General features: G+C 64.0%; 55 protein-coding genes, 1 tRNA gene and 1 pseudogene (1 of these 57 running past the window's edge). 21 read left to right on the top strand and 36 right to left on the bottom strand.

Features of this window, described 5'->3' with window-relative positions:
• Positions 1-1,293: the 5' portion of a helicase C-terminal domain-containing protein gene (locus ACEWFR_RS10625; RefSeq protein WP_374060998.1), read on the bottom strand. The gene continues 573 nt to the left of window position 1, outside the view; the window shows 1,293 of its 1,866 coding nt (coding positions 1-1,293); its start codon is at positions 1,291-1,293; its stop codon lies beyond the left edge, outside the window.
• 203 nt (positions 1,294-1,496) lie between these two features.
• Here ACEWFR_RS10625 and ACEWFR_RS10620 point away from each other — a divergent pair.
• A tRNA-Gly gene (locus ACEWFR_RS10620) sits at positions 1,497-1,585 on the top strand.
• 196 nt (positions 1,586-1,781) lie between these two features.
• Here ACEWFR_RS10620 and ACEWFR_RS10615 read toward each other — a convergent pair.
• Complete coding sequence (locus tag ACEWFR_RS10615; RefSeq protein WP_374060997.1) at positions 1,782-2,027, bottom strand: hypothetical protein; 246 nt, start codon at positions 2,025-2,027, stop codon at positions 1,782-1,784.
• 137 nt (positions 2,028-2,164) lie between these two features.
• Between ACEWFR_RS10615 and ACEWFR_RS10610 the strand changes: the two genes are divergently transcribed.
• Positions 2,165-3,160: a YkgJ family cysteine cluster protein gene (locus tag ACEWFR_RS10610; RefSeq protein ID WP_374060996.1), complete on the top strand. Its 996-nt coding sequence runs from the start codon at positions 2,165-2,167 to the stop codon at positions 3,158-3,160.
• A 61-nt stretch (positions 3,161-3,221) separates the two neighbouring features.
• On the opposite strand, the gene ACEWFR_RS10605 is transcribed toward ACEWFR_RS10610, so the two are convergent.
• The gene (locus tag ACEWFR_RS10605) at positions 3,222-3,395 is read right to left on the bottom strand and encodes a DUF5786 family protein (protein WP_255291518.1); all 174 of its coding nucleotides are present in this window, start codon (positions 3,393-3,395) and stop codon (positions 3,222-3,224) included.
• Between the two features lie 178 nt (positions 3,396-3,573).
• Between ACEWFR_RS10605 and ACEWFR_RS10600 the strand changes: the two genes are divergently transcribed.
• Together ACEWFR_RS10600 and ACEWFR_RS10595 are read left to right on the top strand one after the other, a co-directional pair.
• Complete coding sequence (locus ACEWFR_RS10600; protein ID WP_374060995.1) at positions 3,574-4,581, top strand: DUF5784 family protein; 1,008 nt, start codon at positions 3,574-3,576, stop codon at positions 4,579-4,581.
• A gap of 100 nt (positions 4,582-4,681) precedes the next feature.
• On the top strand, positions 4,682-5,746 hold the full coding sequence (locus ACEWFR_RS10595) for a zinc-dependent alcohol dehydrogenase family protein (RefSeq protein ID WP_374060994.1): 1,065 nt from the start codon (positions 4,682-4,684) through the stop codon (positions 5,744-5,746).
• A gap of 473 nt (positions 5,747-6,219) precedes the next feature.
• Here the strand turns inward: ACEWFR_RS10595 and ACEWFR_RS10590 are convergent, their stop codons facing one another.
• Positions 6,220-6,507: a DUF2795 domain-containing protein gene (locus ACEWFR_RS10590; RefSeq protein ID WP_374061141.1), complete on the bottom strand. Its 288-nt coding sequence runs from the start codon at positions 6,505-6,507 to the stop codon at positions 6,220-6,222.
• Between the two features lie 158 nt (positions 6,508-6,665).
• Between ACEWFR_RS10590 and ACEWFR_RS10585 the strand changes: the two genes are divergently transcribed.
• Positions 6,666-7,445 carry a PHP domain-containing protein gene (locus ACEWFR_RS10585; RefSeq protein ID WP_374060993.1) on the top strand — a complete coding sequence of 260 codons (780 nt, stop codon included), beginning with the start codon at positions 6,666-6,668 and terminating at the stop codon, positions 7,443-7,445.
• A 56-nt stretch (positions 7,446-7,501) separates the two neighbouring features.
• A complete protein-coding gene (locus tag ACEWFR_RS10580) occupies positions 7,502-7,666 on the top strand; it encodes a DUF6757 family protein (protein ID WP_176548143.1) in 165 nt (54 codons plus the stop codon).
• Between the two features lie 17 nt (positions 7,667-7,683).
• Here the strand turns inward: ACEWFR_RS10580 and ACEWFR_RS10575 are convergent, their stop codons facing one another.
• The 3 genes from ACEWFR_RS10575 to ACEWFR_RS10565 all read right to left on the bottom strand — a co-directional run bounded on the left by ACEWFR_RS10575 (position 7,684) and on the right by ACEWFR_RS10565 (position 10,372).
• A complete protein-coding gene (locus tag ACEWFR_RS10575; RefSeq protein ID WP_098724945.1) occupies positions 7,684-8,007 on the bottom strand; it encodes a ferredoxin family protein in 324 nt (107 codons plus the stop codon).
• A gap of 70 nt (positions 8,008-8,077) precedes the next feature.
• Positions 8,078-8,878, bottom strand: coding sequence for a TrmB family transcriptional regulator (locus ACEWFR_RS10570; protein WP_374060992.1), 801 nt, complete (start codon positions 8,876-8,878; stop codon positions 8,078-8,080).
• A gap of 321 nt (positions 8,879-9,199) precedes the next feature.
• On the bottom strand, positions 9,200-10,372 hold the full coding sequence (locus ACEWFR_RS10565) for an MFS transporter (RefSeq protein WP_374060991.1): 1,173 nt from the start codon (positions 10,370-10,372) through the stop codon (positions 9,200-9,202).
• Between the two features lie 165 nt (positions 10,373-10,537).
• On the opposite strand from ACEWFR_RS10565, the gene hemB reads away from it, so the two are divergent.
• Both hemB and ACEWFR_RS10555 read left to right on the top strand, forming a co-directional pair.
• On the top strand, positions 10,538-11,566 hold the full coding sequence (hemB, locus tag ACEWFR_RS10560; RefSeq protein ID WP_374060990.1) for a porphobilinogen synthase: 1,029 nt from the start codon (positions 10,538-10,540) through the stop codon (positions 11,564-11,566).
• Positions 11,567-12,050: 484 nt separating this feature from the next.
• Positions 12,051-13,778: an ammonium transporter gene (locus ACEWFR_RS10555; protein WP_374060989.1), complete on the top strand. Its 1,728-nt coding sequence runs from the start codon at positions 12,051-12,053 to the stop codon at positions 13,776-13,778.
• 107 nt (positions 13,779-13,885) lie between these two features.
• On the opposite strand, the gene ACEWFR_RS10550 is transcribed toward ACEWFR_RS10555, so the two are convergent.
• From ACEWFR_RS10550 to ACEWFR_RS10535, 4 genes are all read right to left on the bottom strand, one after another.
• Positions 13,886-14,002 (bottom strand): CcmD family protein, encoded by a 117-nt coding sequence (locus tag ACEWFR_RS10550; protein ID WP_138777706.1) that lies wholly within the window; start codon positions 14,000-14,002, stop codon positions 13,886-13,888.
• Between the two features lies 1 nt (position 14,003).
• The gene (locus tag ACEWFR_RS10545) at positions 14,004-14,726 is read right to left on the bottom strand and encodes a cytochrome c biogenesis protein (RefSeq protein ID WP_374060988.1); all 723 of its coding nucleotides are present in this window, start codon (positions 14,724-14,726) and stop codon (positions 14,004-14,006) included.
• Between the two features lie 42 nt (positions 14,727-14,768).
• Positions 14,769-15,455, bottom strand: coding sequence for a cytochrome c biogenesis CcdA family protein (locus tag ACEWFR_RS10540; RefSeq protein WP_374060987.1), 687 nt, complete (start codon positions 15,453-15,455; stop codon positions 14,769-14,771).
• A gap of 74 nt (positions 15,456-15,529) precedes the next feature.
• A complete protein-coding gene (locus ACEWFR_RS10535) occupies positions 15,530-16,705 on the bottom strand; it encodes a c-type cytochrome (RefSeq protein WP_374060986.1) in 1,176 nt (391 codons plus the stop codon).
• 167 nt (positions 16,706-16,872) lie between these two features.
• Here ACEWFR_RS10535 and ACEWFR_RS10530 point away from each other — a divergent pair, with 167 nt between their 5' ends.
• Genes ACEWFR_RS10530 through ACEWFR_RS10520 form a run of 3 tightly spaced genes read left to right on the top strand, consistent with a single transcriptional unit; the run spans position 16,873 to position 20,948 of the window.
• On the top strand, positions 16,873-17,346 hold the full coding sequence (locus ACEWFR_RS10530) for a thioredoxin family protein (RefSeq protein ID WP_373617494.1): 474 nt from the start codon (positions 16,873-16,875) through the stop codon (positions 17,344-17,346).
• Entirely contained in the window at positions 17,343-19,775 is a 2,433-nt protein-coding gene (ccsA, locus tag ACEWFR_RS10525) for a cytochrome c biogenesis protein CcsA (RefSeq protein ID WP_374060985.1), read from the top strand. The genes ACEWFR_RS10530 and ccsA overlap by 4 nt, the downstream gene beginning before the upstream one ends.
• 3 nt (positions 19,776-19,778) lie before the next feature.
• Positions 19,779-20,948, top strand: coding sequence for a carboxypeptidase-like regulatory domain-containing protein (locus tag ACEWFR_RS10520; protein ID WP_374060984.1), 1,170 nt, complete (start codon positions 19,779-19,781; stop codon positions 20,946-20,948).
• A 206-nt stretch (positions 20,949-21,154) separates the two neighbouring features.
• On the opposite strand, the gene ACEWFR_RS10515 is transcribed toward ACEWFR_RS10520, so the two are convergent.
• From ACEWFR_RS10515 to ACEWFR_RS10505, 3 genes are read right to left on the bottom strand one after another with little or no spacing between them, the layout of a single operon-like run.
• Entirely contained in the window at positions 21,155-21,844 is a 690-nt protein-coding gene (locus ACEWFR_RS10515; protein ID WP_374060983.1) for a heme exporter protein CcmB, read from the bottom strand.
• Complete coding sequence (locus ACEWFR_RS10510; protein WP_374060982.1) at positions 21,841-22,545, bottom strand: ABC transporter ATP-binding protein; 705 nt, start codon at positions 22,543-22,545, stop codon at positions 21,841-21,843. Before ACEWFR_RS10510 ends, ACEWFR_RS10515 begins: the two co-directional genes overlap by 4 nt.
• A gap of 4 nt (positions 22,546-22,549) precedes the next feature.
• Positions 22,550-22,954 carry a cytochrome c maturation protein CcmE gene (locus ACEWFR_RS10505; protein WP_374060981.1) on the bottom strand — a complete coding sequence of 135 codons (405 nt, stop codon included), beginning with the start codon at positions 22,952-22,954 and terminating at the stop codon, positions 22,550-22,552.
• Positions 22,955-23,153: 199 nt separating this feature from the next.
• Here ACEWFR_RS10505 and ACEWFR_RS10500 point away from each other — a divergent pair, with 199 nt between their 5' ends.
• Entirely contained in the window at positions 23,154-24,500 is a 1,347-nt protein-coding gene (locus tag ACEWFR_RS10500) for a glutamate-1-semialdehyde 2,1-aminomutase (protein WP_374060980.1), read from the top strand.
• Between the two features lie 33 nt (positions 24,501-24,533).
• Here the strand turns inward: ACEWFR_RS10500 and ACEWFR_RS10495 are convergent, their stop codons facing one another.
• The 11 genes from ACEWFR_RS10495 to ACEWFR_RS10445 form a co-directional block, all read right to left on the bottom strand.
• The gene (locus tag ACEWFR_RS10495) at positions 24,534-25,718 is read right to left on the bottom strand and encodes a sensor histidine kinase (RefSeq protein WP_374060979.1); all 1,185 of its coding nucleotides are present in this window, start codon (positions 25,716-25,718) and stop codon (positions 24,534-24,536) included.
• 185 nt (positions 25,719-25,903) lie between these two features.
• A complete protein-coding gene (locus ACEWFR_RS10490) occupies positions 25,904-28,222 on the bottom strand; it encodes a nitric-oxide reductase large subunit (RefSeq protein WP_374060978.1) in 2,319 nt (772 codons plus the stop codon).
• Between the two features lie 210 nt (positions 28,223-28,432).
• Positions 28,433-28,798, bottom strand: coding sequence for a group 1 truncated hemoglobin (locus tag ACEWFR_RS10485; protein WP_374060977.1), 366 nt, complete (start codon positions 28,796-28,798; stop codon positions 28,433-28,435).
• Between the two features lie 290 nt (positions 28,799-29,088).
• The gene (locus ACEWFR_RS10480; RefSeq protein WP_374060976.1) at positions 29,089-29,895 is read right to left on the bottom strand and encodes a hypothetical protein; all 807 of its coding nucleotides are present in this window, start codon (positions 29,893-29,895) and stop codon (positions 29,089-29,091) included.
• Positions 29,892-30,476: a hypothetical protein gene (locus tag ACEWFR_RS10475; RefSeq protein WP_374060975.1), complete on the bottom strand. Its 585-nt coding sequence runs from the start codon at positions 30,474-30,476 to the stop codon at positions 29,892-29,894. The genes ACEWFR_RS10480 and ACEWFR_RS10475 overlap by 4 nt, the downstream gene beginning before the upstream one ends.
• Positions 30,477-30,494: 18 nt before the next feature.
• Positions 30,495-31,202 carry a hypothetical protein gene (locus ACEWFR_RS10470; protein ID WP_374060974.1) on the bottom strand — a complete coding sequence of 236 codons (708 nt, stop codon included), beginning with the start codon at positions 31,200-31,202 and terminating at the stop codon, positions 30,495-30,497.
• Between the two features lie 171 nt (positions 31,203-31,373).
• Positions 31,374-32,984 carry a hypothetical protein gene (locus tag ACEWFR_RS10465; protein ID WP_374060973.1) on the bottom strand — a complete coding sequence of 537 codons (1,611 nt, stop codon included), beginning with the start codon at positions 32,982-32,984 and terminating at the stop codon, positions 31,374-31,376.
• Complete coding sequence (locus ACEWFR_RS10460) at positions 32,981-33,748, bottom strand: ABC transporter ATP-binding protein (RefSeq protein ID WP_374060972.1); 768 nt, start codon at positions 33,746-33,748, stop codon at positions 32,981-32,983. Before ACEWFR_RS10460 ends, ACEWFR_RS10465 begins: the two co-directional genes overlap by 4 nt.
• A 218-nt stretch (positions 33,749-33,966) precedes the next feature.
• Positions 33,967-34,632, bottom strand: coding sequence for a proteasome subunit beta (locus ACEWFR_RS10455; protein ID WP_374060971.1), 666 nt, complete (start codon positions 34,630-34,632; stop codon positions 33,967-33,969).
• A gap of 107 nt (positions 34,633-34,739) precedes the next feature.
• Positions 34,740-35,012 carry a hypothetical protein gene (locus ACEWFR_RS10450; protein WP_374060970.1) on the bottom strand — a complete coding sequence of 91 codons (273 nt, stop codon included), beginning with the start codon at positions 35,010-35,012 and terminating at the stop codon, positions 34,740-34,742.
• Between the two features lie 369 nt (positions 35,013-35,381).
• Complete coding sequence (locus ACEWFR_RS10445) at positions 35,382-35,654, bottom strand: hypothetical protein (protein ID WP_374060969.1); 273 nt, start codon at positions 35,652-35,654, stop codon at positions 35,382-35,384.
• Between the two features lie 125 nt (positions 35,655-35,779).
• Here ACEWFR_RS10445 and ACEWFR_RS10440 point away from each other — a divergent pair, with 125 nt between their 5' ends.
• A complete protein-coding gene (locus ACEWFR_RS10440; protein WP_374060968.1) occupies positions 35,780-36,019 on the top strand; it encodes a hypothetical protein in 240 nt (79 codons plus the stop codon).
• Positions 36,020-36,151: 132 nt separating this feature from the next.
• On the opposite strand, the gene ACEWFR_RS10435 is transcribed toward ACEWFR_RS10440, so the two are convergent.
• Entirely contained in the window at positions 36,152-36,427 is a 276-nt protein-coding gene (locus ACEWFR_RS10435) for a hypothetical protein (RefSeq protein ID WP_374060967.1), read from the bottom strand.
• A gap of 123 nt (positions 36,428-36,550) precedes the next feature.
• Between ACEWFR_RS10435 and ACEWFR_RS10430 the strand changes: the two are divergent.
• Positions 36,551-36,885: pseudogene (locus ACEWFR_RS10430) on the top strand (porphobilinogen deaminase); the annotation flags it as partial.
• A 36-nt stretch (positions 36,886-36,921) separates the two neighbouring features.
• Here the strand turns inward: ACEWFR_RS10430 and ACEWFR_RS10425 are convergent.
• Positions 36,922-37,194: a hypothetical protein gene (locus ACEWFR_RS10425; RefSeq protein WP_374061147.1), complete on the bottom strand. Its 273-nt coding sequence runs from the start codon at positions 37,192-37,194 to the stop codon at positions 36,922-36,924.
• A 235-nt stretch (positions 37,195-37,429) separates the two neighbouring features.
• On the opposite strand from ACEWFR_RS10425, the gene hemC reads away from it, so the two are divergent.
• The 3 genes from hemC to ACEWFR_RS10410 are packed head-to-tail and all read left to right on the top strand — an operon-like array spanning position 37,430 to position 40,144.
• A complete protein-coding gene (hemC, locus tag ACEWFR_RS10420; RefSeq protein ID WP_374060966.1) occupies positions 37,430-38,569 on the top strand; it encodes a hydroxymethylbilane synthase in 1,140 nt (379 codons plus the stop codon).
• A 14-nt stretch (positions 38,570-38,583) separates the two neighbouring features.
• Positions 38,584-39,396 carry a uroporphyrinogen-III C-methyltransferase gene (gene cobA / locus ACEWFR_RS10415; protein ID WP_374060965.1) on the top strand — a complete coding sequence of 271 codons (813 nt, stop codon included), beginning with the start codon at positions 38,584-38,586 and terminating at the stop codon, positions 39,394-39,396.
• A gap of 4 nt (positions 39,397-39,400) precedes the next feature.
• A complete protein-coding gene (locus ACEWFR_RS10410; protein WP_374060964.1) occupies positions 39,401-40,144 on the top strand; it encodes a uroporphyrinogen-III synthase in 744 nt (247 codons plus the stop codon).
• Positions 40,145-40,177: 33 nt separating this feature from the next.
• Here ACEWFR_RS10410 and ACEWFR_RS10405 read toward each other — a convergent pair whose 3' ends face one another.
• The 3 genes from ACEWFR_RS10405 to ACEWFR_RS10395 form a co-directional block, all read right to left on the bottom strand.
• A complete protein-coding gene (locus ACEWFR_RS10405) occupies positions 40,178-41,209 on the bottom strand; it encodes a YndJ family transporter (protein WP_374060963.1) in 1,032 nt (343 codons plus the stop codon).
• A complete protein-coding gene (locus ACEWFR_RS10400) occupies positions 41,206-41,883 on the bottom strand; it encodes a DUF4166 domain-containing protein (protein WP_374060962.1) in 678 nt (225 codons plus the stop codon). The genes ACEWFR_RS10405 and ACEWFR_RS10400 overlap by 4 nt, the downstream gene beginning before the upstream one ends.
• A gap of 86 nt (positions 41,884-41,969) precedes the next feature.
• Positions 41,970-42,842: a complex I NDUFA9 subunit family protein gene (locus tag ACEWFR_RS10395; RefSeq protein WP_374060961.1), complete on the bottom strand. Its 873-nt coding sequence runs from the start codon at positions 42,840-42,842 to the stop codon at positions 41,970-41,972.
• 202 nt (positions 42,843-43,044) lie between these two features.
• Between ACEWFR_RS10395 and ACEWFR_RS10390 the strand changes: the two genes are divergently transcribed.
• Both ACEWFR_RS10390 and ACEWFR_RS10385 read left to right on the top strand, forming a co-directional pair.
• Positions 43,045-44,133, top strand: a complete 1,089-nt coding sequence (locus tag ACEWFR_RS10390; RefSeq protein ID WP_374061140.1) for a CapA family protein — start codon at positions 43,045-43,047, stop codon at positions 44,131-44,133.
• Positions 44,134-44,205: 72 nt separating this feature from the next.
• Positions 44,206-45,741 carry a DHH family phosphoesterase gene (locus ACEWFR_RS10385; protein ID WP_374060960.1) on the top strand — a complete coding sequence of 512 codons (1,536 nt, stop codon included), beginning with the start codon at positions 44,206-44,208 and terminating at the stop codon, positions 45,739-45,741.
• A gap of 127 nt (positions 45,742-45,868) precedes the next feature.
• Here the strand turns inward: ACEWFR_RS10385 and ACEWFR_RS10380 are convergent, their stop codons facing one another.
• From ACEWFR_RS10380 to ACEWFR_RS10355, 6 genes are all read right to left on the bottom strand, one after another.
• The gene (locus tag ACEWFR_RS10380; protein WP_374060959.1) at positions 45,869-46,162 is read right to left on the bottom strand and encodes a DUF424 domain-containing protein; all 294 of its coding nucleotides are present in this window, start codon (positions 46,160-46,162) and stop codon (positions 45,869-45,871) included.
• 4 nt (positions 46,163-46,166) lie between these two features.
• A complete protein-coding gene (locus ACEWFR_RS10375) occupies positions 46,167-47,105 on the bottom strand; it encodes a tetratricopeptide repeat protein (RefSeq protein WP_374060958.1) in 939 nt (312 codons plus the stop codon).
• 91 nt (positions 47,106-47,196) lie between these two features.
• Positions 47,197-48,822 (bottom strand): FAD-dependent oxidoreductase, encoded by a 1,626-nt coding sequence (locus ACEWFR_RS10370; RefSeq protein WP_374060957.1) that lies wholly within the window; start codon positions 48,820-48,822, stop codon positions 47,197-47,199.
• A 107-nt stretch (positions 48,823-48,929) separates the two neighbouring features.
• Entirely contained in the window at positions 48,930-49,571 is a 642-nt protein-coding gene (locus tag ACEWFR_RS10365; RefSeq protein WP_374060956.1) for an isochorismatase family protein, read from the bottom strand.
• A 102-nt stretch (positions 49,572-49,673) separates the two neighbouring features.
• Positions 49,674-51,539, bottom strand: a complete 1,866-nt coding sequence (locus ACEWFR_RS10360; protein WP_374060955.1) for a hydantoinase B/oxoprolinase family protein — start codon at positions 51,537-51,539, stop codon at positions 49,674-49,676.
• Positions 51,536-53,599 carry a hydantoinase/oxoprolinase family protein gene (locus ACEWFR_RS10355; protein WP_374060954.1) on the bottom strand — a complete coding sequence of 688 codons (2,064 nt, stop codon included), beginning with the start codon at positions 53,597-53,599 and terminating at the stop codon, positions 51,536-51,538. Before ACEWFR_RS10355 ends, ACEWFR_RS10360 begins: the two co-directional genes overlap by 4 nt.
• Positions 53,600-53,891: 292 nt before the next feature.
• On the opposite strand from ACEWFR_RS10355, the gene ACEWFR_RS10350 reads away from it, so the two are divergent.
• Both ACEWFR_RS10350 and ACEWFR_RS10345 read left to right on the top strand, forming a co-directional pair.
• Positions 53,892-55,109, top strand: a complete 1,218-nt coding sequence (locus ACEWFR_RS10350; RefSeq protein ID WP_374060953.1) for a CaiB/BaiF CoA transferase family protein — start codon at positions 53,892-53,894, stop codon at positions 55,107-55,109.
• The gene (locus ACEWFR_RS10345; protein WP_374060952.1) at positions 55,110-56,201 is read left to right on the top strand and encodes a LeuA family protein; all 1,092 of its coding nucleotides are present in this window, start codon (positions 55,110-55,112) and stop codon (positions 56,199-56,201) included.
• Positions 56,202-56,294: the final 93 nt, after the last annotated feature.

Here is a 56,294-nt window from a genome sequence, read left to right as displayed (position 1 = left end):
GCCGTCGCGATCGTGCGTTCGAATCCGGTCGCCGACGCCGAAGTCGGCGAGGAGGTCGGCCAGCCGGTCCTGAATGTCGTAGGAGTGGGCGTGAACCAGCCCCTTCTCGTCGGGATGGTGTTGCATCAGCCGGACGATCGTTCGGGCGATCTTCGGCGTCGTCTCGTCGCGCTCCTCGTAGGTCATCTTCCCCTGCGTGACGTCGTACAGCGGCCGGTTCTCGACGGGGAAGGTGTGGTCGACGTCGACCAGCGTGACATCGTCGGGATCGAGTCCGACCTGTCGGCAAAAGGCCGCCTTGTTGAGGATCGTCGCCGAGAGGAGGGCGAACTTGTTGCCCCGGTCCCAGACGGTGTGTTGGAGGTACTTCTCGGGGTTCATCGGCTTGATCGTCAGCGGGCCGCCCTGCGGTTCGTCGCCGTCGGCATCGCTGCCGTCGGCGCCGGCGTCGCGACCGCGCGACTCGGACTGATCGACCAGCCACGTCGTCGGGCTCTGTGGGTCCCGGAAATCCGAAACGAACCACTCGAGTTCGCCGATGAGTTCCTGCAGGCGGTCGCGTTCGCGCACCTCGGCGGGGGACAGCGGGTCCTGCTCGAGCAGGTCGTCCTTGCGGCGCGTACAGGTCTGTGCGAGGCTCTCGGCGTAGCGGACGGCTCGCTCGATGGAGTCCATCTCGGGGACGCGTAGCTCGTCCCAGAACGGGACGGTTCGCGGCCCCAGTTGAATGGTCGCGTACATCTCGGCCCACTCGGCAAGGCCGTGGGCCTCGTCGACGACCACGACGTCGCGTTTGCGAAAGACTTCGCTGCCGGCGGTCTGCATGAAGTAGGCGAGCGTCATCGCCGCGATCTCCCGGTTCGATGCGATCGCGCGGTCGGAGAAGTACGGACACCGGTGTTTGACGGAACAGTCGTAGCCGCGCTCGCGAACGCAGGGGGCCTGATTGACCGGCGTGTTTCGCTCGTTCGGCAGGATGCAGGAGTAGTTGGATTTCCCCCGGATGACGTTGAGATCGGCCAGCAGGTCGTCGGCCGCCACGTCGTCGAGCTGTGAGACCTGCGGGGTCGTGTAGTACGCACCGGTCGCGTCGCTGGGGTCGCCCTCCTCCGCACGGCGGGCACACCCCGCGATGGCGCGAGCCAGGAGGGACTTGCCGCTGCCCGTCGGCGCGCGAACGAGCACGACGTCGTTGCCGGCCGCGAAGGCGTCGCGAACGTCGCGGAGGGCCTGCTGTTGAGTCCCGCGGTAACTCGGCGCGGGGAACTCCTCGAAGATCCGCTCGGTATTCACCGTTCGACTCACGGCGCGGCCGCGTCCTAAAGGCTGCGGACCGTCGCTCCCGATGCGAATCAGCCGACACGCGTAGCGACCGCGACCGTCACCGAAATCGCCCGCTATCGGTCAGTATCGACGCCCTACGGACGACGAGAGCGCGACGACGGCTCGGTAGCCGGTCGATTACAAATACGATCTCAGCCGTCGGTCGGAGACGCGGAAGGGTCGCTCAGCGGTAGAGCACCGCGGTGCCACCTGGTTCCGCGGCGGCATCTCGCCCCGTGGCGTTCGAATCCCACCCCTTCCGCTCGCGGTTGCGGTCGCACCGTGGTCGTCGCTCGTGCTCACGCGTTCCACGGCCGGTGCCGCCACCGTCTCTGTCACATCGCTTCCACTCGCAACCCCCATTTTTCGCGCTCGTCCCGACCCGAACTGGAGTGCCAGGAGAGCGTCACGGCCTCGGCGATACCGTTACGGCCTTAGCGGTACCGTCACGGACTCGGCTATAGCGTCCCGATCCGCGAGGTCTCGTCGTCGACCCGCTCGAGTCGTTCGACATCCTCGGCCGTCGGATAGTCGGGTATCGCTTCGAGACACGGATAACAGAGCAGATGTGACGAGCCGTCCTCGAGCTCGAGCGTGATCCCGGTTCCGACGGTACCGGCGTCGGTGCCAAAGGACCAGAGGTTGGCGATCCCGCCGGAAACCGTGACCGTCCGGCCGCAGCCGTCACAGGAAGTCTTCGACATACGCGCCAGTGGGTGCCGGACGATGAAAGTCGTTCTCCCGGGCCATCGGTTACTCGATGCAAGGTGGCCGTGTGGCAAATGCTCGGACGGCGAAAGTCCGCACAGCGGTTATAGGCCACAGCGTCGTACCGCCGGCTATGGAGGTGAACTGCAAGGGCTGTGCCGGCTGCTGCATGGACTGGCGATCGCTGCTCGAGGACGAAACGGGATCGACCGCCGCTCAAGACGATGAAGACGCGACCGAGAACGACCCCAGACAGCGACACCGGCGACAGCGCGATCCGCTCGGCGGCGAGGACGCGGAGTCATCGTCCCGGGAGCCCCTCGACGACGACGCAACCTTCGTTCCGCTGACCCGCGACGAGGTTCGGAGATTCCTCGAGGCAGGGATGGCCGACGCCCTGACACCGCGGTTCTGGCACGCTCGAGACGAAACCGAGGGTGTCGAGATCGACGGGGTGAGCGTCGCCGCCATCGCGGGCCGACCGGTCTTCTTCGTGGGCCTCCGGAAGTCGCCGAAGCCGGTGGCACCGTTCGGCCGCGAGGAGCCGACGTGGCTGCCGACCTGTGTCTTCCTCGATCCGACGACGCTGCAGTGCCGGATCCACGAGAGCGAGCTGTATCCCGACGAGTGCGGCGCGTATCCCGAATACAATCTCGCACTCGCACGGGAGACCGAATGCGAACGCGTCGAGTCCGCGTTCGGCAGCGACCGGCTGCTCGAGGCCGATCACGACGATCCCGACGGCATGCTCCTGGGCCCGCAGGCGATCGGGGCGAAGCTCTTCTGTCATCCGCGGCCGGCCGACCTCGAGGGAGTCGTCGACCGAGCGGCGGCCGGCGGGCTCACGCGGCGAGATCGCGCCGAGGCGATTGCGGTCGCCGCGGCCTCGAGTCCGGGGACGCTCGCGATCTCGGATCACCACTACGATCGGGCAAAAGCGCGGCTGCTCGGGGGCGAAGACGCCGAATCGGCGTCCGAAAACGACGTGTCGTGGGCCGGGCCAGCGATTCGCGAGTGGTACCAGCGCCGCCGGGAGGCCGGCGGGGCGGTGCCGTCACCGGCCGTCGCCGACGACATCGAAACCGATCGCGGCGCGCCCGAAACGCCGGGCTGGGACGCCCTCGAGTGAGTACTACTGCCATGGCTCGAGCGGCTCTTCGAAGGAAGGAGGAACGGCCGACTCGACTACGCTATTCCGACTTGATCTGTTCGAACGTGTCTAGCAACGCTTCAGCGGAGTCTCCGGAGTCGTACTCGACTTTGCCGTGATAGATCGTCCGCTCGTCGTCGAAATCGGTATCGACCTTCGAGGCCTGTTGTTCGCGACGCTCGTGCTCGTCCTCGTCATAGGCACCCATTGACATGGTAAGTGTAAACATGGTAGGGGTGGCGCGACTATTAATGTAACGGTCGATCACACCCTTCGGGGAGCGACGACGAATACACAGGGTGGCGAGACGGCTGCCCAGCCGTCGGGATCAGCGTGGGATGTTGACGGCAGACAACGAACAGTATATGCGTCGCCGTAGCTTACGGTGACCCGTGGCACGGCCGCTTCGCTTCCGTTACTCGCCCCAGTCCTGGAGCGACGGGCGAGTACAACACGAGATTCTCCAGCCGCTGCAGTCGAACATCGGCGCACAGTCCGTCACGCCGTGGTTCAAGATCGGCGGCGACTGGCAGACACACCGCTTCGAGATGCAAAACGGGGACATCGCCCTCTTCGCGCGCACCGACAGCGACGCCTACTGGATGGGCAACACGGAAACGCCATCCGCGCTGTGGAAGACCGACAAGTTCGGCTGGCGGGAGGTCCCCCATCGCGTCTCGCGGTGGGCCCAGCGCGAACTGACCGCGACGCTCCACGAGGAGGACCCCTGGCTCGCCGACTACCCACATCTCTCGTGGTTTTTCCTGCCGGTGTTCATGTCCAAAGACGGCCGCGACTCGACGCGCGCGTTCTTCCGCGAGCACGCCGCCGGCTTCCCCGACGCAGGCCGCCGGGAGACGACCCGCTTTTTCGAGGAGTTCCTCGAGACCGGCGTCCTCGACGAGTACCGACACGTCATGTCGGGCAAACTCGGCACCAGCAACCACGTCGACCGCGTCCGAATGAGCGCCGCGATGGCCGAGTTCATCGCGGCGAAACTCCTCACCGACGCGAGCTACGACGTGGTGCCGGAGATCGAGGTCACGACCGGTCACTCGCTCGACTTCCGGGCCGAAAGTGACGAGACTAACGTCCTCGTCGAAGTCACGCGACCCCAGCCGCCCCAGAACCGCGCCGCGGCCGGTCCCGTGGCTGCTGTCCGCGACACCGCCGAGACCAAGACAAGCGGCCAGCTGGCCGAACACGGCGGCGGCGCGACCCTCTTCGTCGACTGCTCGAGCTTCCGGGACGACGCCTGGTCCGCCGTCCGGGGCGAACAGCCCGACGTTCGCCATCGACCCGCAGTCGTCTACCGCGTCCGGCCGAACGGCCACGCCGAGGGCTATCGGAAGGGGTCGGTGCCCCTCGAGTTGAACGACGCGATCGAATTTCTGGACTAGCGCGGCCGACACGACGACGACGGCCGTCCCTGTTTTGCTCTCGATCAGTCGCTGCAACGGAGTGTGAGCTATTTGTGCCGTGCCATAGTCCACCACACACATGCGAGCAGCAGTCCTCGAAGAACACGGCGAACCGCTCTCGATCGAAGAAGTAGACGCGCCGGAGCCGGCGCCGGACGGGGCCGTCGTCGAACTCGAAGCGTGCGGCGTCTGTCGGAGCGACTGGCACGGCTGGCAGGGCGATTGGGGGTGGCTCGGCCTCGAGACCCAACCCGGTCAGATCCTCGGCCACGAGCCCGCCGGCCACGTCGCCGCCGTCGGCGACGAGGTCGAGACCGTCAGCGAGGGCGACCACGTCGCCGTCCCGTTCAACCTCGGGGACGGGACCTGCCCCCGGTGCCAGCGGGGCCACTCCAACATCTGCGAGAACGTGATGCCGCTCGGGTTCATCGAGCAAGTGCAGGGTGCGTTCGCCGAACAGGTCCACGTCCCCGTCGCCGACCACAACCTCGTGGAACTCCCCGACGGCGTCTCGTCCGTCGACATGGCCGGACTCGGCTGCCGGTTTATGACTTCGTTCCACGCGCTGGCCCACCGCGCGGATGTCGGCGCGGGCGATTGGGTATCGATCCACGGCTGCGGCGGCGTCGGCCTCTCGGCGGTCCACATCGCCGACGCACTCGGCGCGAACGTCGTCGCTGTCGACCTCAAAGACGAGAAACTCGAGAAGGCCGAGGGACTCGGCGCGGTCGAGACGGTCAACGCGGAGGACGTCGACGACGTCCCCGGCGAGGTCCAAGGGATCACCGACGGCGGCGCTAACATCTCGATGGACGCGCTCGGCATCGCGACGACCAGCCAGAACTCCGTCTCGAGTCTTGATGCTCGCGGCCAGCACATTCAGGTCGGTCTCACGACCCAGGACGAACAGGGCGTGATCCCCCTCCCGTCCGACGCGATGGTCATGCAGGAGATCGAGTTCATCGGCTCGCTCGGGATGCCGCCGACCCGCTACGACGAGATCTTCCGGATGGTCTCGACGGGGAAACTCGAGCCCGAGAAGGTCGTCTCCGAGACGATCGGACTTGAGGACGTCACCGGCAAACTCGAGGCGATGACGGACTTCGAGACGGTCGGCATTCCGGTCATCGACACGTTCAACTAAATTTTGCTCTGCGGGCGCGGCTTTGCCGCGCCCTCGGCAAATTTAGTACAAAAACAACGGAAGACGTTCCTGCTCACTTCGTTCGCGGTCGTCGGCGCTACGCGCCGACTGCCCGAGGGATCTCTGATCCCTCGCTGGCTGCGACTTCCGAGCCTTCGTTCGCTCCGCTCACGAAGACACTCCTCTTTCCGTTCGCTCGCGCTGCTCGCGGCGAAGCCGCTCGCTTTCGCGGCACTACGTGCCGCGCTCTCGCTCACATCAGTCGTCGGCCCGCTCGCTCCCTGCGGTCGCTCGCGGGTGCTAGTGGTATCCCTCTACCCGTAGCGAGCGGCAAGCAGTCGTACCGAGCGCGAGCGTCGCGAGGGCTGAGCGAAGCGAAGCCCTCGGAAAGCGAGCGCTCGGCCTTTTTCATCAAAGTTTTTGCGCGGGGTTCGAGCGAGCGAAGCGAGCGAGGACCCCGCGTAAAAAGTTTGTTAGAAGGAAACGGCGTCGGGCGCGTACGGGCTGCCGACCGGGGTCGGGTCGCGGTCGCTGTAGCCGACGCGGCCGACGGCCTTGTCGCTGACGGCGGAGTAGACGGCGAAACGCGCCTCTTCCGGATTTTCGAAGGTCTCGGACTCGAGGCGGGCGAGTACATCGCCGACCGTCTCACTGCCGTTGGGGAGTTCGAGGGTTCGATCGCCGTACTCCTCGATCAGTTCCTCGGTCGTCGCTGGGTACTCGTGGTCGTCGATGACCTCGCCGGTGCCATTGGACAGCATCACGCCCTATCCTCCGTGAACGATAATTATAAACATTGTCCATCTATGTTTCCTAGTAGCACTGCATACCTAATATACCTAATATCTCCCTAGAGATCGTGGAACCCGGGAGCGAGCCCGGAGAAACGCCTTTCAGAGCGGGGGCGTTCGAATACCGTATGCCATATGCCGATTTGCACGTCCACACGACGCGTTCGGACGGCAGCCTCGCACTCGAGGCGGTCCCCGACGCCGCTCGCCGCGGCGGTGTCGACGTCGTCGCGGTGACGGACCACGATCGGGTACAGCCGTTCGACGGGCCGATCGTCGAACGCGACGGCGTGACGCTCGTCCACGGAATCGAACTTCGCGTCGAGACGACGGGAGGACAACGGATCGACCTGCTGGGCTACGGCCTCGAGCCGAGCGCGGGCCTCGAGGCCATCCTCGAGCGGATTCAGGAAAATCGAATCGAACGCGGGCGGGCGATCGTCGACTGCGTGGAATCGCGGTTGGGGGTCGATCTCGATGTAACGATCGACGGCGGGTTCGGACGGCCACACATCGCACGGGCGATCGACGCACACCCCGAGACCGAGTACGACTATCAGGGCGCGTTCGATCGTGTCATCGGGTCCGGCTGTCCGTGTTATGTCCCTCGAGACGTCCCGTCGTTCGAACGGGGGCAGGCGGCGCTGGCCGAATCCTGTCGGCTCGTGTCGCTGGCTCATCCGTTGCGGTACCGCGATCCGGAGGGTGCACTCGCCCGTGCGGCCGAACTCGACGCCGTCGAACTGCACTACCCCTACGGCCGCGCGGTCGACCGCGCTCCCGTCGAGCGAGCGATCGAGCGCGACGACCTGCTCGCGACCGGCGGCAGCGACGCCCACGACGAGCGTCTCGGCGTCGACGGGCTCTCTCGGCGGGCCTACGAGCGGCTTGAGCTGCCAGCCGAGTAATCCGAGCGGTGACCGCTAGCGGAGGGTTCAATGCATCGTAGTTCTAACGAACGAGTATGAACTGCCACTACTGTGACCGCGAGGCTGCATTCGCCGCGGAGTCCGACGGACTCAAAGTCGGCCTGTGCGAGGAGCACTTCCGGACTCGGTTACAGGAGCTCGCCGAAGCGGACGGCCTCGAGAGCTTGAAGGAGAAAGTCGACGTCGATCGCGCCGAATAGGATCGTCTCGCGTTCTGTTATGCGGTTCGACCGGCGTCGACGTCGATCGCGTCGACCGGGCAGACATCGACGCAGAGCATACAATCGATACACTGCGCTTCCTTGGCGGGATCGGCCTTCTCTTCGCTTTCCGGATGGCCGGGCGTGTCAATCCACTCGAAGACGTCGACCGGACAGTCCTCGACGCAGGCGCCATCCGCGATGCAGATGTCGAAGTCGACCGCGACGTGCGTGCCGTGAATGCCGAGTTCTTCGGGCTCGTCGACGGGACCCCAGACCGAGTGCCCCTCGTGTTCGTCGACCTGGTCGCGATTCTCGTGGAACTGCGGGTCTATGGCCATTGCTAACAGATTAAATGACGGACGTACTTAAAAGTGCGTACTCACTGCAATGCGAGCGGCCGCCAGCAGTCTACTCGTCCGTCGTTCGGTCCTCGGCGCGCTTCTCGAGCCGATCGTCGAGGAGTTCGCGCGTCCAGACGGCGAAGCCGTGGTCGCGGCCGTAGGTCCAGACCGCCATCTCGTCGACCACGTCTGGAAGGTCGCTCTCCTTGATTCCGGCCGCGACGATCGCTTCCTGATCGACCATGAGCAACTGCGCCGGCCACTCCTCTTGGACGTTGTTGGTCGTCTGGAGGCCGGGGGAAACGACGACCTCCGCGCTCGGAGCCGCCGCCGAGAACGTCTCGCGATCGTCCTCGGTCGGGACTTCGACGTACGCGTCGACGCCGCGGTCGGCGGTCGACTCGAGGGCCGAACGGATCTCCCGATCGACGACTTCGGTCGCCGGAACGAGGTAGTGGACGGTGTCCTCGGCCTCCTCGAGGAAGCGGACGACGCGCTCGGTGACGTGTTCCTTCTGCGTGATCGCCCACATTCCCTCGTCGTCCCGCGAATCGGGCTCCTCGAGTTGGCCGAGCGCGTTCTCGGCGGCGTTGATCCGCGAGTCGAAGTCCTCGCGAAGCCGCCGACAGGCCGTGTCGACGGACACGGCCTTGTACTCGCGGGGTTCGGTCTGCTGGACGCTGACGAGCCCTTTTCGATCGAGGCGCTCGATGGTGTCGTACACCCGCGAGCGAGGGATGTCCGCGACCTGGCTGATCTCCTTTGCGGTCCCCTTCGAGATGCGGACGAGGGCCACGAGACACCGAGATTCGTACTCCGTCAGCCCGAGTTCCTCGAGGGTTGTAACTGCTTCCTCCGCGTTTGACACGGGTGACACACAGCCAGAACGGAGGAAAGAACGCGGCTTTCTACCGCCACGCCGTTATACGACGGGCAGGAAAACGCGCGGAACGAGTCACCGCCGCAGGGACAGCTGTCGGTGCTGCCGATCGGTCGGATTTCGTTGGGAGTGAGCCAGACTGCCAGCGCTCTTCCGCAGTCCGTACATCGTGGCGCACCCTTCCGCCGTGGCTGTGCTGCCATGGAGCGATCTACCTCCTGAGAACACATGAACCAGGTGTGAGTTCGGCGGAAATACAGGGTCGCGTGCTCCAGCCGTAACAACAACGTCCGAGCCACGGAGTTCGGGTCAGTAACCCAGCGAGAAGGCCCAGTTGACGGCTAGCGCGACGAAGACGATGGTCAGCAACACCGCGAGGAATCCGAAGGAGACCCCCCAACCGAACAGATCTGCCAGGGTTCCGGTGACGACCGAGCCCAGCGCGCCGACGACGCCGTAGACGGTCCGCACGAGACCGAACCCCGCGCCGCGTTCGGCCGCCGAGAGGTGGTCCATGAAGCGGGGCAGGAGCGCCGCACCCCAGCCGAGGCCGATCCCGAGAAGCACGACGCCGGCCGCAACGGCGACGGTCCCCGGGACCGCGACGAACAGCGCGAAGCCGGCGACCGAGAGGACCATGCAGGCCGCCGTCGTCACGTCGCGTCCGTAGCGGTCGGAGACCGCGCCCACGCCGACCTGCGTGATCCCCTGGACGACGAAGTAGCCCCCGAAGACGAGACTCGCCGTCGTCGCGGACTGGCCGCGGTGGGCGACGAGGAAGGTCGGCAGAAACGAGGACGTTGCCTGCCAGACGAAGTCGCCCAGAATCGCGAGCGCGCACGTGAAGGCGATCTTCGGCCGGGAGAGCAGTTCGACGACCGGCTCGAGTTCGAACCGTTCGGCCATCGGCTGGTCGGGCCGCTGGGGAGTGGTCGGCCGGACCGAGCGGGCGAACAGAACGAAGATGGGGACGGCGACCACCGCACCGACCGCGATCGCGGCCCGCCAGCCGTACCGGACGGCGACCCAGGCGGCGATCGGCGGCGCGACGAGTCCCGCAAGGGGACCGCCGCTGTTGTGGACGCCGATCGCGGTTCCGATCTCGTCGTAGGTGCGGGTCAGCAGCGACGTCGCGACGCTGTAGTGGAGACCGGCGACGGCCCCGAGCGCGATGGTGCCGACCACGAAGACGGGGAACAGGGGTGCGATCGAGAGGAACGCGCTCGCGACGGCCGTCCCGCCGACGGCGACCAGAATGACGCGGCGCTCGCCGAACCGGTCACCGAGGACGCCGCTGGGGAACTGCGAGCAAAAGTACGCCGTCCACATCCCCGTCAGCGCGAGCCCGATCACCGAGTTCGAGACGCCGAACTCGGCGGTGATCCGGGGAACGACCGGACTGATCACCAGCCTGGCGGCCATCGTCGCCAGGAAGGCGAGCGTACACATCGCGAGGACGGTCTCCTCGTATCGCCAGCGCATTACTCGAGTTCACCCATCGGTCGTGTCTCCCGGCGGCCGGTTCGCGATCGCATCAGGCAGTCACCGACCCCGACGGATGAGGATACTGCTACCGGCAGCCGACGCCTCGAGTCCGATTGCCGGCGGGAACGCATCGCTTTTGCAACTCCCGTCGAATGCACAGCTATGGACCTCACACATCGCCCCCGGCGGCTCCGACAGGACCGGGTTCGCGGCCTCGTCAGTGAGACGAGCCTCGAGCCGTCCGATCTGATCGCGCCGGTGTTCGTCGACGCCACGACCGACGAGCGCATCCCGATCGAGTCGATGCCCGGTCACGAGCGGGTCCCAATCGAGGAGATCGTCGCTCGCGTCGAGGCGGTCCTCGAGACGGGTGTCGAGGCGATCATGCTGTTCGGGATTCCCGAGTCGAAAGACCCCGAGGGGAGCCGCGCCTGGGCCGAGGACGGCGTCATTCAGGAGGCGCTGCGTCGAGTCACGAGCGAGACTGATGCCTACGTCATCACCGACGTTTGCCTCTGCGAGTACACCGACCACGGCCACTGCGGGCCGCTCGAGGAAGAGTTGCGAACCGACGGCAGCGCCGTCGAGGCGGATGGGCCCGCGTGCGAACCGACGCTGACCGTCGACAACGACGCGACGCTCGAGGCGCTCGATCACATCGTCACCTCGCATGCTCGCGCGGGCGCGGACATGGTTGCGCCGAGCGGGATGATAGACGGGATGGTCGGCGTCATCCGATCGGCGCTGGACGGAGCGGGGTTCGAACACGTCCCGATCATGAGCTACGCGGCGAAGTACGAGAGCGCCTTCTACGGCCCGTTTCGGGACGCTGCGGACGGGGACCCCTCCTTCGGGAACCGCCGTCACTACCAGATGGATCCAGCGAACTCGCGGGAAGCCATGCGGGAAGTTCGACTCGACGCCGAGCAGGGCGCCGACGTGATGATGGTCAAGCCCGCCCTGCCGTACCTCGATATCGTCTCGGCAATTCGGCGGGAGTTTGACCACCCCGTCGCTGCCTACAACGTCTCCGGCGAGTACGCCATGCTACAGGCCGCCGCCGAGAAGGGCTGGCTGGACCTCGAGGATGCGGCGCTCGAGTCGCTGCTCTCGATCAAACGGGCAGGTGCGGATCTGATTCTCACCTACTTCGCGGAGGACGTCGCCGAAGGGCTGACCGGCGGTCGATAGCCGGACGCTCTTGGCCAAGCCGAGGGCGAACCGGTGAGCGCACCGTCGAACCGACCGACTCGGAGCGAGCAGCCGGTAGCATTCGAACGAACGTCCACACCTTTCCCAACGATGGCGGACAACTGGCAACATCTGCCGCGCGCGAGTCGCGTTGCGCTGTTCAGGGGGGTGTAATGGGTCACTACGGCAGCGATCCGAATTCCCTCGAGTTTTTCCGGGTTTACAAAGAGAGAATATATAACCATCGCTCGAAAAATCCGCAAGATCGAATTGCCTTATACTCCTTAGACTACCTTTAGATTTGTTCGGTTGCCCCTATCACGCGGGAATTATTAGACAATCATCAACGCTAACTCTTATATGTAGCTAGTCCATCGACATCAGACGTGATTCAGAAGACAACCATGCGCTCGAACGACTCATACATGGACATACGTCTACAACGTATCGGTAGCAAAACGATGGGAACGGGGGTGGCTGCCTGATGGAGCCGACGCTCTTGCAGTCCGGAGAGGTCGCCGACGTTGGCGTCCTCGTCGATGCGCTCAATTACACGTGGGTCCTGGTGGTGTGTTTCCTGATCTTCTTCATGCACGCGGGCTTCGCGATGCTGGAGGCCGGTCAGGTTCGCTCGAAGAACGTCGCCAACCAGCTGACGAAGAACTTGCTGACCTGGTCGGTCGGGGTCGTCGCGTTCTTCCTCGTCGGAGCCGGTGTGAGCAGTCTCGTCGGCGGGGGCGGCTTCACCTGGATCGCCGGTGAGGATCCCGGCTCCTGGGCCAACGGCTGGTTTTACGGGGCCGTCTTCGCAATGACGGCGGCGACGATCGTCTCCGGCGCCGTCGCCGGACGCGCGAAACTCCGCGCGTACGTAGCGTACACCGTCCTGCTAGCGGCGGTCATCTACCCGGTCGTCACCGGGATCACGTGGTCCGGTGGGTACATTCTCGAGTACGTCGGAACCGGCTTCCAGGACTTCGCCGGCGGGATGATCGTCCACGGCATGGGCGGCATCGCCGGGCTCACCGCCGCGTGGGTACTCGGTCCGCGCATGGACCGGTACAACAGTGACGGGAGCGTCAATGTCATTCCCGGTCACTCGATGACGTTCGCGGTGCTGGGAACGCTCTTGCTCGCCTTCGGCTGGTACGGGTTCAACGTCGGGACGGCCTCGATCTTCGTCGAGAACGCCGACGGCGAGATGGTGTTCAACGCAGCCGTCCTCGGCCGCGTTGTGCTGACGACGACGCTAGCGATGGCGATGGGCGCCATCGGCTCCGGCGCAGTCGCCCTCCTGAAAACCGGCAAAGTCGACACGCTCTACGTTGCGAACGGCCTGCTGGCCGGGCTCGTCGGCATCACTGCGATTCCCGATGTCGCGGCGTGGTGGGGTGCGCTAGTCGTCGGTCTGCTTGCCGGCGCACAGCTGCCGATCGTCTTCAGTTTCGTCGAGCAGCGCCTGAAGATCGACGACGTCTGTGCGGTCTTCCCCGTCCACGGATCCGCGGGCGTCCTCGGAACGCTGCTGTTCCCGTTCGTGGCCGCTCCGGGTATGGTCGATAGCGTCGTCAACGCGTTCATCGCACAGCTGGCAGGCGTCGTCGTCATCACCGTTTGGACGGTCGTCGCAACCGCCGCAGTCTTCGGTGCGCTGAAGGCCATCGGACAGGCCCGCGTCTCGCCCGAACACGAGCGAGACGGCCTCGACGTCTCCGAACACGGCGTCGACACCTACCCCGAGTTCGGACAGCCCGATGTCGCGACCGACGGCGGCAGCGATGAGATCATCCGCGCCGACGGTGGTGAGCGATTCGGCGAATCGCGATCCTCGTCGGAACTCCGTTCCGACGGCGGCGAGCCGAACGACGGCGAGATCAAGATGGTTACCGCAATCGTTCGCCCCGACCGCCTCGGCGATATCAAGAAGTCCCTCGCAGAAGCCGGCGCACCGTCGCTGACCGTCACCAACGTCTCCGGCCGCGGCTCACAGCCCGCGAAGAAGGGGCAGTGGCGCGGCGAGGAGTACACGGTCGACCTCCACCAGAAGGTCAAGATCGAGTGCGTCGTCGCGGACATCCCGGCCCAGGAGGTCGTCGATGCCATCCGCGATGGTGCCGAAACCGGCGAGCCTGGCGACGGCAAGATATTCGTCATGCCCGTCGAGGACGCGACCCAGATCCGGACCGGCAAGACCGGGCGGGACGCCGTCTGACTCGAGATCGTCGCGAACACATTCCGCTTCCGGGTCGACTTCGGCCACCGAGCAGTACCACTCGGCTCGACAGATAGCAAGATTGCAATCGAGTACTGCGCCAGAACTTACTGCAGATCCTGCAGTTGTCGTTCGAGTCGGCGCAACTGCCGCTGCATATAGAGTAGATACGCGAACAACACCACGAACACGGACCCGTAGCCGGCGAGGAGAAGAGTGTCCATCTTACCGCACCTCTTCTTTCTGAAGGACAATTTTATCTTCGATTTCGTGGAGCCGGATACGAATCGCCATCACGTAGATGTAGAGCAACGCCAACGCAAGAAACGAGATCCCGAGGATCAGCGGATCGATGTTCGCACTCACGCTCGAGTTCGCGATCGTCGGCTCGTGAAACGTCGGTGACCAGAGCCGACCGGCGGTGTACGTAATCGGGACCGTGACGAACGCGACGACACCGTACACCGCGGCGAAGCGCTCGTCGCTTCCCCGTTCGGTCGAGGCATAGACGGCGAGATACCCCGCATAGATTAGCCAGACGATCAGAAACGTGACGAGGCGAATGTCGCTCCACTCCCACCAGGAGTTCCACACGACCCGTCCCCACATACTCCCCGTCGCAAGCGTCAGCGTCGCGAACAGAAAGCCGATTTCACCGCCGCTGTGTGCGAGGCGATTCCAGAACCGCCCTTCGTACCGGAGATACAGCAGACTCCCGATAAACGTCGTCGACAGCGCAAACGCGGTGAGAAACGCCAGCGGAATGTGCCAGTACGCGATGAGATTGATCCCGTGCTCGATACCGTACATGGTCCGAGAGGCGACGCCGAAGATCAGCGCAAGCGAGACCAGACCGAACGCAAACGCACCCCACCTCACGACCCGACTCCACATAACCCAGTGAAACAGGCGGATGAGTGACGCGAGCTGTCGAGAGAACGTACGCATACCGCAGTACTTGAAAGCGCCTGACTTAGTTTTTTCCAGTCGTTATCCGACGAGCACTGCCAGAATCGCTTTGTCGAGTTCGAACAGCAGGCCGATGCCCGTCACAACGAGTGCGTACCCACTCACTCGGCGGATCAACGCAGGCCGCTCGAGCGTGCGGACACGAGTCGTGAGCAGGGTATTCACCCGTTTGCCGCCGTAAGCGACGGCCAGCAGCGGGCCCGAGAATCCGACACCGTACGTGAACAAAAGCGTCGCGCTCCGCGTTACGTCACCGGACGTCCCGACGTATGCGAGGACACTGCCGAGGACGGGACCGACACAGGGAAGCCAGATAATGCCGAGAAACAGGCCCAAGACGAAGCCACTGACGAGTGGGTGTCGCGTGTTCTCGACGGACCTCGTCACTTGAGACACCGGGCCAGTGATCCGCGAGGCAGCGGTCGTGTAGGTGTCGTGGAGGTCGTCGTCGGCCATGACCGCACCGAACGCAATGATCAGGAGCACGAACGGCACTCTGAGCGTCTCCGGCGTCACAGTACTGAGCAGTGACGTGATAATGCCGAGTGCAGTAAACGAGGTGATACTCCCCGAGACGATCGACACCGGTCGCAGTCGGTGGCCAGCGCTGCCCGCGAGAAGCGGCGGAATCATGGGGAGACAACAGGGTGTCAGCGCAGTCAACGTCCCTGCAACGAAGACAGCGACGAGTCCGGCCACGTCGAACATAGCACGACGTTGTAATACGATCCAAAAGAACGTGCTGGATCCGAGATGACGGATCCGCGGCGACTATCGGCGATCTAGTCGTCGATCGATTCGTTTCGAAGCGGCTGGTCGTAGTACTCGACGTCGTCGGGAATGTCGCTCTCGTTGAGCGATTCGGTCCCGGTCGGGATCCCAGCCAACTCGAGTTTCTTTTGCATCGGGTTCATGTCGTAGCCGAGTTCTTCCTGCGTCCGCGGGTAGTAGATGCCTTCTTCCGGCGGCCCGGTCGTCGGGAAGTCCTGCTCTTTCTCGACGAACGCGGGGCGATCGTGGCCGTTCATGTAGCCGGCGATATCCTGGACATCGTCCCAGTCACTCACCGTATGTGGCGCGCCGTACGGCATCGACTCGCGGATGAACGAAGCCGAGGTGTACATCCGGCTCATGCCGGCACCGTCGTTGAACGAGTCTGGGCCCCACAGGGCAGGTGAACTTCCTTCGATGCCCTGTCCGTTATCGCCGTGACAGGACGCGCAGTTCTCGAGGTAGAGTTCGGCACCGCGCACGGGGTTGACCGATTCGATCGGTTTCTTCTCGTCACCCTCGGGCTTGTTCAGGTGTGTCCAGTAGGGCTGGGCCTTCACTGGCACGCCTTCGCTCAGCCACTGCATGTACGCCTCCATCGCCTGCATCTCTCGGCTGTCGTAGGCTGGCGTCCCCTCGGGGGCAGCCTGGGAGTTCATACTCCGCTCGAAACAGCCCATCAGGCGCTGGCGCGAGTCGCGCATGCGGTCGCGTCGGGACGTCCACTCCGGCAGGTCCGCGTGGGTACCCACAAGCGGGATCATGTCGATATCCTGCCCGACCATCCCCTGTGTCATCCCGTAGCGCGGGTCAGTGCCGCCGTGACAGCTGGCACAGGAAAGCTCGTTGCCGACGTGTTCCGGCATCGCCTGGGAGGTGTTTCGCATGAGTTCGCGTCCGTAGCGAACCATCTCGCGCTCCTCCTCGGTCGAGGGGAGCGTCGAATCGTTCATCTCTTTGGGAGAAAACTGAACCTCGTCACCGGCTGTCGCGTTCCGGTACTCCAAGTTGTCTTTCGAGTCGCCTTCCCGGAGGTCTTCGTCGAGTACTTTCCGATCGGGCCACTCTTTGGGGAGTTCTGTCGTCTCGTTGGACTCTTGCTCGCCGGGAGACGTCGGCGCAGCACAGCCGGCGAGGGCGATTAAGACGACAACGCCCAGTAGAGCGAGGTGATTGCGATTTATCACCTCGCATCACCTCTGGTTGTGATCCACAACTGATTTCGTCTCTGCATATTGCCATATATAACAACTGATGATTAAACATTTATGGTCGGCAGGAATTCATGCTAGTGCTAGATTTCAGAACACTGTAGTGAGTGCTGATCGAGACACAAGGGATAAGTAAAATGTCAATCTCGCCGAGGAAGGTATTTACTATCACGATATTCATCGCAGCGATCGGAATCGGTTACTATTCGATGAACGCGGCACCGGTACTCAGCGACGACTCCCACACGTATCACGGAGACACGGAGTGGCGAACTGATATCGACGACGCACAGCAGCTCGCTGCCGAGCAAGAGAAACCGCTGTTGATCTACTTCTGGACGACCTGGTGTACGTACTGCGAAGACTACAACGCGAACGCGTACTCCGATCCAGCCGTCCTCGAGCAACTCGACGAGTTCGTCCTCCTCGCGGTGAATCTCGAGGACAACAGTCAACAGGCTGGTGCGCTCCAACAGCAGTACAGCGCGAACTATCCGCCACAGCACGTCGCCGTCACGCCGGACGGTGAGGTACTGGTTGAAATCAATGGCTACGCCGAGACGGACGCGTTTCAGGGCTATCTGGATGAGGCACTCGAGGAGTGGGAACGCCAATGATGGGTGGAACACTCCTGATCGGCGCCGCATTACTGTCCGGTCTCACGGCGACGGTCCTCCTCGTCACGAACTATCTCCGACGTGAAGAGCGGTACCTCGACGCCGTTACGCCACTGATCGGCACGACCGCTGGGCTGCTCAGCCTGGCGCTTGCCTATCTGACCTACCAGTTCGTGACCACCGATTACGCGAACGCCTACGTGTGGAATAATACGGCGAACTACATTTCGATCTTCTACCGGATCACTGGCGTGTACGCAGGGAACCAGGGCTCGATTCTCCTCTGGGCGGCGCTGACGGCCGTCGTCGCGTTCTGGGCCGTCGTCGTTCGCGGCCTCGAGCGCCGGGAGACGCGACTCGTCCAAGGGATCACAATGGGAGTCGTGACATATTTCACGGCGATGCTGGTGCTTGACAGCCCCTTTAAGCCGATTTCGGCGGCGTTCCCGGAGATGGACCCGGGATTCGTCCCGATCGACGGGACGGGACTCAACCCCCTGCTCATCGATCCGTATATGGCGATCCATCCGCCAATTATGTTCATCGCGTACGCGCTGTTGACGATGCCGTTTGCCATCGCCGTCGCCCACTTCATCTCGACGGTTCGCGGGGAGAACGGCCTCTTCGAGGAGTGGATCGGCAGCGTCACACGCTGGCTGCGCATCGCGTGGCTGTTTTTGACCGCGGCAATCGTACTCGGGTCGCTGTGGTCGTACCGGGTGCTGGGCTGGGGCGGTATCTGGGCGTGGGACCCCGTCGAGGTCGCCGTGTTGATCCCATGGCTATTCCTCACGGCGACGCTGCACGCGGTGATGAACTATCGCTCCCGGTCGACCTATGCGACGCTTGCTCCTGCGATGACCGGAGCGACGCTCGCACTCATCGTCTACGCGACGGCGATCGTCCGCAGCGGCGTGTTCCGGAGCGTCCATTCGTTCGCCGATGGCGGCATCGGCGCTGCACTGCTGGTGTTGCTGGCGATCACGTCGATTCTCGGCATCGGACTGCCGCTTGGGTACTGGCTCCTCCGTGAGCCGGAGACAGCGTCTGAGACAGCGGCGGACACATCGCAGTCTCAGCAATGGATTTCGCGCGTGAACCTGAAACACCTCGCGGTCCTGAGTATCGGGCTGCTCGGCTTCATCTCGGTCTGGGGCCTGACGTTCCCCGTACTCAACACCTCCGTGACCGGTATCGAAGTCGAAGTCGGCGGCCAGTACTACAACCTCTGGAGCTACCCGATCGTCCTCGGCGTGTTACTCATCCTCGGGTTCTACATGGACTACGACGTCGAGGGCCGTCGGCGAGCGCTGATCTCGCTGGGAATCTTCTCGCTGTCGACCGTCCTTGCGGCCCTGATCGCACCCAGCGAGACGTGGACGTTGTCGAACGTCGATGGCAGCGACGCGCTGTTGTACCGACTCGTCGGCAACGCGAGCGCGCTGTCGATTCTCCCGCCAGCGGCGTACGTCTGCCTGACGGTCATCAAGCGAACGCTCGAGTTCGTCCCCGGCAACCCGAATCGAAACTACCAACTCAAGCAAGTCGGGATCACGATGATCCACGTCGCCTTCGCGCTGTTCGTGGTGACGGTGACCTTCTCCTATCTCTTTACGGCCCAGTCGTCGCTGGTCGTCGCCGACGCCGATCGCGAAGCGACGATCGAGGGGTCGACCGTCCACGAGGTCCCCGACTCTAACTACGCAGTCCAAGTCTCCGACTATCGCTCGTATCAGCGGCCCGAAGAGCCGAACGTCGAAAACATGGCGCTCTCGAGCGAGCAGATCGCCTCCCGCGGACAGGAGATCCACGAGACGAGACAGCCGGTCTACGGCACGGCGACGCAGATAAACACCGGGCCGAACGCAACTGTCATTCAGCTCGATAATTCGGGTATCTGGATCGGCGCGATGAACGCGAGTCAGACCGAACTCGGGATCGAACGGGGAGATCAGGTCGTCGGTGTCGGCACCGTCATGTGGGATTTCCTGCCAGACATGCCACAGTCCGACGGTGTCGTCGTCACCGAGGCGGCAAACGTCGGCCCGGTCTCGAACCCACCGGCCGCACTCGACCAGACGCGTGTCGAGGGAACTGCAGTCGGACTCACCGTCTACCAGAACGGCGAGCAGATCGCCCGCGGTAACGCCGGCCAGGAACAGTACCGCCAGCAGGGTGGGATGGAGGTCCGCGACGTACTCGTCGACCGTGGCCTGACCCACGACACCTACGTCATCGCGGCGGTCGACGACGGGACCGTATCGCTGACAGTCAAGCAGATCCCACTGATGACCGTGATGCGTCTCAGTGTTGGCGCCCTGTTGCTGGGCATGCTTCTGGTGCTCGTGTTCGATCCCGCTCACGGGCTCGCCCGACTCTGGCCGCAGGTCACGCGCCAGCAAACCACCGCCGAAACTACATCAGACTAACCTATGAGAAAGACAGTCCTCGGCTTCGTCGTCCTCGTATCGTTCCTGATCGTCCCCGCGACCGCGACTGCCGCATCGGTTTCGGGAACCGTAACCGTCGCCGACGGTTCTGCCGACGGCGAGACGGTCACGATCGCGCCGCTTGACCCCACTAATGAACTCGTCGGCAACGCGACCGAAACGACGGTCGAAGACGGCTCGTTCACCTACGAGTCCGTCGAGGGCGCCATCACCTACTTCGTCGAACTCGAACATGAGGGCTCGACACACTACGCGCTCGTCGACGAGGGTGAGCAACCCACGCTCGTCCTGAACGACACGATCTCGGGCGAACTCGTCGACGAGAACGGCACGTCGATTTCGAACGCCACCATCACCGTCACGAGCCAGCACGGTCCCGAAGTGACACAGGTGAACGCGACGGATGGCTCGTTCACGATCGGCCCGGTCCAGCCCGATCGAATGTACACCCTCGAGATCGAGGCGAACGACGCCGACTACGAGCGGGTGGTTTCGACCGGAAACGACACGACGGACAGGACCTTCGAGTTGCCGACGCCGACGACTGACCGAGATGCGCTGACCCTCAGTGGTGGCCAACCGGTGAACCACCTCCTGCGTGTCGGGCCGACGCAAAACGGGTCCGGGCTGTTCGTCGTCGAGACGGTCTCCGTCGAGAACGGTGCCGATCGACCGTTCGCCGGCAACGTCTCCTTTGCAGTGCCATCGGACGCGGAGGTCGTCACGGCAATGGTCAATAACGAACGCACCGCGGTCAGCCGAACGAACGACACGGCGGCGGTCGAGACGATGATCAGTCCACAGGAACCGACCACCGTCGACGTATTCTATCGGCTCGAGGACCAGACGTTCGAGAAACCGGTCGGGTACGACGTCGAGCAACTCGCGATCCAGTTTGCCGAACACGACCTGAGCCAGGTCGAGGTCTCCGACAACCTCGTCGAAGCCGACGCACCGATGCCGATGGTGACGAGTACGGGGCCGCTCGAGGCTGATGATCGGATTTCGGTGAGCATCACTGAGTCCAATCAAACGGTCGCCAGCGATCAGACCGACGACGGTTCGGGGGCCGGCGAGTTCCCGCTCGGCCTCGTGAGCCTCGGCTTCGTCGCCATCATCGCGATCGGACTGGCCGCGTATCGGTACCTGTAAGCCGGTTTGCTATCGGTGAGGAACCAGCGACCTATTCACAGCGGTTGATTTCGGTCGGCGCCATTCCGCTGAACTACTGCCAACATATAAATACAATTATCGAATACGCGAAGATGAAATTTATTATATATTATACTATTCTTATCAAGTATAGCATACTGATTCACAGTTATTCTAGATGATAGCGAGAACGGATCGAAGTTCCCCTACCGTTCGACGACGTACTCGAACAGCGCGATTCCGATCAGGAACAACACGCCGTCGTAGACCAGCAGGAGCCGGAACCATCGCCACAGCGGCAGTCCCTCCGAAATCGCGCGTGTGAGTTCGACGCCAGCGAGCAACACCGGAATCACGAGCGGCACGAGCAACAGCGGCAACAGGAGATCGCTGAGCCGGGCTCGAGCCGTCATCGTCGCGATGAGTACGCCGGTCGCGGCGAAGCCAAAGGCCGCGAGGGCGATGACGAGCAACAATAGCGGGACCGTGCCCGTCTGGATGGTGAAGTCGAGGAAAACGACGATACACCCGAGCGTGATGACTGCGACGGCCCCCGTGAACGCGGTGTTGCTCACGACTTTGCCGACGTAGATCGCCGAGCGGTCGACGGGAACGAGCAACAGGCTGTCGAGGCCGGCGTCGGCCTCTTCGACGGCGACGCTCTGGCTCACGCTGAACGTCCCGGCGAAGACGAACGCGACCCAGAGCGCACCGCTTGCGACGACGTCGATGTTCGCGAACGTGCGGGCGAAACTGAACGCGAAGATAATGACGACCAGCAGTGCGAAGACGGCTGCGGTGTTGAGTACTTGTTTGGAACGCAACTCGATGCGGAAGTCCTTGCGAGCGACCTCGAGGACGGTCCGCCAGTAGCTGACGGCGGTATTGTCGGTCATTGCAGAGTAGAGCGACCGACCGCCTCGAGATACGCGGTCTCGAACGACTGGCGGTCGAGGTCGGTCAGCGAGACGGTTCGTTCCAGCGTGCCATCGACGAGTACGAGCGCGCGGTCACAGTCGTCAACGGCCCGCTCGAGGTCGTGAGTCGCGATGACGACGGTTCGATCGTCGAACCGCGTCAGAATCCGCTGGAGATCCATCGCCGACCGCTGGTCGAGGCCGGCGTACGGTTCGTCGAGCAACAGGACCGTCGGGTCGTGAAGCACTGCCCGCGCGATCGAGAGGCGCTTGGTCATGCCATGCGAGAAGTTCTCGACGCGGGTCGAGGCGTGCGTTCGGAGGTTCACGTCCTCGAGGACCCGTTCGACGCGCTCTGTATCGACGTTTCGCAGTCGGGCGTGCAGTCGCAGGTTCTCGCGGGCGGTAAGCGTGCCGTAGACCATCGGTCGGTGGCTGACGACACCGAGTTTCGCACGAACCGCAGTCGCGTCCGGCGTCACATCGTCGCCGTCGATCCGGACGCGACCGTCGTCGGGGGCGGCAAGCGTCGACAGCAGTTGCATCAGGGAGGTTTTTCCCGCGCCGTTGGGACCGAACAACCCGACGTGCTCACCGGAATCGACGGTAAAAGAGACGTCGCGGAGCGCGGTCGTCGAGCCGAGCCGTCTCGTCACGCCATCGACGCTGATCGTCCCCATGTCGTTATGTCTGTTCGGTCGGTGGCATTTCAGTACTGTTGTTGCTGTTTCCGTCACCGCCGCCTTCGTGGGCCCGAACGGAGAGTTCGGATGCGTCGACCGAACCGTCCTCGACGGTTCCTTTCGCGACGACGATCCGACCCTCGGCCATCGTCTCGGGCATCGACCCGTCGTAGACGACGTCGACGGACGTGTTGTTATCCGTGACAGCGAACCGGATCTCGTTACCGTCTTGTTCGAGGTTGGCGACTTTGCCCTCGAGGTTGACCCACTCACCATCGTAGTCGCCGTTCTCGAGTGCGGTCGGCGTGACGAACTCCGCGGACGCGTTCATGACCGTCGTTCCGAGAACACCGAAGAGTAACACGACGCCGACGCCGGCGAAAAGTAACTTACTCCTTCGTTTCACGTCCGAATGTGTCTGATCGGACTATTTCAATCTTGGCGTGTACTAGTAATTCCTGTTGCATTCCCGTCGGACGACCCGCTCTCGGACGGACCGGCGCGGACCACGATCCCGAAGGGATACGACCCGAACACAGGCGGCGGTCGACGCGTTGCGACCCAACCTCGGTACTCCTTTCCCGTCCGACTCCGAAGGGGCGCGCATGACCGACGACAACTCACGCGACCTGTACGACCGAGCGCTGTCGGTGCTGCCCGGCGGCGTCAACTCTGCGGTCCGCGCGGCGATCGAGCCGTATCCGTTCTTCGTCCGGAAGGGCGAGGGCGGCCACGTCATCGACGCCGACGGCAACCGCTACATCGACTGGGTGATGGGACTCGGCCCGCTGTTGCTGGGACACGACCTGCCCGAGCCGGTCCGGGCCGCCATCCAGCAGAAAGCCAGCGAGGGACCGATGTACGGCACCCCGACGGAGGTCGAGGTCGACCTCGCGGAGTTCGTCGTCCGCCACGTCCCGAGCGTCGAGAAGATCCGGTTCGTCAACTCGGGCACCGAAGCCACGACCTCCGCCGTCCGACTCGCGCGGGGGTACACCGGTCGGAACAAGATCGTCGTCATGCAGGGCGGCTACCACGGCGCACAGGAATCGACGCTGGTCGAGGGCGACGCCGAGGATCCGAAACCGTCTTCCGCGGGAATTCCACAGTCCTTCGCCGACCACACCCTTCCGGTGCCGTTCAACGACGAGGACGCGATCCGCGAGGTGTTCGAGACACACGGCGACGACATCGCGGCCGTCCTCACCGAACCGATTCTGGGCAACTACGGCATCGTCTACCCCGAAGAGGGCTACCACGAGTTCCTCCGAGAAATCACCGAGGAACACGGCTCCCTGCTCATCTTCGACGAAGTGATCACCGGCTTCCGCGTCGGCGGCCTCGGTTGCGCGCAAAGCGAGTTCGGTGTCACGCCCGATCTGACGACCTTCGGGAAGATCATCGGCGGCGGCTTCCCCGTCGGCGCGATCGGCGGCCGCGCCGAAATTATCGAGCACTTCGCGCCGACGGGCGACGTCTTCCAGGCCGGCACCTTCTCCGGCCACCCCGTCACGATGGCCGCCGGCCTCGAGACCCTCAAATTCGCCGCGGAAAACGACGTCTACGATCATGTCAACGGGCTCGGAGACCGGTTGCGCCGCGGATTAACCGATATCGTCGCCGATCAGGCACCCAGCTACACCGTCACCGGCACGGACAGCATGTTCAAGGTGATATTCACCCGCAACGGACCCGGACCGGACTCGCTCGAGGAGCAGTGCCCGGCCGGCTGTCGGCAGGACCCGACCTGCCCGCGCTACGACTACTCGCCGAAGAACGCCGCCGACGTGAAAAACGCCGAGACCGAGCGCTGGCGACGCATCTTCTGGGGAGAAATGAAGGCACAGGACGTCTTCCTCTCGCAGAATCAGTTCGAGTGCCAGTTCGTCAGTTACGGCCACACCGAAGAAGACGTCGAAGAGACGCTCGAGGCGTACACGGAAGCGCTGTGATCGGGGAACTCGCGGGTGGCGGACAGTGCCCATTCACTCCAAGATGAGCGCTTCCGTCGTCGCGTCCGCGAGCGATTCGTCGTCCCGTTCGCTCGAGGCCGCCGGGAGTTCGACCGTGAAGCGACTCCCGTCCGAACCGGTTTCGGTGAGTTCGACGCTCCCGTCGTAGCGGGCGACCAGTTGGGAGACCAGATAGAGGCCGAGTCCGTGCGTGCTCCCGTAGCTTTCGACGCGGTCGAAGAGGGAGTCGACCTTCGATTCGGGGATTCCGGGGCCGTTGTCCGCGATTTCGAACCGGACGGTTTCGGGGCCTGGTTCGACCGTCACCTCGACGCGTGGCGTCGCGGCGTCGTTGTGCTCGATCGCGTTCGAGAGGAGATTGGCGAAGATACGGGCGAGTAAGTCGTCCGCGCGGACGTCGACGTGATCCGGGATCGAGGTCTCCACGTCGATGGGCTCCCACTCGTGTTCCAGTTTTCGGACCTCGTCGGCCAGCACTCGAGCGGCGTCGACGCGCTCGGGCCGGTAGCTCCCTTCGGTCGTCTGCAGCAGTACGCGGACGTCGTCGATCACCGTCGACATGGCCTCGGACTCGTCGATGACGATCTCGAGCCAGTGACGGCTGTGATCGTCCAGCGAGGACTCCGCCTCGAGAACCCGCGACGCGTAGCCGTTGATGATCGTCGCGGTGTTCAACACCTCGTGGCGAAGGATCCCGTTGAGGTAATCGAGATAATCGCGCTGCTCCTCGAGGTGTTCCGTCTGGAGGGCCGTCCGTTCGGCGGTCAGGGCGCGCTCGACGGCGCGGCCTTCGATGCAGCCGATGAGCAATCCGGTTCCGGCACCGAACGCCACGGCCCACCGAGCCCACGCCCCGATCAGGGCCCACGAGCCGGTCGGAATGACGACCATGAGCGGGACGTTGACGCTCAGAAACACGGCGAGACCGCCGAGAAACCACCACGCGATACGCGGGTATCGCGCCGGCGAGAGCGAGGACGAATGGAGCCAGCGGCCTGCGTACGCGATTCCCACGAGAAGGGGAATCGTCGTTACGACCCCGACTAGAAACGCACCCTCAGTAGCTGCGGCCGAGACGAACGTCATTCGGAGCACGATTTCGGCGAGTAACACGAACGCCAATCCCGTTCCGAATATCGTCAGAGACGCCGGCAGTCGATCCGTGGCGATCGTTCTGGCGTTCTCGGCCCATTGCATACCCCGTTAGTACCAACCGGCTCGGTTAGTAGTTCCGGCCATTCCCCCTCTAACAGGCCGATAACGGCCGTTCGCGACCTGAAAAGAAAACCAATTCGAGCCGCATATGGACTGTTGGCAGTCAGTTCCGGCGCACCCGCGAACCGTCCTGCGGTCGCACCGGAACTGACTTACAGCAGTCCGTCTCAGTCGTCGTCGCTAACCGACTCGAGAGACTCGCGATCCGCGATAAGCCGGTCGGCGATGACGTGACCGCTCGTCTCCGTCGCGGTCGCCTTCCGCTGGAAGAGGAGTTTCGCGCCGACGTCCCAGGCGAAGAGAACCGCGCCGGCGATCAGTAGCGTATCGCCGGGCATGCGTAGCCAGAACAGGGTCTGGATCAGCCCGCCGTTGTAGAACTCGAGGCTGCGCGCCGCGGCGTAGCTCTGGGTGAACGCGGTCTCGAGCTGGAGGAAGCCGATGGGGAGCAAGGACAGGAAGATCATCAGCGCCAGCCCGACGTTACAGCACCAGAACGACCAGCGCAGCCGGCGGTCGGACCAGTGTGCGTCGCGGGTGGTCAGCCGGAGGATGTAGACGGCCATCCCCATCGCGAGCAGGCCGAAGGCGCCGAACATCGCGCCGTGGGCGTGGGCGACGGTGAGGTAGGTCCCGGTCTCGTAGTAGCTGATCAGCGGGAGGTTGATGAAGAAGCCGATCACGCCGGCCCCGAAGAAGTTCCAGACGCTCGAGGCGACGATGAAGTAGAAGGCCGTCCGGTAGGGGAAGTCCGTCCCCGCGGTGTCCATCGCGCGATACTGGCCGAGTGCCTCGTAGAGGATGAAAAGGAGGGGAATGAACTCGAGCGTGGAGAAGACGCTCCCGATGGGGAGCCAGGCTTCGGGGAGGCCGACCCACCAGTAGTGATGCGAGACGCCGATGATCCCGCTGCCCATGACGAGCGCGGCCTGGAAGATGACGGCCTTCTCGGCGGACTTCTTGGTGAGGAGGTTCATCGAGACCAGCGTCAGCGCGATGACGACGACGATGAAGAACTCGAAAACGCCCTCGACCCACATGTGGACGACCCACCAGCGCCAGAACTCGGTGGTGACGATGTTGGTCTGGGGCGTGTAGAGGAAGCCCGCGACGAACAGCAGGCCGATCGAGCCGCCCGCGTAGACGATCATGTGGGCCAGCCCGTAGCGGGGCTCGCGGTCCAGCAGCGGTTTGAACCCGCGGGCCACGAGGGCGGTCCAGCCCAGGAAGCCGACCAGCAGGCCGAACTGCCAGACGCGGCCGATCTCGAGGTACTCGAGGCCCTCGTTGCCCAGCAGCCACCAGAGCTGGCCGTCGAAGACGTTGTTCGTCCCGAGCCAGATGCCGGCCAGCCCGCCGACGGCGACGACCAGCAACGCGCCGATCAGTCCCTTGACGTACAGGGCCTGTTTGGGCGGTTCACGACCGGTCAGTAGCGGTGCAAGGAAGAGACCGGCGCCGAGCCACATCGTGGCGATCCAGAGGATTCCGAGATCGATGTGCCAGGTCCGGGCGATCGACCAGGGTAGCCACTGGAGGATGTCGAACCCGATCAGTTCCCGGAGGCCGAAGAAGCCGTCGCGCTCGACGTAGTAGTGGGCGAGCAAACCGCCGAGGAACGTCTGGGCGGCGAAGAGGAGCGCACCGATGAGGATGAATCGCGTGCTCAACAGCTGGCTCGGGGTCAGGTCGATTTCGCTCGGATGCGGGATCGAAACGCTGGCCGCGTCGGGTTCGGGAATCTCGACGGACTGGTAGAGCCAGATCGCGACCCCCGCACCGCCGACCAGCAGCACCATCGCGATGACGCTCCAGGTCATCACCGGCCCGCCCGCGTCGTTGCCCGCGGCGGGCGAGTAGGGCCAGTCGTTGGTGAACGACGCCTCGGAGTCGGGACGGTCAGTGTGGGAGATCCAGGCGGTCCACAGCGCGAAGTCGGCGAACTCCTCGGCTTCCTCGGCGCTGGGCACCTGTCCCTCGGGAATCCCGCGCTCGCGGTCGCCCTCGTAGTAGCGCTCGACGTACTCCTCACGGACCTGTTCGTGGGCGTAGACCTCAGCGCCGGAGTACTCGACCCGATCGGACTGGTACGGACTCGACTGGAGCTCCTGTCGGACCTCCTGATCGATTCCCGCCTGAACCGACGCGTTCAGCGCCGTGTAGTTCTCGTCGTGGCGCTCCTGCGCGTAGTACTCGCGCATGTACTCGGTCTTGGACTCGAGCGCGTCGGCAGTGTAGTCGGTGTCGTAGTAACTCCCGTGGCCCAGAATCGAGCCCTGGTTCATCAGGCCGTTCTCCTGAAAGACCGCCTTCCCGGACTGGACATCGTCGCTCGTCGCGACCGTTTCGCCGTCCGGGCCGACGATGGTGTCGGGAATCTCCGGTTCGTTCGCATAGGAGAGCCACGCCCCGCCGCCCATGACGACGAGATTCACGACGAAAATCGTCGCGAGGAACGTGGCGAGTTGCTTTCTGGATATCTGCATGACAGCTATAACTCGAGTAGAAAGCCCCGTCAAACGGCCCGTGAATTCCGACGATCTGGAAAAGGAGGCGAACGTGTTCGTGACAGCGATGAGGTGGTGAGAACTCGTAGCCCTCGCACACCGTTATCTCCCGTTACACACCCGCTATCTCTCAGTCGAGACAAACGAAGAGCACCGCGTCTCGCCGTCACGGCCGCTCCGCCGGCGGGTTCAGTCCGCAGCCGTGACGATCGCACCCTGGTAGCTCGCGATCTCCTCGAGCACCGCTTCGCGGTCGTCCTCACCGACGTCGAACTCGGCGAGCGCGTCGTCGAGGTGGGTCGCGATCGCCCGAAAGTCCGACGGGGTGATACCCATATCCGCGTGGACGGCTTCCATCTCGCCGCCGGCGTACTCGACCGGACCGCCGGTGACCGAACTGATGAACTGGGCCTGATGGGCGCGCTGTTTCTGCATATCGACATCGTCGAAGTAGCCGGCGACCTGTTCGTCCGCCATGACGCGGTCGTAGAACTCGTCGACGACGGCTGCGATCGCCCCTTCGCCACCGAGTCGCTCGTAGAGGGAGTCTCCCATCGTCCAAATGTATTCGCCCAAAGTAGTATAAATAGCATCCCGAACTCGTTTTGCAAAAATATTGTGTGTGAATACCACCCGCGAAGTTACGGTCGATCCGGCTGGCGACTTCGAAGCTCCACTCTTGATCCAAATCGCTGGCGTCAGTCTCCGTACTTTTCGCGTCGGACAAGCGTGCTTTTCATACTCGAGGCTCCGACAAACGGCGACGAGACCGACACTCGAAGCGCCTGTTGAGGTGAGTTCCCGAGATTACGGAGGCGAGGGGCGGGAGTTCGATCCGGACGGACCTAGAGGAGTTGGCTGACGATGTGATTCGCGTAATACACGGACGGATACGAGGCCGCGAAGGAGAGTAAAAATCCGTTTAGACCCATGAAAACGGCGTTACAGAAGTGGAACACGGCACCGGCGAACAGGATCACCAGTGCAACCTGAGCGTCGACGAAGAGGACCGCAACGAATAACGATTCGAACGCGATCACAGCCCAGGATCCGACGAGTTTCAGTCGCGGACGGGATGTGACGACCGAATACACGTATTGGTTACCCCATGTTCGCGTCGAGAAGATGCCCGCGATCGCATCTCCGGATTGCCAATCGGCGGAGATCGCTTTCGTTACTCCGGCGATAAGGTACGCCAGCAGAGCCTGCGCTGCGATAAACAGAACCCCGGCTTGCTCCAATAGACTATCCGCGGGTGCGGCGGCCGCTACCACCGTCCCGGTCAGCACGATTACGGCCATATCTAAATCGCCCGTCAACCCGACCGGTTGGCGGAAGAATATGCCCACGTAGGTCAACAAGAGGACCACATGCAGCGGCCAGAGCATGTAGCCCGCGATCACCGTCGAAGCGACCAGTATCCCCATGAGACCTTGGATCGCGAGAAGGACTTTGAATCGAGGCCCGTGTAGTATCGGGACCACTACCGGCGCGAGGGCGCTGGAATTAATAAATAGTTTCGAGACATCCCAGCTCAGTATCCCGGACTCCTCGAACTTTCGCCACGACGAGAACTGTTGTAACGAAATGAGGACCGCGTGAGCACCGATCAACGCCGATGTCAGCCGTAGTACCGTCGGTAGTTCGATCATGGTTCCGCCTTTTGTGATATCGAATGGTATCCGGACACGAACACGGGCTCGTACTGTTCTATTTCCCGCGAGTGTTTCATGATGGTAAACTGCGTGGTTTCGCTCAGTTCGGAGTGTCTCTGGTGTGTCACGTAGTTCAACAGCGCGATATACGACAGCGACATTTGGATTTCGTCGAGCGGCATGGGTTCAAGGGTCGGAACCTCCTGATCGGTGCCGTCACGGGACTGCTTCTCTTCGACCGCGATCTGTAGTTCCTGAACGACATCGAAAAGTGCCTTGTAACGGTAGATGTCAGGGTTCCAGACCCACCCGAGCACCCCGGAGGTTCGAGAAAAGTCGGAGACGCGTTGCCATTCCGTTGCTGTATCGCCAGCTGTTCGATCACGGTAGAGAACGTGGTAATCGTACCGGCCGGGGTGTGGCGAGAAGAAGTTCCACTTCGGAACCAGTTGGGCTAGCAATCCGCAGTGCTGGACGAGAAATTTGCTGCCCGGTTTGAACGAGTTCACGACAGTGGCTCCGAGCCACAGTATCAGTACTCCAATCACGAACCCCGAAAGCATCATCTCAACGTTCATATTATTTTTGATGGACTGTTACCGGTCGGACAGTTCGTCGCCGGGAGATCGATTTCTGATGGAATCATCCACGGACGATCGCCTCGACGGATCGTCGAGTTCGAACTCTGTCGGGGGAGACTCCGCGAGGGAGCTCGACCCACCCGCCGCTGCCCCGGCGGCAACTCCCGACGCGAACGCAAGTGACGTCGATTCCGCAGTGCCAACCGAACTCGCGGCCTCGTCCACGTCGGTCGGAACGGCCTGCGTCGTCTCCCGCTTGAGGGCGTCCAGTCGCTGCGGAACGATCGCGATCAAGTAGACGAACTCCGTCTCGGTCTCGGCCGAACGTTCCCGAATTTCGAGCTTGTCGGTCTCGAACCGATCGGCGTCGGGCGAAACGAAGGTCATACCGATCGGATTGGGGCCGATCTGCACGTCGTCACAGACGAGGTCGTCTCCGTACCAGACGCCGATCGACGCGGTCGCCGCTTCCGCCGATTCGGTCGCGCTCAGCTCGGCGACCGTCCCGCAGACGGAGAGTGCGCGATCGCGATCACCCATGCCGACCGCCCGTTCGAACTGTTCGAGCAGCCGTGATTCATCGCGACGAGCCCAAAACACCGTGAGGCGACCCGCAAGCGGACCGTACAACGCAGGATCGGCCTTGGGGAGTTCGAGGACGGTCGGCGACACGACCCGTTCGCGACGGGACTGCCACTCGGAATCGTCAGATCGGTTTGGCATATCTCGAATACCGACCAGAGTTTTATAAATAATACGATTAGAAACTTTTAACGAAGATACAAAAATTAATTAGTGCCCCGTCTCGCTCGTCGCCGAGGGAGAGCGCGGCGTTCGAACGACCGCCTCCGACGGGTGGCTCGTCGAGTTTCGTCCGACGCGGTCGCGAACTCATCAATTCAGTTCATACGTTCGAATTTTCAGCGTCGAGTATCGGAGCGAGAGCCAACTCGCCCCGACGAGAAGGACGATCGTCGTGATGATCCCGCCGAGAGCGACGTTCACCGGTTCTGCAAAGAGCGCCGATGAAGGGGATACCGAAAACCCGACGATGGCGGGCATTCCCACGAGGACGACGAAGATTGAGAAGTACAGTGCGACGATCAATCGCGGCGGGTACATCGTGTCGTTGCGCGCGAGCTGGGTCCCACCGCTGTTCGGAAACGTCACGCCGAACGCGAGCGAGACGAACGGAATGCAGGCGCCGAACGTCGCGCCGAGAATTACGAACGTGAGTTCGGTCCCGAAAGGGAGCGAGCTCACGGTCGTCGACGCAGCGGTCACGAGCGCGACAAAAACGCACCCCGGGACCGCAGCAGAAAGGGCGTACCCCCTGAGCAGGTACGTCCCGCCACGAGGGGTCGTGAGCGAAACTGCGAGCATCCGCCCTTCGTTTCCGAGCGGGTTCAACGACGCCCCGACGCCGACAGTCGCCCCGCCGTAGATCGCGACCAAGAGCGGGAGGGCGTTCGGAAATCGGTTCCACACACCCATCACGACGCTCACCGAAACGACCAGCAACAGCCCCACGAACAGCAATACCCGCGGATTGCGTCGGATTCGAACCCACGTCACGCGCGCTGCCGCGACGTCAGGGCTGGGTTCGAACCGCTCGAACACCGTGTCGGTACCGAAGATTCCGGAAGTCGAATCGGTCGATCTACCTTCAGACCGATCGGCGAACCACAACCGCTCGCAGACGTGTTCAGAGACGACGATGCTGAGTACGACCACGAGTGGCGTTCCAAGAGCGACGGCAACGGCGCGACTCGAGGCGGCACTCTCGGACGTCACGAAAGCGAGATCGGCGTACCAGCCGACCGGCAGCGCGCCGAGCAGTTCCATCGCATCGCGTATCCACAGGAACAGCGCGAACATTCCGATCGAGAGCGCACCCCCGACAAGGTTTCTGTGCGCTTGCAACGGTTCGACGGCGACGAACGATAATTTCACCGCCATCGCGATCGGATACGCCACGGCGACGGCGGTCACGAAGACGAGGGCCGTGGCGAGGAGTATCGAGATCACTAGCGCGGCCGATCCGCTCCCGATTCCGAACGCGACAGCCCCGGCGATCACGAGCACGCCGACCAGTCGAGCGCTGAAAAGGACATACTGTAACAACGCTGCGACGACAATCGTGCGCGGAGTCACAACCAATAGCAGCTCTTCTATCTCGTCGCCGAGCAGTCCGTTTCGGCTCACTTCCGGAAGGACGACGAAGTACGTGACGACGGCGAATAGGAGGCCCGAAAGCCCTCGTCCGAGTTCAAGAATTCGTTCCCATTCGCCGGTCGAAAACCTCGTTCCGTACTCGTACGCGCCCGGCGAATCCCAGATCACCTCGTATCCGGAAAGCGGAACGCGACCGACGACCGCCGGAACGAGAACGAGGAGGGGAACGAGATAGAGCGCGAGTAGGTGCGGTTGCGTCCGCAGTTTCCGGTACGAGCGGGTACCGTTGACGCGGAAAATTCGAACCGCGTTGCGTACCGACGAAATCATGAGCAATTGGTGTATTGCGCCGAACGGTCTCCGGTAATCTCGAGGAAGACGTCCTCTAGCGTCTCGTTCCCCGCTCCCGTTCGCGCGCCGTCTTTCAACTCGTCCGGATTGCCTTCGGCGACGAGTCGACCGTCTTTCAGCACGCCGACCGTGTCGGCGAGTTCGTCGACGACCGACAAGATGTGCGTCGATAGAAAGACCGTCGTATCGCCGTCAGCTAACGTCGCGATCGTCTCCCGAACCGTTCGAGCAGCGTGCGGATCGAGGCCGGCGGTCGGTTCGTCGAGGAAGACGACGGGTGGCTCGTGAAGGATCGCGTTGATAATGCCGATCTTCTGTCGCATTCCTTTAGAGTAGGTCCGAATACGCTGGCCGGCGTCTCCTTCGAGTCCGAACCTCGCGATGAACCGATCGATTCTCCGCTTGGCGACGTCTTCAGGGAATTCGCGGAGCCGAGCGAAGAACTCCAACTGTTCGCGGCCGGTGAGTTCTTCGTAAACGGGTGGCCCGTGGGAGAGGTAGCCGATCAAGGGAGTGACCGCTTCTCTGTCGGATATCGGTTCGCCAGCGATACTCGCGGTACCCGACGTCGGTTTGGTCAGCGCCGTCAGCATCCGCATCGTCGTCGTCTTCCCCGCACCGTTCGGTCCCAGAAACCCGTAAATCGTACCGGGCTCGATACGAAGCGAGAGTTCGTCGACGGCCGTGGTGTCTCCGTATCGCTTACTGAGTGAAGAGGTGTTGATAGCCCAATCGAAATTCATTGTGGAATTATAGGCACTATCGATACGAAATATCTTGTGGTTACCTCTGGCCGTCCAGGGCCGCGACGACGGGTGGTGAGGAACACATCTTCGCTCGAGGCATTTGCGTCGTGACAGCCGTCCTCTCCAAGGATTGATCCGTGGTCTCCGCGTTCTCTGCAGTTGCGGGCGTTCTCCTAACATCCGTAAAGACGGAGCATCCGTCGAATCGTGATCGGTCAGTTGGGTCCCGATGCGTCGTCGAAATCCGTGATACGACGCTCCGTGATTTCGGAGTCGGATATCTGTACGACGTGGACGCCACCGCCTGAGGCTGTATCTCTGCTGATAGCGGCTCGGACAGCCTCCGTCGCGATTCGTGTTCCCCGCTCGGCGGAGAGACCGCGTTCGTAGTGCTGTTCGAGGGAGCCGTACGCGAGTTGCATTCCCGAGCCCGTAACCACGTATTCGTCGGAGAGAACGCCGCCGTTCGGATCGACCGACGCAACTCGAGGACCGTCGTCGTCGATCCCGCCGATGATCGGGTTGATATCCCGATACGGCCCGCGACGAGAGAGAGTGGCGGCGAGTTCCTGCAGTGCAGCAATACTCATCGGCGAGTCCCGTCGGGTTTCGTACAGCGCCGCTTCGGATCGGAGGGTCCGAGCGAACTGCTGGTTGCTCCCGATGAGTCCGACGAGCGTTACGACCGCCCTGTCGTGAATTCGTTTGATTTTCTCGGAGTGTTTCTGGAGGACGAATCGCCCGTCGATCGAGACGCGCATATCCGACGCAACGATCACGCCTGCCGCCGTCGTGAGTCCGATCGACGTAGTGCCGGTCGTCGCACCCCCCTTCGAGGGTCGGTTCCGATTCGATTGTGTCTTTTTGATGTTACGTCTCATATATAAGTACAAAAACGCTCTTGCTAAAAATGTATTGTTTGAACAAATGAGAATATAAGCGTCGCGTCATCCGCTCCTCGGTATCGAACCAGGAGTCTTGGGTCGAGTTACGCGGTCACCGATTCCCGGCGATCGATGAGGTCGCTGGCGGACGGCTGGCTCGACGCGTCGGTGTCACGCGGCGTCGGCAGCTCGGCAGCGTCCAGGTCAGACGACCCAGAACCGGCAGCTGCCGCCCCGGCGACGACGCCGGCCGCGAAGGCGACAGCAAGGGCGCTCGCCTCCGGATTCGCCGTGGCCGCAGCTTCGTCCATATCGACCGGAATTTTCTCACTTGCGTACTGTTCAACGGCATCGGACTTTGTGTTTTCTGCCGACATTACCCATGTGTTGATTAATCTTCTATTGGTATAAATGTTTGGTCGAACAATAGAAGCGACTAATCAGTACGGAAAATTTACATCATGTTATTCGCTGATCGGTACAATCGTCGCGAAATCGGCAAGAGTGAACTCGCCGGGGCGATCCACACAATAAAGGACATGCCAACCGAGAGATATCCTCGTCACGTCTGACTGCTCGAGGAACTCCTCGCGCCCACGCTGGCAGACGAACACCAGCAGCGGACGGTCGCTGCGTACGAACGGACGAGAAACAGTGGAAACGAGGACCTCGAACCCGAGTACGATAGCAGAGCCGACGACTGGTTCGACGTCCGCTCGGTACCGAACGTAGAGTCTCGAGTCGAGTTACGCGGTCACCGATTCCCGGCGATCGATGAGGTCGCTGGCGGACGGCTGGCTCGACGCGGAGGTGTCACGCGGTGCCGGCAGCTCGGCGGCGCCCAGATCAGCCGATCCGGAACCGGCAGCTGCCACCCCGACGACGACGCCGGCCGCGAAGGCAACGCCGACGGCGCTCGCTTCCGGGTTCGCCGTGGTCGCAGCCTCGTCCAGATCGGCCGGGATTTTCTCACTTGCGTACTGTTCAACGGCGTCAGACTCGTTAATTTCCGTCTGCATGAGTCAACCGTTAATTGGTTTTTATTAGTATAAATATTTGTGTGAATGATCACAGTGACTAATCAGTATGTGAAATTAATATCCGATGTTCGCTGAACGATACAACCGCCGCGAAGTCGGTGAAGGTGACCTCGACGGCGCGGTCCACACGATGGAGAACACACCAATCGGGAGAGACCCTCGTCACGCCTCACGGCTCGAGCCGTCGCGAACTCCCGCACGATGCGACCGTCGACACCCCGAATCTCCGTCGACGCGCGCAACTGCTCTCCGAGCGGCCGGACCTCCAGGGTGAACCGCTCTGCGAGAACGTCGATACGCGGCTCGAGGGACTCCTCGCGCCCGTGTTGCAGGACAACCACTAGGAGCGGGCGGGCGGTTGCTGCGTACGAACGGACGGAGAACAGTGGAAACGCGAACTTCGAACCCGGATGCTACCGCAGCGTCGACGACGGGTTCGACGTCCTCTCGGCATCGAACGCGGAGTCTCGGTCGAGTTACGCAGTCACCGATTCCCGGTGATCGATGAGGTCGCTGGCGGACGGATGGCTCGACGCGGAGGTGTCACTCGGCGCCGGCAGCTCGGCAGCGTCCAGGTCGGACGACCCGGAGCCGGCAGCTGCCACCCCGATGGCGACGGCGGTGGCGGCGAGCACGATGGCAGTGGCTGGCACCTCCGGATTCTCCATGAACGCAGCCTCGTCCAGATCGACCGGAATTTTCTCACTTGCGTCCTGTTCAACGGCATCGGACTTTGTGTTTTCTCCCGACATTATCTGGCTGTTGATTAACCTCCTATTGGTATAAATCTTTGGTAGGAAAATAAAAGTGACGAGTCATTAAGGAAAATTTATATAATGTTATTCGCTGATCGGTACAATCGTCGCGAAGTCGGCGAAGGTGACCTCGACAGGGCGATCCACACGATGAAGGATATACCAACCGGGAGATACCCTCATCATTCCTGACGGCTCAAGCCGCGACGAACTCCCACATGGTACGATCGTCGGCACCACGAGTCACTACCGACGCGCACAACTCCTCTCCGAGCGGCTAGACGTCCAGGTCGAACCGCTGCGAGGGAACGTCGACACCGGTTCGAGAAACTCCTCGCGCCCGCACTGCAGAACAAACACTAGGAGCAGACGGTCGCTGAGTACGAACGGACGGGGAACAGTAGAAGGTGGACTTCGAACCCGGGTGCTACCGCAGCGTCGACGACGGGTTCAACATCCGCTCGGCATCGAACGCGGAGTCCCGGGTCGAGTTATGCGGTCACCGATTCCCGGCGATCGATGAGGTCGCTGGCGGACGGCTGGCTCGACGCGGCGTTGTCACGCGGTGCCGGAAACTCGGCAGCGTCAAGGTCGGACGACCCGGAACCGGCAGCTGCCGCCCCGACAACGACGCCAGCCGCCAAGGCGAGGGCAACGGCGCTCGCTTCCGGATTCACCGTAGCCGCAGCCTCGTCCAGATCGACGGGGATTTTCTCACTTGCGTCCTGTTCAACGGCATCAGACTGTGCGTTTTCAATCGACATTGTCCGACTGTTAATTAATAACAAATCATTATAAATGTTTGTAATAAGAATTCCGATATGTTGTTTGCGGTAGGCGATTTACGTCATATTGCGCTGACCGCTACACCCGTCGCGAAGTCGACGAGGGTGAGAACGGCGGCCGTCGAGACCGTGGGCGAGCGACGACGAGATTCCGACACAGATCTATCGCCGCACAAGCGTGCGCTTTTCATACTCGAGGCACCGACTGACTCCTATGAGAACGCACGGGACGCTGCGACTGGCGACGAGGGGGTCCGCACTCGCCCGGCGACAGGCCTCGCTGGTGAAAGAGGCCCTGGAAGACCACCGGTACGAGGTCGAACTCGTCACCGTGGAGACGACGGGCGACCAGATCAGAGACGAGTTGATCCACCGGCTCGGGAAGACCGGCGCGTTCGTCCGCGAACTCGACGAGCGCGTCCTCGAGGAGGATCTCGACGGCGCGGTCCACTCGATGAAGGATATGCCGACCGAACAGCCCGAGGAACTCGTGACCGCCGCGGTTCCCGAGCGAGGGGAGCCGGGCGACGCGCTCGTCACGCCCGACGGGGCGACGCTCGAGGAACTGCCTGCCGGCGCGACCGTCGGCACCTCGAGTCTGCGCCGTCGTGCCCAGCTTCTATCGGAACGCGACGACCTCGCGGTCGAACCCCTGCGCGGGAACGTCGACACGCGCCTCGAGAAGCTGCTCGCACCCGCCCTGCAGGACGAACACCAGGAGCGGACGGAAGCGGACAAGGAGCGAAAGGGGAACACGGGGAACGACGATTTCGAACCCGAGTACGACCGCACCACCGACGAGTGGTTCGACGACCTCTCGGAACTCGAGAAGGGCGCGCTCGGTCGAGAGATCGAGACATCGTACGACGCGATCGTCCTCGCGCAGGCGGGCCTCGAGCGCAGCGGGCTCGCCCACTACGTCGACTATCAGGAGCTCCCGACGTCGACGTTCGTCCCGGCACCGGGACAGGGAGCGCTCGCGGTGACCGCGCGGGACGGCGAGACGGCCCGCGATATCCAGACCGCGATCGACTACCCGCGAAGCCGCGTCGAGACGACCGTCGAGCGAACGATTCTGGCGGAGCTCGGCGGGGGCTGTATCGCGCCGATCGGCATCTACGCGCTCGTCCAGGGCGAGCACGTCCACGCGACCGTGAGCGTCTTCGACCGCGACGGCGAGGAATCGGTGGCCGCCAGCCGAGATCTGCCGGTCGAAACCCACGCGGAGGCCGCCCGCGAGTTCGCGCGGGATCTCGCGGACCGCGGCGCAGCCGAACTGATCGAGGGGGCTCGCGATGACGCCGAGAGCGACGACGACGGTGTCTCCGAGGAAGATAAACCCGAGGGGAAGTAGGTAGCGAGTACCAAATGTCAGGACCCGATATCGAGGCCGACCCCGGCACCGTCTACCTCGTCGGCAGCGGCCCCGGCGATCCCGACCTCCTCACCGTCAAGGCGAACCGCCTGCTCGAGGCCGCGGACGTCGTCCTCCACGACAAGCTTCCCGGCCCGGAGATCATCGAGGCGCTCCCCGAGGACCGACGCGAAGACGTCGGGAAGCGCGCCGGCGGCGAGCGCACGCCCCAGTCCGAAATCAATGAGCGACTGGTCGAACTCGCCCGCGAGGGCAAGTCCGTCGTCCGGCTGAAGGGCGGCGACTCCTTCGTCTTCGGCCGCGGCGGTGAGGAGGCCGAGTATCTCGCCGCCCACGAGGTTCCCTTCGAAGTCGTCCCCGCGGTCACCTCGGCGATCGCCGCGCCAGCGGTAGCCGGCATCCCGGTCACGCACCGAGATCACGCCTCCTCGGTGAGCTTCGTCACGGGCCACGAGGATCCGACGAAGGAGGAGTCGGCCGTCGATTGGGATGCGCTGGCAGCGACCGGTGGCACCATCGTCGTCCTGATGGGGGTGGGCCGGCTTCCGGACTACACCGCGGCGCTGCTCGAGGCCGGGATGGCCCCCGAGACGCCGGTCGCGCTCGTCGAACGGGGCACCTGGCCCGGCCAGCGGGTCGCGACGGGCACCCTCGAGACGATCGTCGACGCCCGCGACGAGGCAGGTATCGAACCGCCCGCGGTGACGGTGATCGGCGACGTCGCGGGAACGCGCGAGTTGGTCGTCGACTTTCTGCAAAACGACTACGGCGCGGCCGCCGACGAGACGGCCGAGAGTGGGGACTGAGCCGATGAGCGACGCACCCACAGTGGCCGTTTTCCGGCCCGACGACGACCGCCTCGAGCGAGCCGTCGCCCTGCTCGCGGAGCTCGGCACCGAGCCGGTCGCGGATCCGATGCTGGCCGTCGAACCGACCGACGCGACGCCGCGAACCGACGCCGAGTATGTGGTTCTCACGAGCAAGACCGGAGCCGAACTCGTCTCCGAAGCGGGGTGGGACCCCGGCGATGCGACCGTCTGTGCGATCGGACCTGCGACGGCCGATGCGCTCCGAGAGGAGGGGTACGCGGTCGATATCGTTCCCGAGGAGTTCACCTCGAGCGGTCTCGTGTCGACCTTAGAGGAACGGATCAGCGGCGCACGCGTCGAGGTCGCCCGCAGCGATCACGGCAGCCCGGTGTTGCTCGAGGGGTTCGAGGACGCGGGCGCGTACGTCCATGAGACGATTCTCTACCGGCTGGTCCGTCCCGAGGAAAGCGGCGAATCGGCTAAGCTGGTCGCCGAGGGCGGGCTCGACGCCGTCTGTTTCACCTCGTCGCTGACCGTCGAGCACTTCCTCGAGGCCGCCGCGGAGGCAGGCGTTCGGGAGGACGCACTGGCGGGACTCGCAGACGCCGTCGTCGGCGTCATCGGCGAGCCGACGGCGGAAACGGCAGCCGAACGGGGGATCGACGTCGACGTGGTACCCGACGAAGCGACGTTCGACGCGCTCGCCCGGGAGACCGTGGCGGCAACGTCGGCGCGCGAGCCGTAACGATATCTGGAACCCCGCTTTTTTCGCCGCGTCTCACTCCTCGAGCAGTCGGACGGCGAGCAGGGCCGGGAGTGCAAATCCGAAGGCGTTGACGCTCCCGTGCCAGCGGATCATCTCGGGGATCGTGATGAGCGACGGCGTTCCGGGAAGCGAGGCGGACGCGAAGGCGAGCGCCAGCGCCATCGTCCAGCAGATCGACAGCGCGGCGACGGCGAGCAACAGTCCCGGCAGTCGCGCCACGGCGGGAACGACGTCACGGAGGAGGCGGATCGCGAATCCCGCGACGGCGATCGTGAAGGCGATGACTGCGACGGCCTCGACCAGCGGGGAGAACGTGATCCCGACCGCGATCAGGAGGATGCCGACGACGATGACGACCGTCGCCGCGGCCGTCGCTCGTCCCGTGATCGCCGCCGGGAACGTTCCGTCGTCTCCCGTCAGAATTCGACCCGTCAGGCCGACGACGAGCGGCAACGCGAATCCGGCGTAGTGGAAGTGGACGCCCGTCAGAAGGACGATAATCGGCGCGAACCGGAGACTGACACCGGCCGCGTGCATGCAGAGAAACGTGGCGGCGACCGGCACGTACAGCAGGCCGGCGTCGATCGCGAGTTCGGGAAGCGGACCACCACCGCGGGCGGTGAGCCGCCCGAGTCCACAGAGCGCGATCGCACCGGTAACGCAGAGCCACGGGAGGGTGAGCGCCACTGCAACGAGCGACCCCTGCGGCGCGGCGAGGGCGGCAACGAGCGCCAGCGCGGCCGGGCCCTGCCCGACGACGGCGGCCCGATACGGAACCGTCACAGCAGTCCCGTCTCGAGGAATCTCGACCACACCGAAACCGAGCGGGATGAGGACGAGCGCGGCGAGTGCCACGTACAGCGCTACGGGAGCGATCGGAATCGTCCCATCGATCGTCCCGGCGACGAGTCCCAGCCAGATGACGCTACCCGCTACCGTGCTCAGGTCGGTGACGCGCCGACCGGCGAATCGAGGGCGAGGGCGGGGGCAGACACTCGTCGACGGGGCTGGCTCTCGAGCAGCGGTTGGCTCGCGATCACTCACGCGTTCTCACTCGGCAGGTCGATTCCACCGAGGGCCGACGGCGGCGCAGCGTCGTCCTCGAGCGGTCGAAACTCGGTCTCGAACGCGCCCTGGTATTCGAAGACGGTTCCGACGACAGGATTGGTGATCGTGGCCGAAACGCGAAACCGGTTTTCGCCGTCGTCGTACCAGTCACGAAGGTGGCCGTCTGCCGAGAACGGAGGGGGAACCTCGAGGTACCGTCCGCCGACCCGAAGCCATTGCGTGCCGATCGAGAGCGCCAGCGCGCCGTCCTCGGCCGAGATGTGCAGATCGGCCGCGACGCGCCCATGCCGCCCGAAGAGGTCGGTGAGACAGCCTCGAGCGGGGTTCCACCGGAGCGTATCCACGAACGTCCGGGGCGGCGATGTCTCAAAGCGCCGGCGAAGGACGAGCGCTTCGGTGCCCTCGTCGTCGACGAACGGCTCCGTGACGATCGTGAACGGAACGTCGGCCCCCCGTTCTGGGAAGAGGAAGTCGTCGATCGTTCCGAGCCAGAGGGCCGGCACTGCGAGGGGGCTCCGATCGAGTTCGTGCATGCGGCCGACGCCCACCGCCTCGCGGCCCGCGCCTGACTCGAGGCCGTACCGATCGCGGACGCGGGGATGGAGCGTCCACCACGCATCGCCGACCTCGCGCTCGAACAGTCCGGTCACGGCTGTTCCTCCGTTCCTCCGGTGAACGCCGCCAATCGGTCGGTTTCAGTTCGTTTCGGAATCATGTCTCGATTAGTTTCATGTCGCTATCGATGCTTGTCGGCCAGATACGCCGACAGCGTCCGGAGCGATTTCGGCGACACGCCGAAGGCCGTGACGTCGTTGTCCGTGGTCGTGTTGTCCAGCCCCAGCACGCGATACTGGTCGCGGCCGAACGGGACCCAGGGGATGGGGTCGACGAGGATCGCCGCGATCGCGGCCAGCCCCATCGGGATCGGCACGACGGTTCCCCCGCCACGAATCCGGCTGACCGTCTCGGCGAGCGTGAGCCGTTCGGGCCCACCAATCTCGTAGCACTGGCCGATGTGGCGGTCGTTCTCGAGGCCGTCCGCGAGCATCGGCGCGAGGTCGTCGACCCAGATCGGCTGGAGCCACGTCCGTTCGCCGCCCGGCAACAACGTGGCCAGCGGCGGTGATATCCGTTCGACGAACGGGATGAACGCACAGCCGTCGCCGAAGACGACCGACGGACGGTAGATAACCCACTCGAGGTCGGCGTCGCGGACGACGCGTTCGGCCCGCCGCTTCGCTCGGAAGTAGGCCGTATCGACGCCCGACTCGACACCCAGTCCGCTTAGCTGGACGAACCGCTCGACCCCGGTTCGTTCGGCGGCCGCCACGAGGTGACGGGTTCCCTCGAAATGAACCGCTTCGTGGCTCTGCCCTCGCGACTGGACGTGTGAGGGAAGCGCGACGAGGTTGACGACCGCGTCGTGACCGTCGACGAGTTCCTCAAGGTCCGACTCACTCACGTCAGCGACGGCTGTCTCGACGGCAGCCGGGAGACCGTCCGCATCGGGCGTCCGCGATGCTGCTGTAACCTCGTGGCCGCGATCGACCAAGACGCGACACAGCGCCCGACCGATGAATCCCGAACCGCCCGCGACCAGGACGTCCATACCGGCTTTTTCTATCATGGGATTGTAACTGTACGGTTCGCCGAACAGAGACGGTGATCGGGACGACGGACCGAGGAACGACGGCCCGGCGGGCTATTTGAACCTGGGATTCGAACGGGGGATCGATGTGCCGATCCGAACGGACTCGAGCGATCGCGAACCGAGCTACTCGCCGGGATACACGAGCCGGGATACCGGACCGATGAACGGGAGCCGTCGGCGGTTTCTGGCAGCGACGGGAACGGCAGTGGCCGGTGGCTGTAGCGCGCCCGAATCTGACCCGGTCTCGCCCACTGATCACGAACGCACCGAAACGACGATCGGGTTCGCCGGCGATACGATGCTCGGACGGGATCTCAACGGGCACTACGGGCGAGACGACGTCGATCCCGCGTCCGTCTGGGGCGACCTCCAGCCCCGGCTCGAGTCACTCGACGGCGTCTGCTGTAACCTCGAGTGCTGTCTGTCGAGGCGGGGTGACCCGTTCCCCGGCCGGACGTTTCACTTCCGAGGCGATCCCGGCTGGGCCGTGCCCGCACTTGACGCCGGGAACGTTCGGTTCGCGTCGCTGGCGAACAATCACGCGATGGATTACGGAGCGGTAGCGCTGACCGACACGATCGACGCGCTCGAGGCGGCGGGCATCGATGTCGCGGGCGCCGGTGAGTCGCCAGCGGCGGCTCGCGAGCCGGCCACGTTTTCCGTCGGCGCTGTCGACGTCGCCGTCGTCTCATTTGCGGATCGTTACGTCGGCTACAGCGCGACCGACGACCGGCCCGGAATAGCCCATATCAAACCCGATCCGGCGGATCCCGACACCCAACGGATCGTCGGAGAGGCGATCGAGCGCGCGCAAGCCAACGATCCGGATCTGCTCGTCGCGTCGGTCCACTGGGGGCCAAACTGGGTCGAACGTCCCAGCAAACTGCTCGTCGATTTCGGCCACTGGCTCGTCGATCGGGGCGTCGACCTCGTTCACGGCCATAGCGCCCACGTCGTTCAGGCGATCGAGCGCTACGACGACGGAGTCGTCCTCCATGATACCGGCAACTTCGTCGACGATTTCGGGATCAAAGGCGATCTGGGCAACGACCGAAGCTTCCTCTTCGAGGTCACGCTCGAGGGCGGGCGTCTCGAGGAGATACGGCTCGTCCCCATCGCGATCGACGACGGCGTCTCTCGCGCCAGCGAGGACGAGGCGGCCTGGCTCCGGGAGACGATGCGCGCTCGGTCCGCTCCGTTCGAGACGACGTACGAACGGGACGGCGACGGTCTCGTCGTCTCGCTGTGAACCGTTTCGTTCCCGGACGGACGAGCGGGACGATCCGCGGGTTTATGGGCGAAGCCGCCCCACCATTCCTCGATGGCAGGGCCGGTTCCCGAACTCGAGGATCGTGCGGTAGCGTGCGCCGAACGGCTGTGCGAGGCCGATCGCGTGCTGCTCGCCTCGCATATCGACGCCGACGGACTCACCAGCGCGGCGATCGCCGCGAAAGCCCTCGAGCGGGCGGAAATTCCGTTCGAGACGGTCTTCGAGAAGCAACTCGACGAGGACGCGGTCGCCGACATCGCGGCGACCGACTACGACACCGTCTGCTTCACGGACTTCGGGAGCGGCCAACTCGAGATCATCGGTGACCACGAGGACGCCGGCGACTTCACCCCGGTGATCGCGGATCACCACCAGCCCGCCGACAGGGAGACCGAGTACCACCTCAACCCGTTGCTGTTCGGGATTAACGGGGCCTCCGAACTTTCGGGAGCCGGCGCGAGTTACGTCCTCGCACGTGCGCTCGCGGACGTTTCCGACGGTAGCTCAGATCCGTCGGTTGCGGCCGACGGTGGTGAGCAAACCACGGGTTTGCGAACCTCGTCAGAGCAACGCTCCGACAGCAGCACCGTTACCGCGTCGGGAGCCGCAAACGCCCGCGCCGACAACTGCGATCTCGCCGCCCTCGCGGTCGTCGGCGCCGTGGGCGATATGCAGGCCGCTGGCGGCGAACTCCACGGCGCGAACGCGGCGATCGTCGAAGAGGGCGTCGACGCCGGCGTCCTCGAGACGGGCAAGGACCTCGCGCTCTACGGGAAACAGACCCGTCCGCTCCCCAAGCTGCTCGAGTACGCCACCGACGTTCACATCCCAGGCATCTCGAACGACTCGAACGGCGCGTTGCGGTTCCTCGACGGCCTCGACCTCGAGTTGAAACGCGACGGCGAGTGGCGGCGCTGGTCGGGGCTCACCAACGACGAAAAGCAGACAGTCGCCAGCGCGCTGGTCCGGCGGGCCGTCTCGAGCGGCGTCCCCGCGAAAAAGATCGACCAGCTCGTGAGTACGGCCTACGTCCTCAGCAATGAGCCCGTCGGCACCGAACTCCGGGATGCCAGTGAGTTCTCGACGCTGCTGAACGCGACGGCCCGCTACGAGCGGGCCGACGTGGGGCTCGGCGTCTGTCTCGGTGATCGGGACGGCGCGCTCGAGCGCGCCCGACAGCTCCTGCGCGAGCACCGCCGGAACCTCTCGAACGGTATTGATCTGGTCACTCGCGAGGGGGCGACCCAGGAGGAACACGTCCAGTGGTTCCACGCGAGCGACGAGATTCGCGAGACCATCGTCGGTATCGTCGCGGGAATGGCGATGGGCAACGCAGGGATCAGCCGCTCGAAGCCGATCATCGCCTTTGCAGACAAGAACGAGGAATCGGTCAAGGTCTCCTCGCGTGGCACCCACTCGCTCGTCCGGCAGGGACTGGACCTCTCGGCCGTGATGGGCGAGGCTTCTCGAGCCGTCGGCGGCGACGGCGGCGGCCACGACGTCGCGGCGGGTGCGACGGTTCCGAAAGGAAACGAAGAGGCGTTTATCGAACGCGCCGACGAACTCGTCGGCGAGCAACTCTCCTAACGACTGTCTGGCGGGTCGCGGGTGCGCCGGAACTGACGGAGCGTAGTCCGTCTGAGGGCTGGACCGGACACTCTGTTGCGCCATCGCAGCGCTCGCAGAAAAACCACCCCTCTCGGAGTTCGCTCGCCTATTGCATCTGCAGTAACTGCGCGTGCAGCGTCGTTCCAACCTCGAGGACGTTCGCTTCATCGACGAAGCCCTCCTCGACGGCGAGTTCGACGGCGCGGGTGCCGACGATGTTGGCGACGGCCGCCCGTGCGAGACTCTCGACGACCGCGTTCTCGTCGACCTCGTCGCCGCCGTAGAACTCCTCGGTAACGGTCAGGGAGAGCTCGCCCTCCTCGAACGTCTCGCCGAGGACCTCCTCGTCGCAGACGGCGACCAGCACCCCCTCCGCCGTCTCTCGCTCGTTGACGATCATTCGATTACTCGAGTTCCCACTCGCGCTCGTCCTCGTCGTCATCTTCGGTGCCGAGATCGGCGACGCCGAGATCGTCCAAGCCGATGTCGCCCTGTCGCCGGGGCGGCGACTGGCCTCCCATCCCGCGACCGCCGGCTCCGCCACCACCGCGACCGGCTCCCGGACGGCCGCCCGCTCCGCCCTGCCCCTGTCCGAGCATCTCCTCGCGGTCGTCCATCATCTCCTGTTCGGCGTCTTCGCGCATCCGGTTTGCCTCCTCGGCGATCTCTTCGGCCTCGTCGAACTCGCCGAGTTCCTCGAGGATCTCGGCTTTCGTCTCGAGCACTTTCGCGTTACGCAGGCCGAGCCGGATCGCGTTGTCGACGCAGTTGAGCGCCTCCTCGGAGAGCCCGCGCTCCGAGAGGAAAAAGGCGCGGTTGAACCAGCCCGCGGCGAAGCGCTCGTCGATCTCGATGGCGCGTTCGGCGTGCTCTAACGCCTCGCTCGTCTGGCCGAACTCCCAGAGCGCGTAGGCGAGGTTCGTCTCGGCGGTCGCGGCGTGCTCGCTCTCCTCGTCGATCCGCAGGGCCTCGCGGTGGGCCCCGATTGCCTCGTCCCACTCCTCGAGTTCGCCGTGGGCGACGCCCTTGTTTACCCACGCTTCCTGTGCGATCCCGTCGTCCTCGGCGAAGTGAGCGGTCCGATCGAAGGCCTCGGTGGCCTGCTCGTAGCGATTAATCTGCATGTAGTTCAGGCCGACGTCGAGCAGTTCGCTCGCGTCGACGTCGTCCTGATCGATGTTGTGTTGGTCTAACGTGTCGGTGACGACGCGGGAGTCGACGGGGTCGACCTTCGACGGGTCGACGCCGAGCTCCGGCGGGTCCAGGTCGAACTCCTCGTAGGGATCGCCGAACCCCTCTCCCTCGGAGAAGCGATGGTCGCGATCGTCGTCTCGGTCAGTCATTGCTGTAAATTGGCGACGACGACTGTTAAGGGCTGCGACCCGGGTATCGACGGTGTTCCGAGAGCGCCGAACGCCCCTCAGAATGTGGCTCTCAGACTCGTTTGCCGAGGCGTCTCGTGACTCCCCGAAGGGACTGCGTTACTTCCGCCGGGTGCGGCAGTCCAAGCTGGTACCGGACTCGATCCTGTCGCTTGAGCGGGTCGAAGACCGCGGGCTCTCTGAGCCCCCAGACCTGCGCACGACCCCGTCCGCCGTGTCGATCGAGGACGGCGTTCGCCGCGCGGCGGCCGGCCTCGTTGGCCGACTCCATCGACGCCAGGTCCGAATTCGTTCGCACGTAGTCGCTCGCCAGCGTCAGGTTTCTGATGGCGACGTCGGCCGGCGGTCGATTCCGGAGCGACCCGACGGTGTTGATCAACAGCGGCGAGCGGTTTTCGACCCCAGTATCCGTTTCGACGATCGAGGGATCGAGGAACCAGTCGACCAGCATGTCGTCCCGCAGCCGCCGGTCGGGTCCGTTCAGGTGGGTCTTCAGCTGCGCCCAGATCTCCTCGGCGATCTCTTCGCGCGTACATTCCCTGGCCGGTTTTTCGTGGTCGATTCCCGGCGTGTCCCAGTCGGAGGCAATCACCGAGAGAACGCCCTCGACCGCGTCGGGGCCGCGACTCTCGAGGTCGTACGCCGTCCAGAACTGGCGCTGTGAAATCGAGGTCAGCGCCCACGGTGCATCGGCGTAGACCTGGTGGCCGCGGCTCAGTTCGACGTTCTCGGTGAGGTAGAACTGGATCCCGTTCATCCAGGCCGTCTCGAGCCACCCGATCCGTCCCAGTTCCGGTGCCGCTCGGCGCAGCTCCGGCGTGAGAACTCGGGGGGCGACTTCGACCGGGACGGCCAGCACGAACTCGTCGGCCGTGACTCTCGTCCCGCCAGCCAGCTCGGCGCCGGTAACGCGTCGCCCATCGAACGCGAGGCCCTGCACGGGGGTGTTCGGTCGGAACTCGACGCCCAGTGTCTCGAGATGGCGAACCCACGGATCGATCCAGGCCTCGTTCGTCGGCGCGTTCAGCACGCGCTCGGTCGGCTCGGTCGGATCGAGCTGGCCGAACAACAACTGGAGATAGATGGTGCCGACCGTCCGGGCGCTCCCGACCTGTGGCCGGAGCGCGACGAGCGCCTGCGTGGTGTACGCGACCCGGTCGCGAAACGCCTGCGAGCGGTTCTCCGCGTCGATGAACTCCCACCAGGAGATATCGTCGAGTTCGCCCTCGCGCCGGGACTCGCAGGCGGTCAACAGGTACAGCAACCGCTCGAGCAGAAAGCGAACGTCCTCGCGGGGTAGGTCCTCCGCGAACGCTGGGCGAAGGGCCTCGAGCCAGCCGCGGATCGTGTCGGGGGTGCGCGTCTCGGCGATGCGACTCGGGCCCGTCGAATTCGCGATCAGCGTCGCTTCGGTCTCGACGAGGTTGTCCGCGACGGTGCCGTCGCCGTCGGGGATCCGTTCCATGGTCTCGACGACGTGCCGGTAGAACGCCGGGAAGAACCGGAAGCCGTGTTCGCCCTGGAGCGCATCCGGATCGTCTCCGATCGGCATCGAGCGTGCTTTGCCACCGAAGCGGTCGTTGGCCTCGAAGACGGTCACGTCGAACCCACGCTCGGCGAGTTCGTGGGCTGCGGTGAGGCCGCCGATTCCGCCGCCGAGGACGGCTACGTCGGTCATTGGAGTATTCTGGTCGCCGATGTATATAACGAGCGTCCCTCCCTACGAACCGGTCGGCGGCCCGGCTCCCTGCGAACGAGGCAGTCGAGACGAAAGCGGCGCGGCCATCAGTCGTCGACGGGAGCCTCGAGTTCTTCGAGGACGGCATCGGTCGTCACGACGTCGCCGTACTTGGCGTCGATATCGAAGAGGTTCGCACGGTGTGGTCCCTCGGCTCTGTCGCCGACGGCATCGGCGGGGACGATCGTTCGATAGCCGTGCTGGAGGCTGTCGACTGCAGTCGCGCGAACGCAGCCGCTGGTGGTCACACCGGCGATGACGAGGGTATCGACGCGGTTGGTGGTCAGTTCCGATTGCAAGTCGGTGCCGAAGAAGGCGCTGGCGTACTTCTTGAGGATGACGCGCTCGTCGTCGAGCGGTGCGATTCGGTCGTCGACCTCGACGTGTTCGGTGCCGAGTCGGAGTTCCCTGAGCGCGGGTACTTTCTCGATGAACACTCCTGCATCGCCGTAGGACTCCTCGAACGCGACGGTGGTGAAGTACCGCGGGAGATCGAACGCTCGGAACGCCTCGAGGAGGCGTTCGGTTTGCTCGAGGACGTCTTCGACGTCCGACCCGAGATTCGAGTCCGGATCGGTGAAGGCGTTGATGAGGTCGATGACGACCAGTGCCGGTCGCTCTCCCATCCCGACGGTCTCGCCGAATTCTCGTTCGTCGTAGTGGTCTTCGGTGGCTTCGATCCAGTCCATAAATTGTGTCTGTCAGTTCGTTCTGAGTCTGTCGGATGCGTTCCGGGTCTGTCAGGTGGTTCCCCGGCTGTCTGATGGGTCCGAGAGCAGTCGTTGGCCAGTTCAGTTGTGACGGTCGTCGAACTCGCGGCGTTCGGCGGCGATCCGATCGGCGAGTTCGCCCTCCTCGGGCAGAGGGCCGTAGTCGAACTCCTCGAGGTCGTCTCGTTCGTCGCGCCCGGTTTCGCGCGCCTCCTCGGTCGCGGCCCGATCCACGGTTCCGTCGTCGCCAACGATGACGCCGTACTCCTCGCGTGCGGCCTCGGTGGAGACGAGTCCCTGCCGGATCTCCTCGGCGACCAGTTCGGGATCCCGCTCGAGCGGATCGCCCAGTCCGCCGCCGCCGGCGGTCCGGAAGATCAGTTTGTCGCCGGCCGAAACGGCGACGTTTTCGACTTTGGAGGGGAGTTCCTCCTCGGTCCCGTCGGTCCGGACGAGTCGTTTTTCGCTGGTCTGTGCGTGTTTCCCGCCGTCGACCCCCCACGGATAGGTGTGTGCGCGATCGTCCTGGAACGTGATCGCGCCGTCCTCTTCGAAGGTATAGACTTTCGTGATGCCGTGTCCACCGCGGAACTCTCCCGCACCGCCGGTGTCGGCGCGCGTGCTGTACTCGTTGATGGTGAGCGGGTAGTAGGCCTCCTGAAACTCGGCGGGAACGGTTCGGAACAGCGGCCACCAGGAGTGGCCGTCGAGGCCGTCGCCGCCCGGCCGAGCGGGGATGCCGCCGTAGAGGATCTCGAGCATCTGGAAGTCGTTCCCCTCGGAGTCCGTCCCGGCGTACACCAGGTTCGGCGAGGTGCCGTAGCTGCCGGCGACGCTGAAGTCGTCAATGAGCTTCGAGAACGTCGCCTGCAGGACGTCGAACTGGCGGGCCATCAGCGGCAGCCGGTTGCCCAGTGCGGCCGGGAACTCCGGCTGGACGACGGTCCCCTCGGGCAGGTTGACCTCGAAGAGATCGTAGTAGCCGTCGTTGAACGTCAGTAGCGGGTCGAAGGCCATGATGAGGAAGACGCCGGTGAACATCTTGAACATCTTCTCGTTCAGGAGGAAGTTCACCGTGCCGGGGACCTGCGCGTCGGTCCCCTCCCAGTCGAGGTGGACCGTATCGCCCTCGCGATAGATCTCGAGGTGGAGCTTGATCGGGCCGTTGCCCATGCCGTCGTCGTCGACGTAATCCTCGAAGGTGTAGCGTTCGCCCTCGGGCACGAACTCCCGGATGAGGTCGATCATTCCGTCGCGGGTACGGTCGAGGATGGCGTCGCACCCCTCCAGGTAGGTCTCCTTCCCGAAGCGGTCACAGAGTTCCTGTACCCGGGCTTCGGCGGCGGCCGTCCCGGCCGCGAGTGCTTTGATGTCCGCCTCCGCGTGCTCGGGAAGACGCGTATTGTGCGCGAACGTCTCGAGGAGTTCGCTGTCGAACTCGCCTTCCTTGTAGAGTTTGACCGGTGGGAGACGCATACCCTCCTCGAAGATGGTGGTGGCCTGGACGGGCATGCTGCCGGGCGTCTTCCCGCCGACGTCCATCAGGTTCCCCCACTGGCTGCCGAAGCCGACGAGATCGTCCTCGTAGAAGATCGGTCGGAGCAACAGCATGTCCGGCGTATGCGAGACCGCACCGGCGCACATGTAGGGATCGTTGGTGGCGATGACGTCGCCGTCGTTCAGCTCGTCCCAGCCGAACGGCGCGTTCTCGATGATCGTGTCGATCGCGCTGCCGAACTGCCCCATCACCATCCGGCCGTTCCGGTCGGCAATGAGGGGAAACTGATCCGACTGTTCCCGAATGACCGGGCTGATGGCCGTCGTCTCGAGGACGCGATCCATCTCGTAGCGCGTGTTCGAGAGCGTGTTCTCGATAATATCGAGGGTCGTCGTGTCGATATCGTGGTCCCCCACGAAGTCGGGCGTGGCGTTTGCGTGCTGGCTCATTTGGAATCACTCCGCGTTATCTCGAGGTTCGCGTACCGATCGACCGTCGCCGCGTGATCGGGCTGGACGACGACGGTCGAGTCGTCGTCGGTGACGATCGCCGGCCCGTCGATCACGTTCCCGGGTCGCATCCGTTCGCGGTCGTAGATCGGCGTGTCGTGGGAGGCATCGTCGAAGAAGACGTCCTGTGTCCCGACTCGTGCGTCGCTGGCGTCCTCGTCGCCGAGTTCGCTCGCTTCGAGCGTCACTCCCTGCATGGTCCCCTTGCCGATGACGCGGAGGTTCGCGATCTCGAGTGGCGCGTCCAACGAGAAGCCAAAGCGCTGCTCGTGGCGCGCCTCGAAGTCGTCTTTGATCGCCGCAATGCCGTCCTCCGTCCGGAGGGTCGACACGTCGATCGGGATGGACATCTGCACGTCCTGCCGGTAGTACCGGCAGTCGGCGTAGTACTCGAAGGCGTGGTTCTCCTCGGCGACGCCCTCGGACGCGAGCCAGTCGGTCGCCTCGTCGTTCAGCTCCTGATACGCGTCGTACACTGCCTCCCCCTCGACGTCCTGATCCGTCTTCAGGTAGGTTTCGGAGAACTCGTTTTGGACGTCGCTCGTCAGGAAGCCGAAGGCGCTCATGACGCCCGGTCCCGGCGGGACGATCAGCGGGTACGCGTCCATCACGTCCGCCAGCGCGTTGGCGTGCATCGGGCCGGCACCACCGAAGGCGACGAGACCGAAGTCGCGCGGGTCGTAGCCGCGCTCGACGGAGACGACGCGGAGCGCGCTGTACATGTTCTCGTTGACGATGTCGAGGATCGCCTGGGCGGCTTCCTCCACGGTACTGCCGCGTTCGTCGGCGACCGTCTGGATCGCGTTACGGGCCGCATCGCGGTCGAGGTCCATTCGACCGCCGAGCTGGACGTTCGAGGGAATGCGACCGAGAACGACGTTCGCGTCGGTCACGGTGGGCTCGTCGCCCCCCTGACCGTAACAGGCCGGCCCCGGATCGGCCCCGGCGCTCTCGGGGCCGACCTGGAGCGAACCGGACAGCTGAACGCGAGCGATGGAGCCGCCGCCCGCACCGACCGTATTCACGTCCACGGCTCGGGATTTAAACTCTCTGTAGCCGACCTTCGTCTGGCGCGTCGTCCCCGGTTTGCCGTCCTCAACCAGCGAGACGTCCGTCGAGGTGCCGCCCATGTCCAGCGTGAGCACGTCGGGTACCCCCTTCTTCTCGGCGATGGTCGCTGCACCGACGACGCCGCCCGACGGCCCCGACAGGGCGAGCTCGACCGGCCGGTGTTTCGCGGCGCCGGAACTCATTAGCCCTCCGTCGGAGCGGACGACGTTCATCTTCGCCGTCGAGCCGGCGTCCTCGAGCGAGGCGTCGAGGTCGTCGAGATAGTCGATGACCTGCGGTCGCGCGTAGTCGTTGATGACCGTCGTCAGCGTCCGTTCGTACTCGCCGTACTCCGGGACGATCTCCGCGGAGATCGAGACCGGAAGCTCCGGACACTCGTCCTGAATGACGTCCCGAACCTGCCGTTCGTGCGTCGGGTTCAGGTACGAGTTCAGGAGGGCGACGGTAAGCGACTCGACTCCCGAATCGGCGAGTTCTCGAACGGCGGCTCGTACCTCGTCCTCGTCGATCGGCTCCTGTTCGTTCCCCTCAGGTGAGTCGATTCGCCCGCCGACGCTCCGCGTGTCGACGAGATCGGCCAGCGGAGCCGGTTTCTCCATGTCCATCCACCCGTAGAGCGGTCCCGGCGTCCACGCTCGAGCCAGGTGGAGGATGTCCTCGTGCCCCTCACTGGTGATCAGACCGACTCGCGAGCCGGTCTCCTCGAGCAGCATGTTCGTTACGACGGTCGTGCCGTGGAACAACAGGTTCAGATCGCTGACGGTCGTGCCGGCTTTGTCGACGGCTTCCCCGATTCCGTTGATCACGCCCTCCGACGGGTTCGACGGCGTAGATAGCACCTTGTCGATCGTGAGTTCGTGGGTGTCCTCGTCGAAGACGATGACGTCAGTGAACGTCCCACCCACGTCCACTCCTAAATTGTGTGGCATTTGTTATCGTACGTGTTTCAGAACCACAGCACCTCGAGTAAACGTTCTCCCGACCAGTGTTGGCTATTTATGTGGCACCTCGCTTCTCGAGCGAGACCGCGACGAGAACCGGTGCGCTCTCGACTGACGTTCTTGCCGAGGATAGTGTTCAACTCGTCTCGAAGCGGTGACTTCCGTATTTCCTGGTTCTGGTTTTCCGATGCGTCCCGCCCCGACTGGTCCGGCGGGGTATATAAATAGCCAACACTGGGTGGACCAACTGTCTTTGGTCGACGCGATGTAGCACATCGAAATGACAGCACGAGAACGAACGGGTCCGCTCGATGGGCTCCGCGTCATCGACATGTCTGGGATGATAAGCGGTGCGTTCGCGACGACGATGATGGGCGATTTCGGCGCGGATGTCGTGATGATCGAACATCCCCAGACCGGTGATCCGATCCGCGAGTGGCCCCAGAAGACCGAGAGCGGGGAATCGCTCGCCTGGAAATCGCTGGGTCGAAACAAGCGGTGTATCACGCTCGATCTCGGTTCCGAACGCGGTCGCGAGATCGCCCTCGTCCTGATCGAAGACGCCGACGTCGTCTTCGAGAACTTCCGTCCGGGGACGATGGAGCGGTGGGGACTCGGCCCCGACGACGTTCACGATGTTAACGAGGAGGCGATCATGGTTCGACTCTCCGGCTACGGACAAACGGGCCCGAAGTCCCAGAAACCGGGGTTCGGGACGATCGCGGAGGGTATCTCCGGCTGGGCGCACGCGAACGGCTTCCCCGACCGCGAACCGCTCTTGCCCCCGATCAGTCTCGCGGATCTGACGGCCGCGCAGTTCGCCCTGCAGGCGACCATGATGGCGATCTTCGAGCGCGACATCGGCCGCGGCGGAAGCGGTGAGGGACAGGTCATCGACGTGTCGCTGACGGAACCCCTCTGGCGGCTGTTCTTCGGCGAGGTCGAGGCCTACGACCGGATGGAACACGTCCGCGAACGGACCGGCAACCAGCACCCGAGTACGGCCCCGCGGAACATCTACGAGACCGCCGACGGGCACATCACCATGTCCGCTTCGAACCAGAAGATCTTCGAGCGCGTCGCCGAGGCCATCGACAAGCCCGAACTCGTCGACGATCCGCGATTCGAAGACAACTCGGCCCGCGTCGAGAACAACGAACCGCTCAACGCGGCGATCGAATCGTGGACGAAACAGCGCACGACCGCCGAGGCGACCGAGACGCTCGAGGCCCACGACGCCATCGTCGGTCCCGTTTACGACATGGCGGATATCTTCGCGGACGAGCAGTTCCAGGCCCGCGATAGCTTCGTCGAGGTCGAGGATCCGGACATCGGATCGATCAAGACGTTCGCCCCCGTCCCGAAGTTCTCCAGAACGCCGGGCGAGGTGGAGTTCCTCGGCCCGCAACACGGTGAGCACAACGAGGACGTTTACCGGGGCGAACTCGGGATGACGGCCGAGGAGTACACGGAACTGAAAGCGGAGGGAATCATCTAGATGCAACTGAACGACGTGACGCTCCGGGAAGGCGACCAGATGCCCGGACGGGAGTACACCGCCGAGCAAAAGATCGAGTGCGTCCGTGCGCTCGACGACCTCGGCGTTCCGTTCGTTCAACCGGCGTTTCCAGCGACGGGCGAGAAGGACAGGGCCGTCGTCGCGGAACTCAGTGGCACGACCGACGCGGAGATCATCGCGCTGGCGCGGGCGCTCGAGCGCGACATCGACGCGGCGGTCGACGCCGGTGCCGACGTCGTCGAAACGTTCGTCTCGGTTTCGGACAGACACCTCGAGCACCTCCTCGGGATGTCTCGGGAGGAGATGCTGGCGATGCTGGCCGAGGCGGTCGACTATATCTCCGATCGCGGCGTTACACCGCACGTCACGCTCGCGGACGCCTTCCGAACGGATCACGAAGCGCTGGTCGAGGTCTTCGGAACGATCCCGAACGTCCCGTTCGTCACGCTCGCAGACTCCGTCGGCGCACGGACGCCCGCGACCGTCTCGTCGACCCTCGATCGGCTCTCGGACGACGTCGACTTCTCGCGCGTCGGCGTCCACTTCCACGACGATATGGGCTGTGGCACGGCGAACGTCCTGACGGCGTACCACGCCGGCGTCCAGAAGGCCGACGTGAGCGTCGCGTCGTTGGGTGAACGGGCGGGGAACAGTTCGCTCGAGGAAGTTGTCGTCGCCTGTGCCGTCGATCTCGGCGACGATCTCGGCATCGAGGCAGACGAACTCGTTCCGGTCTGTCGGACCGTCCTCGAGACGCTCGGGGAGGAGTACGGCGACCGAAAGGCGATCCTCGGCGAGGCGATCTCGGAACACGAGTCGGGGATCCACACCGCCGCGATGCTCAGCGATCCTGCCACGCTCGAGCCGTTCGATCCCGCCGCCTTCGGCGGTGAGCGCCGACTCGTGTTCGGCAAGGCGACGGGGGACGATGGCGCGCGCAAACTCCTCGAACGCGCGGGTGTCGAGACCGACGACGAGACGCTTTCGTCGTTCAAATCGACGTTGGCCGAGCGCGGCCCGTTCGATCTGGACGAGGCGCTGACCCTCGCGACGCGGGAGTTCGGTGACTGAGAGACGATCGGTCCGCCGCTCGAGCCGTTACTCGGCCCTCCACTGGTCGGTCGTATTTAGGCAAGGGTTATGTCGTGTGGATAAGTACCATAC

Source organism: Natrinema sp. H-ect4 (genome assembly GCF_041894845.1).
Lineage (GTDB): Archaea > Halobacteriota > Halobacteria > Halobacteriales > Natrialbaceae > Natrinema.
This window is presented reverse-complemented; position numbering and strand designations above follow the sequence as displayed.

Bases quoted from the DNA above. Each gene is read 5' to 3' on its own strand.
- ACEWFR_RS10470 (WP_374060974.1), bottom strand. From the start codon at position 31,202: ATGCCAAACCGATCTGACGATTCCGAGTGGCAGTCCCGTCGCGAACGG.
- ACEWFR_RS10615 (WP_374060997.1), bottom strand. From the start codon at position 2,027: ATGTCGAAGACTTCCTGTGACGGCTGCGGCCGGACGGTCACGGTTTCC.
- ACEWFR_RS10410 (WP_374060964.1), top strand. From the start codon at position 39,401: ATGAGCGACGCACCCACAGTGGCCGTTTTCCGGCCCGACGACGACCGC.
- ACEWFR_RS10465 (WP_374060973.1), bottom strand. From the start codon at position 32,984: ATGATTTCGTCGGTACGCAACGCGGTTCGAATTTTCCGCGTCAACGGT.
- ACEWFR_RS10605 (WP_255291518.1), bottom strand. From the start codon at position 3,395: ATGTCAATGGGTGCCTATGACGAGGACGAGCACGAGCGTCGCGAACAA.
- hemB (WP_374060990.1), top strand. From the start codon at position 10,538: ATGGACCTCACACATCGCCCCCGGCGGCTCCGACAGGACCGGGTTCGC.
- hemC (WP_374060966.1), top strand. From the start codon at position 37,430: ATGAGAACGCACGGGACGCTGCGACTGGCGACGAGGGGGTCCGCACTC.
- ACEWFR_RS10390 (WP_374061140.1), top strand. From the start codon at position 43,045: ATGAACGGGAGCCGTCGGCGGTTTCTGGCAGCGACGGGAACGGCAGTG.
- ACEWFR_RS10555 (WP_374060989.1), top strand. From the start codon at position 12,051: ATGGAGCCGACGCTCTTGCAGTCCGGAGAGGTCGCCGACGTTGGCGTC.
- ACEWFR_RS10520 (WP_374060984.1), top strand. From the start codon at position 19,779: ATGAGAAAGACAGTCCTCGGCTTCGTCGTCCTCGTATCGTTCCTGATC.
- ACEWFR_RS10370 (WP_374060957.1), bottom strand. From the start codon at position 48,822: ATGACCGACGTAGCCGTCCTCGGCGGCGGAATCGGCGGCCTCACCGCA.
- ACEWFR_RS10575 (WP_098724945.1), bottom strand. From the start codon at position 8,007: ATGGCCATAGACCCGCAGTTCCACGAGAATCGCGACCAGGTCGACGAA.
- ACEWFR_RS10425 (WP_374061147.1), bottom strand. From the start codon at position 37,194: ATGTCGATTGAAAACGCACAGTCTGATGCCGTTGAACAGGACGCAAGT.
- ACEWFR_RS10585 (WP_374060993.1), top strand. From the start codon at position 6,666: ATGCCATATGCCGATTTGCACGTCCACACGACGCGTTCGGACGGCAGC.
- ACEWFR_RS10550 (WP_138777706.1), bottom strand. From the start codon at position 14,002: ATGGACACTCTTCTCCTCGCCGGCTACGGGTCCGTGTTCGTGGTGTTG.
- ACEWFR_RS10445 (WP_374060969.1), bottom strand. From the start codon at position 35,654: ATGCAGACGGAAATTAACGAGTCTGACGCCGTTGAACAGTACGCAAGT.
- ACEWFR_RS10460 (WP_374060972.1), bottom strand. From the start codon at position 33,748: ATGAATTTCGATTGGGCTATCAACACCTCTTCACTCAGTAAGCGATAC.
- ACEWFR_RS10395 (WP_374060961.1), bottom strand. From the start codon at position 42,842: ATGGACGTCCTGGTCGCGGGCGGTTCGGGATTCATCGGTCGGGCGCTG.
- ccsA (WP_374060985.1), top strand. From the start codon at position 17,343: ATGATGGGTGGAACACTCCTGATCGGCGCCGCATTACTGTCCGGTCTC.
- ACEWFR_RS10515 (WP_374060983.1), bottom strand. From the start codon at position 21,844: ATGACCGACAATACCGCCGTCAGCTACTGGCGGACCGTCCTCGAGGTC.
- ACEWFR_RS10350 (WP_374060953.1), top strand. From the start codon at position 53,892: ATGACAGCACGAGAACGAACGGGTCCGCTCGATGGGCTCCGCGTCATC.
- ACEWFR_RS10475 (WP_374060975.1), bottom strand. From the start codon at position 30,476: ATGAACGTTGAGATGATGCTTTCGGGGTTCGTGATTGGAGTACTGATA.
- ACEWFR_RS10500 (WP_374060980.1), top strand. From the start codon at position 23,154: ATGACCGACGACAACTCACGCGACCTGTACGACCGAGCGCTGTCGGTG.
- ACEWFR_RS10435 (WP_374060967.1), bottom strand. From the start codon at position 36,427: ATGTCGGGAGAAAACACAAAGTCCGATGCCGTTGAACAGGACGCAAGT.
- ACEWFR_RS10485 (WP_374060977.1), bottom strand. From the start codon at position 28,798: ATGGGAGACTCCCTCTACGAGCGACTCGGTGGCGAAGGGGCGATCGCA.
- ACEWFR_RS10595 (WP_374060994.1), top strand. From the start codon at position 4,682: ATGCGAGCAGCAGTCCTCGAAGAACACGGCGAACCGCTCTCGATCGAA.
- ACEWFR_RS10510 (WP_374060982.1), bottom strand. From the start codon at position 22,545: ATGGGGACGATCAGCGTCGATGGCGTGACGAGACGGCTCGGCTCGACG.
- ACEWFR_RS10495 (WP_374060979.1), bottom strand. From the start codon at position 25,718: ATGCAATGGGCCGAGAACGCCAGAACGATCGCCACGGATCGACTGCCG.
- ACEWFR_RS10540 (WP_374060987.1), bottom strand. From the start codon at position 15,455: ATGTTCGACGTGGCCGGACTCGTCGCTGTCTTCGTTGCAGGGACGTTG.
- ACEWFR_RS10375 (WP_374060958.1), bottom strand. From the start codon at position 47,105: ATGACTGACCGAGACGACGATCGCGACCATCGCTTCTCCGAGGGAGAG.
- ACEWFR_RS10455 (WP_374060971.1), bottom strand. From the start codon at position 34,632: ATGAGACGTAACATCAAAAAGACACAATCGAATCGGAACCGACCCTCG.
- ACEWFR_RS10355 (WP_374060954.1), bottom strand. From the start codon at position 53,599: ATGCCACACAATTTAGGAGTGGACGTGGGTGGGACGTTCACTGACGTC.
- ACEWFR_RS10565 (WP_374060991.1), bottom strand. From the start codon at position 10,372: ATGCGCTGGCGATACGAGGAGACCGTCCTCGCGATGTGTACGCTCGCC.
- ACEWFR_RS10610 (WP_374060996.1), top strand. From the start codon at position 2,165: ATGGAGGTGAACTGCAAGGGCTGTGCCGGCTGCTGCATGGACTGGCGA.
- ACEWFR_RS10545 (WP_374060988.1), bottom strand. From the start codon at position 14,726: ATGCGTACGTTCTCTCGACAGCTCGCGTCACTCATCCGCCTGTTTCAC.
- ACEWFR_RS10345 (WP_374060952.1), top strand. From the start codon at position 55,110: ATGCAACTGAACGACGTGACGCTCCGGGAAGGCGACCAGATGCCCGGA.
- ACEWFR_RS10385 (WP_374060960.1), top strand. From the start codon at position 44,206: ATGGCAGGGCCGGTTCCCGAACTCGAGGATCGTGCGGTAGCGTGCGCC.
- ACEWFR_RS10360 (WP_374060955.1), bottom strand. From the start codon at position 51,539: ATGAGCCAGCACGCAAACGCCACGCCCGACTTCGTGGGGGACCACGAT.
- ACEWFR_RS10380 (WP_374060959.1), bottom strand. From the start codon at position 46,162: ATGATCGTCAACGAGCGAGAGACGGCGGAGGGGGTGCTGGTCGCCGTC.
- cobA (WP_374060965.1), top strand. From the start codon at position 38,584: ATGTCAGGACCCGATATCGAGGCCGACCCCGGCACCGTCTACCTCGTC.
- ACEWFR_RS10365 (WP_374060956.1), bottom strand. From the start codon at position 49,571: ATGGACTGGATCGAAGCCACCGAAGACCACTACGACGAACGAGAATTC.
- ACEWFR_RS10490 (WP_374060978.1), bottom strand. From the start codon at position 28,222: ATGCAGATATCCAGAAAGCAACTCGCCACGTTCCTCGCGACGATTTTC.
- ACEWFR_RS10480 (WP_374060976.1), bottom strand. From the start codon at position 29,895: ATGATCGAACTACCGACGGTACTACGGCTGACATCGGCGTTGATCGGT.
- ACEWFR_RS10580 (WP_176548143.1), top strand. From the start codon at position 7,502: ATGAACTGCCACTACTGTGACCGCGAGGCTGCATTCGCCGCGGAGTCC.
- ACEWFR_RS10590 (WP_374061141.1), bottom strand. From the start codon at position 6,507: ATGCTGTCCAATGGCACCGGCGAGGTCATCGACGACCACGAGTACCCA.
- ACEWFR_RS10450 (WP_374060970.1), bottom strand. From the start codon at position 35,012: ATGTCGGCAGAAAACACAAAGTCCGATGCCGTTGAACAGTACGCAAGT.